The sequence below is a fragment of the Neobacillus niacini genome, from assembly GCF_036961885.1.
GTDB classification, from domain to species: domain Bacteria; phylum Bacillota; class Bacilli; order Bacillales; family Cytobacillaceae; genus Neobacillus; species Neobacillus niacini_H.
Genome location: NZ_JBALNQ010000001.1, coordinates 229,537 through 280,127 on the forward strand (window position 1 = coordinate 229,537; position 50,591 = coordinate 280,127).

Annotated in this window: 51 protein-coding genes and 1 pseudogene; 41 read left to right on the forward strand and 11 right to left on the reverse strand. The window is 38.6% G+C overall.

The features are described from left to right. Positions 1–111 precede the first annotated feature (111 nt). From V7124_RS01155 to V7124_RS01195, 9 genes are all read left to right on the forward strand, one after another. The gene (locus V7124_RS01155; protein WP_335413606.1) at positions 112–909 is read left to right on the forward strand and encodes a TIGR00282 family metallophosphoesterase; all 798 of its coding nucleotides are present in this window, start codon (positions 112–114) and stop codon (positions 907–909) included. Between the two features lie 171 nt (positions 910–1,080). After that, positions 1,081–1,341, forward strand: coding sequence for a stage V sporulation protein SpoVS (gene spoVS, locus V7124_RS01160; RefSeq protein ID WP_026692408.1), 261 nt, complete (start codon positions 1,081–1,083; stop codon positions 1,339–1,341). A gap of 456 nt (positions 1,342–1,797) precedes the next feature. Beyond that, a complete protein-coding gene (locus V7124_RS01165) occupies positions 1,798–3,534 on the forward strand; it encodes a 2-oxoacid:acceptor oxidoreductase subunit alpha (RefSeq protein WP_335413595.1) in 1,737 nt (578 codons plus the stop codon). 2 nt (positions 3,535–3,536) lie between these two features. Next, the gene (locus V7124_RS01170; RefSeq protein WP_335413592.1) at positions 3,537–4,403 is read left to right on the forward strand and encodes a 2-oxoacid:ferredoxin oxidoreductase subunit beta; all 867 of its coding nucleotides are present in this window, start codon (positions 3,537–3,539) and stop codon (positions 4,401–4,403) included. A 191-nt stretch (positions 4,404–4,594) separates the two neighbouring features. Further along, positions 4,595–6,139: a tRNA (N6-isopentenyl adenosine(37)-C2)-methylthiotransferase MiaB gene (gene miaB / locus V7124_RS01175; protein WP_335413589.1), complete on the forward strand. Its 1,545-nt coding sequence runs from the start codon at positions 4,595–4,597 to the stop codon at positions 6,137–6,139. After that, positions 6,140–6,592, forward strand: coding sequence for a RicAFT regulatory complex protein RicA family protein (locus V7124_RS01180; RefSeq protein WP_335413587.1), 453 nt, complete (start codon positions 6,140–6,142; stop codon positions 6,590–6,592). Positions 6,593–6,811: 219 nt separating this feature from the next. Further along, a complete protein-coding gene (locus V7124_RS01185) occupies positions 6,812–7,357 on the forward strand; it encodes an outer spore coat protein CotE (RefSeq protein WP_335485104.1) in 546 nt (181 codons plus the stop codon). A gap of 122 nt (positions 7,358–7,479) precedes the next feature. Continuing rightward, positions 7,480–7,680 (forward strand): hypothetical protein, encoded by a 201-nt coding sequence (locus V7124_RS01190; protein WP_335413580.1) that lies wholly within the window; start codon positions 7,480–7,482, stop codon positions 7,678–7,680. Between the two features lie 112 nt (positions 7,681–7,792). After that, positions 7,793–8,443, forward strand: coding sequence for a serine/threonine protein kinase (locus V7124_RS01195; RefSeq protein ID WP_335485107.1), 651 nt, complete (start codon positions 7,793–7,795; stop codon positions 8,441–8,443). Between the two features lie 21 nt (positions 8,444–8,464). Here the strand turns inward: V7124_RS01195 and serC are convergent, their stop codons facing one another. Next, entirely contained in the window at positions 8,465–9,562 is a 1,098-nt protein-coding gene (gene serC / locus V7124_RS01200; protein ID WP_335485110.1) for a 3-phosphoserine/phosphohydroxythreonine transaminase, read from the reverse strand. A 506-nt stretch (positions 9,563–10,068) separates the two neighbouring features. Between serC and V7124_RS01205 the strand changes: the two genes are divergently transcribed. The 22 genes from V7124_RS01205 to V7124_RS01310 all read left to right on the forward strand — a co-directional run bounded on the left by V7124_RS01205 (position 10,069) and on the right by V7124_RS01310 (position 33,795). Continuing rightward, positions 10,069–11,259 (forward strand): MFS transporter, encoded by a 1,191-nt coding sequence (locus V7124_RS01205; RefSeq protein WP_335485112.1) that lies wholly within the window; start codon positions 10,069–10,071, stop codon positions 11,257–11,259. Positions 11,260–11,520: 261 nt separating this feature from the next. After that, complete coding sequence (locus V7124_RS01210; protein WP_335485115.1) at positions 11,521–12,366, forward strand: alpha/beta fold hydrolase; 846 nt, start codon at positions 11,521–11,523, stop codon at positions 12,364–12,366. 87 nt (positions 12,367–12,453) lie between these two features. After that, positions 12,454–13,104, forward strand: coding sequence for a GntR family transcriptional regulator (locus V7124_RS01215; RefSeq protein WP_335485118.1), 651 nt, complete (start codon positions 12,454–12,456; stop codon positions 13,102–13,104). Between the two features lie 51 nt (positions 13,105–13,155). Then, entirely contained in the window at positions 13,156–14,349 is a 1,194-nt protein-coding gene (locus V7124_RS01220) for an acyl-CoA dehydrogenase family protein (protein ID WP_335485121.1), read from the forward strand. A gap of 58 nt (positions 14,350–14,407) precedes the next feature. Further along, the gene (locus tag V7124_RS01225; RefSeq protein ID WP_335485125.1) at positions 14,408–15,361 is read left to right on the forward strand and encodes a VOC family protein; all 954 of its coding nucleotides are present in this window, start codon (positions 14,408–14,410) and stop codon (positions 15,359–15,361) included. Between the two features lie 42 nt (positions 15,362–15,403). Continuing rightward, entirely contained in the window at positions 15,404–15,883 is a 480-nt protein-coding gene (locus V7124_RS01230; protein WP_335485128.1) for a flavin reductase family protein, read from the forward strand. Between the two features lie 114 nt (positions 15,884–15,997). Further along, entirely contained in the window at positions 15,998–17,854 is a 1,857-nt protein-coding gene (locus V7124_RS01235) for a V4R domain-containing protein (RefSeq protein ID WP_335413555.1), read from the forward strand. Positions 17,855–18,026: 172 nt separating this feature from the next. Beyond that, a complete protein-coding gene (locus tag V7124_RS01240; RefSeq protein ID WP_335485132.1) occupies positions 18,027–18,866 on the forward strand; it encodes an alpha/beta fold hydrolase in 840 nt (279 codons plus the stop codon). Positions 18,867–18,887: 21 nt separating this feature from the next. Beyond that, on the forward strand, positions 18,888–19,841 hold the full coding sequence (locus V7124_RS01245) for a VOC family protein (protein WP_335485135.1): 954 nt from the start codon (positions 18,888–18,890) through the stop codon (positions 19,839–19,841). 131 nt (positions 19,842–19,972) lie between these two features. Beyond that, a complete protein-coding gene (gene tcuA, locus V7124_RS01250; RefSeq protein ID WP_335485138.1) occupies positions 19,973–21,472 on the forward strand; it encodes an FAD-dependent tricarballylate dehydrogenase TcuA in 1,500 nt (499 codons plus the stop codon). 177 nt (positions 21,473–21,649) lie between these two features. Continuing rightward, positions 21,650–22,846 carry an acyl-CoA dehydrogenase family protein gene (locus V7124_RS01255; protein WP_335485141.1) on the forward strand — a complete coding sequence of 399 codons (1,197 nt, stop codon included), beginning with the start codon at positions 21,650–21,652 and terminating at the stop codon, positions 22,844–22,846. A gap of 41 nt (positions 22,847–22,887) precedes the next feature. After that, a complete protein-coding gene (locus V7124_RS01260; protein WP_335485143.1) occupies positions 22,888–23,715 on the forward strand; it encodes an FAD synthetase family protein in 828 nt (275 codons plus the stop codon). 5 nt (positions 23,716–23,720) lie between these two features. Further along, entirely contained in the window at positions 23,721–24,590 is an 870-nt protein-coding gene (locus V7124_RS01265; RefSeq protein ID WP_335413541.1) for an isocitrate lyase/PEP mutase family protein, read from the forward strand. A 21-nt stretch (positions 24,591–24,611) separates the two neighbouring features. Then, positions 24,612–26,033: an FAD-binding protein gene (locus V7124_RS01270; RefSeq protein ID WP_335413539.1), complete on the forward strand. Its 1,422-nt coding sequence runs from the start codon at positions 24,612–24,614 to the stop codon at positions 26,031–26,033. Positions 26,034–26,050: 17 nt separating this feature from the next. Continuing rightward, entirely contained in the window at positions 26,051–26,779 is a 729-nt protein-coding gene (locus V7124_RS01275; protein ID WP_335485146.1) for an SDR family NAD(P)-dependent oxidoreductase, read from the forward strand. 225 nt (positions 26,780–27,004) lie between these two features. Beyond that, positions 27,005–27,451: a GlcG/HbpS family heme-binding protein gene (locus V7124_RS01280; protein ID WP_335485149.1), complete on the forward strand. Its 447-nt coding sequence runs from the start codon at positions 27,005–27,007 to the stop codon at positions 27,449–27,451. Positions 27,452–27,457: 6 nt separating this feature from the next. Next, complete coding sequence (locus V7124_RS01285; RefSeq protein WP_335485151.1) at positions 27,458–28,834, forward strand: FAD-dependent oxidoreductase; 1,377 nt, start codon at positions 27,458–27,460, stop codon at positions 28,832–28,834. A gap of 104 nt (positions 28,835–28,938) precedes the next feature. Beyond that, complete coding sequence (locus tag V7124_RS01290; RefSeq protein WP_335485154.1) at positions 28,939–29,790, forward strand: aspartate/glutamate racemase family protein; 852 nt, start codon at positions 28,939–28,941, stop codon at positions 29,788–29,790. 82 nt (positions 29,791–29,872) lie between these two features. Beyond that, a complete protein-coding gene (locus tag V7124_RS01295; protein ID WP_335485156.1) occupies positions 29,873–30,667 on the forward strand; it encodes an electron transfer flavoprotein subunit beta/FixA family protein in 795 nt (264 codons plus the stop codon). 12 nt (positions 30,668–30,679) lie between these two features. Next, complete coding sequence (locus V7124_RS01300) at positions 30,680–31,660, forward strand: electron transfer flavoprotein subunit alpha/FixB family protein (protein WP_335485158.1); 981 nt, start codon at positions 30,680–30,682, stop codon at positions 31,658–31,660. Positions 31,661–32,222: 562 nt separating this feature from the next. Next, positions 32,223–32,981: a CAP domain-containing protein gene (locus V7124_RS01305; RefSeq protein ID WP_335485198.1), complete on the forward strand. Its 759-nt coding sequence runs from the start codon at positions 32,223–32,225 to the stop codon at positions 32,979–32,981. A gap of 133 nt (positions 32,982–33,114) precedes the next feature. After that, the gene (locus V7124_RS01310; protein ID WP_335485161.1) at positions 33,115–33,795 is read left to right on the forward strand and encodes a hypothetical protein; all 681 of its coding nucleotides are present in this window, start codon (positions 33,115–33,117) and stop codon (positions 33,793–33,795) included. Between the two features lie 98 nt (positions 33,796–33,893). Here the strand turns inward: V7124_RS01310 and V7124_RS01315 are convergent, their stop codons facing one another. Next, complete coding sequence (locus V7124_RS01315) at positions 33,894–34,067, reverse strand: asparagine synthase (RefSeq protein ID WP_230495269.1); 174 nt, start codon at positions 34,065–34,067, stop codon at positions 33,894–33,896. Between the two features lie 231 nt (positions 34,068–34,298). Between V7124_RS01315 and V7124_RS01320 the strand changes: the two genes are divergently transcribed. The 3 genes from V7124_RS01320 to V7124_RS01330 all read left to right on the forward strand — a co-directional run bounded on the left by V7124_RS01320 (position 34,299) and on the right by V7124_RS01330 (position 36,532). After that, positions 34,299–34,997 carry a DsbA family oxidoreductase gene (locus V7124_RS01320; protein ID WP_420490496.1) on the forward strand — a complete coding sequence of 233 codons (699 nt, stop codon included), beginning with the start codon at positions 34,299–34,301 and terminating at the stop codon, positions 34,995–34,997. 231 nt (positions 34,998–35,228) lie between these two features. Next, positions 35,229–35,678, forward strand: coding sequence for a MarR family winged helix-turn-helix transcriptional regulator (locus tag V7124_RS01325; RefSeq protein WP_335485164.1), 450 nt, complete (start codon positions 35,229–35,231; stop codon positions 35,676–35,678). After that, positions 35,675–36,532 (forward strand): SDR family oxidoreductase, encoded by an 858-nt coding sequence (locus V7124_RS01330; protein ID WP_335485167.1) that lies wholly within the window; start codon positions 35,675–35,677, stop codon positions 36,530–36,532. The genes V7124_RS01325 and V7124_RS01330 overlap by 4 nt, the downstream gene beginning before the upstream one ends. A gap of 131 nt (positions 36,533–36,663) precedes the next feature. Here V7124_RS01330 and V7124_RS01335 read toward each other — a convergent pair whose 3' ends face one another. Beyond that, entirely contained in the window at positions 36,664–37,092 is a 429-nt protein-coding gene (locus tag V7124_RS01335; RefSeq protein ID WP_335485169.1) for a ferritin-like domain-containing protein, read from the reverse strand. 237 nt (positions 37,093–37,329) lie between these two features. On the opposite strand from V7124_RS01335, the gene V7124_RS01340 reads away from it, so the two are divergent. After that, entirely contained in the window at positions 37,330–37,719 is a 390-nt protein-coding gene (locus tag V7124_RS01340; RefSeq protein WP_335485172.1) for a DUF5661 family protein, read from the forward strand. A gap of 372 nt (positions 37,720–38,091) precedes the next feature. Here V7124_RS01340 and V7124_RS01345 read toward each other — a convergent pair whose 3' ends face one another. From V7124_RS01345 to V7124_RS01360, 4 genes are all read right to left on the reverse strand, one after another. Beyond that, a complete protein-coding gene (locus V7124_RS01345; RefSeq protein WP_335413511.1) occupies positions 38,092–38,523 on the reverse strand; it encodes an Hsp20/alpha crystallin family protein in 432 nt (143 codons plus the stop codon). 21 nt (positions 38,524–38,544) lie between these two features. After that, positions 38,545–38,787: a spore germination protein gene (locus tag V7124_RS01350; protein WP_335413509.1), complete on the reverse strand. Its 243-nt coding sequence runs from the start codon at positions 38,785–38,787 to the stop codon at positions 38,545–38,547. Between the two features lie 21 nt (positions 38,788–38,808). Continuing rightward, complete coding sequence (locus V7124_RS01355) at positions 38,809–39,063, reverse strand: spore germination protein (RefSeq protein WP_335413507.1); 255 nt, start codon at positions 39,061–39,063, stop codon at positions 38,809–38,811. Between the two features lie 220 nt (positions 39,064–39,283). Next, positions 39,284–39,460: a hypothetical protein gene (locus tag V7124_RS01360; protein ID WP_335413506.1), complete on the reverse strand. Its 177-nt coding sequence runs from the start codon at positions 39,458–39,460 to the stop codon at positions 39,284–39,286. A gap of 244 nt (positions 39,461–39,704) precedes the next feature. Between V7124_RS01360 and V7124_RS01365 the strand changes: the two genes are divergently transcribed. Beyond that, positions 39,705–40,148: a hypothetical protein gene (locus V7124_RS01365; protein ID WP_335413504.1), complete on the forward strand. Its 444-nt coding sequence runs from the start codon at positions 39,705–39,707 to the stop codon at positions 40,146–40,148. 13 nt (positions 40,149–40,161) lie between these two features. Then, positions 40,162–40,290, forward strand: coding sequence for a hypothetical protein (locus V7124_RS01370; protein WP_335413502.1), 129 nt, complete (start codon positions 40,162–40,164; stop codon positions 40,288–40,290). 22 nt (positions 40,291–40,312) lie between these two features. Here the strand turns inward: V7124_RS01370 and V7124_RS01375 are convergent, their stop codons facing one another. From V7124_RS01375 to V7124_RS01390, 4 genes and pseudogenes are all read right to left on the reverse strand, one after another. Further along, positions 40,313–40,789, reverse strand: coding sequence for a (2Fe-2S)-binding protein (locus V7124_RS01375; RefSeq protein WP_335413500.1), 477 nt, complete (start codon positions 40,787–40,789; stop codon positions 40,313–40,315). Continuing rightward, positions 40,789–41,637 carry an FAD binding domain-containing protein gene (locus V7124_RS01380; protein WP_335485175.1) on the reverse strand — a complete coding sequence of 283 codons (849 nt, stop codon included), beginning with the start codon at positions 41,635–41,637 and terminating at the stop codon, positions 40,789–40,791. The genes V7124_RS01375 and V7124_RS01380 overlap by 1 nt, the downstream gene beginning before the upstream one ends. After that, positions 41,627–43,944: pseudogene (locus V7124_RS01385) on the reverse strand (xanthine dehydrogenase family protein molybdopterin-binding subunit). Before V7124_RS01385 ends, V7124_RS01380 begins: the two are co-directional and overlap by 11 nt. A 271-nt stretch (positions 43,945–44,215) precedes the next feature. Continuing rightward, the gene (locus V7124_RS01390; protein WP_335485176.1) at positions 44,216–44,605 is read right to left on the reverse strand and encodes a DUF1259 domain-containing protein; all 390 of its coding nucleotides are present in this window, start codon (positions 44,603–44,605) and stop codon (positions 44,216–44,218) included. A 274-nt stretch (positions 44,606–44,879) separates the two neighbouring features. Here V7124_RS01390 and V7124_RS01395 point away from each other — a divergent pair, with 274 nt between their 5' ends. From V7124_RS01395 to V7124_RS01410, 4 genes are all read left to right on the forward strand, one after another. Then, the gene (locus tag V7124_RS01395; RefSeq protein ID WP_335485179.1) at positions 44,880–46,715 is read left to right on the forward strand and encodes a helix-turn-helix domain-containing protein; all 1,836 of its coding nucleotides are present in this window, start codon (positions 44,880–44,882) and stop codon (positions 46,713–46,715) included. Between the two features lie 309 nt (positions 46,716–47,024). Next, a complete protein-coding gene (locus V7124_RS01400) occupies positions 47,025–48,230 on the forward strand; it encodes an acyl-CoA dehydrogenase family protein (protein WP_335485182.1) in 1,206 nt (401 codons plus the stop codon). Between the two features lie 84 nt (positions 48,231–48,314). Next, a complete protein-coding gene (locus V7124_RS01405) occupies positions 48,315–49,289 on the forward strand; it encodes a catechol 2,3-dioxygenase (protein ID WP_335485184.1) in 975 nt (324 codons plus the stop codon). Positions 49,290–49,363: 74 nt separating this feature from the next. Then, the gene (locus V7124_RS01410; protein ID WP_335485186.1) at positions 49,364–50,185 is read left to right on the forward strand and encodes an alpha/beta fold hydrolase; all 822 of its coding nucleotides are present in this window, start codon (positions 49,364–49,366) and stop codon (positions 50,183–50,185) included. The last annotated feature ends 406 nt before the right edge of the window (positions 50,186–50,591 follow it).

A 50,591-nucleotide genomic window follows, 5' to 3' on the forward strand; every position in this document is an offset into this window, starting at 1 on the left:
AAATCAACAGCCAAGTTTAACACAGCCTATTTGATTAGTTTAACCACGGTTAAATAAAATAAAAATGTGATACAATTTATAGTAAATAATTGCTTTACGAAAGGATCATAAATGAACTTATTATTTATTGGAGATGTTGTAGGCTCGCCAGGCCGGGATATGGTTAAAGAATACGTACCAAAGATAAAAGAAAAATATCGACCCAATTTCACGGTTATTAATGGTGAAAATGCTGCAGGCGGCAGGGGGATTACTGAGAAAATCTACAGAGAGTTTTTGGGAGCAGGGGCACAGGCTGTGACACTCGGAAACCATTCATGGGATAACAAGGAGATTTTTGAATTTATCGAAACCGCAAAGAATATGGTGCGGCCTGCGAATTTTCCTGAAGGAACTCCTGGCAAAGGACTAGCATTCTTCAAAGTAAATGACATAGAAGTTGCTGTAATCAATTTACAAGGTAGAACGTTTATGCCTCCTTTAGATTGCCCTTTTAAGAAAGCAGATGAATTAGTGGAATTGGCTCAGGCACGAACACCTTTTATATTTGTAGATTTTCATGCAGAAGCAACTAGTGAAAAACTGGCAATGGGCTGGTATTTAGATGGAAGAGTTTCTGCTGTCATTGGAACACATACACATGTACAAACAGCAGATAGCCGGGTACTGCCTAACGGAACAGGTTATTTAACCGATGTTGGGATGACAGGTCCATATGATGGAATTCTAGGTATGGAGAGGGAAGCTGTCATCACTAAGTTTCTAACAAGCCTCCCTGTAAGATTTGAAGTCCCAAAAACCGGACGAAGCCAGCTTAGTGGTGTATATCTAGAACTTGATAGGAAAACTGGTAAATGTAAAAAAATGGAGCGCATCCTAATTAATGAAGATAATCCTTGGTATTCCTAACCTTCCACTCTGGAGGGTTTTTCTTTTTTGTAGATAAATAAACACTTTTTTTGTCCAAGCCGGAATATGTCATTTATAGAATGAATATAGTAGCAGTGGAAACTTATATACCTGATTTGCTCATGAAACTGCTCATGCCAAGGATCGGGACTATACAAGGGGGAGCTAGGAATGGAAATATTAAAAGTTTCAGCAAAATCTAATCCTAATTCTGTAGCTGGTGCACTTGCTGGAGTTCTGCGTGAAAGAGGTGCTGCAGAAATACAGGCAATTGGTGCAGGTGCATTGAATCAAGCTGTTAAGGCAGTAGCGATTGCAAGAGGATTTGTAGCACCTAGCGGAGTTGATTTGATTTGTATCCCTGCGTTCACTGATATTAAAATTGACGGTGAAGAGCGCACGGCTATAAAGCTTATTGTTGAACCGAGATGAAAGAGATAGAATCAAACATGTGAAATTAGATTGAAATAAGCTACTATTTACCTGCTTAACTTTAAGCAGGTATTTTTATGCTTTTAAAATTTCAAGGATAATATTATTCTAGAATAAATGAAACCGTTTTCTTTGATAGAATAATAGGTAAATAAATTTATTTAGATTGATTAAAAAAGGCGTTATACTGGGTTTTTTGAGCGTATCTTGGAAATCTAATAAATGTCAATTTTTGAATTATAAAAAAATATTCATATTTTAGACAATATTTTATCTGAAAGGGTTGCATTTTTTTGTTTTGAGGTCTAGAATTGTAAGCGTTTAGTACATCTATTGACTCATATTATTTGGTCTTTAAAGCATTATAGGCTAAATTCTAGTGAATTACTCGGAAAAGTGCTAAACTATAAGCGATTTAAAAAATATATTTTTTACATATCCAAAGGGGTGTAAGTCATGATCAATCAACTTTCGTGGAAAGTTGGCGGACAACAAGGGGAAGGTATTGAAAGTACAGGGGAAATATTTGCTATTGCATTGAATCGTCTCGGTTATTACTTGTATGGTTATCGTCACTTTTCATCTCGTATTAAAGGTGGTCATACTAACAACAAGATCAGAGTAAGTACGACAGAAGTTCGTTCAATCTCAGATGATCTTGATATTCTTGTAGCATTTGACCAAGAAACAATTGATGTAAACTACAAAGAATTGCATGCTAAAGGGGTAATCCTAGCGGATGCAAAGTTTTCACCAAAGAAACCGGAAGATACTCAAGCTTCATTGTATGCGGTTCCATTCACTGAAATAGCTACTGAATTAGGAACATCCCTAATGAAAAACATGGTAGCCATTGGTGCGACTTCTGCAGTATTGGATCTTGATATCCATGTATTTGAAGAAGTAGTTCAAGAGATTTTCGGTAAAAAAGGTGCTCAAGTAGTAGCGAAAAACATGGATGCAATTAAAGCTGGATTTGATTATATGAAAAAACAGCTTGTTGATGGCGCTGAAATTATGGAGCTAGAAAAAGCTGATGGCAAGAAGCGTATGTTTATGATTGGGAACGATGCAATTGCATTAGGCGCTGTTGCAGCAGGCTGTCGTTTTATGGCTGCTTACCCAATTACACCAGCTTCTGAAATAATGGAATATTTAATTAAAAAGCTTCCTGCACTTGGTGGAGCAGTTATTCAAACAGAAGATGAAATTGCTGCTTGTACAATGGCAATTGGTGCTAACTATGCGGGTGTTCGTACCATTACTGCATCTGCTGGTCCAGGCCTATCTTTGAAAATGGAAGCAATTGGTCTTTCGGGTATTACTGAAACTCCACTTGTTGTTGTTGATACGCAGCGTGGCGGTCCTTCTACTGGGTTGCCAACGAAGCAAGAACAATCAGATTTAATGGCGATGATCTACGGTACACACGGAGAAATCCCTAAAATCGTAATGGCACCAAGTACGGTAGAAGAAGCGTTCTATGACACTGCAGAGGCATTTAACCTTGCAGAAGAATACCAATGTCCTGTTATCATTCTTACAGACCTTCAACTATCATTAGGAAAGCAGACAGTTGAGCCTTTGGCAATGGATAAAGTTGAAATTAGACGCGGTAAGCTCGTTACAAATGAAATTCCTGAAATTGAAAACAAAGGATATTTCAAACGTTATGAAGTTACCAGTGATGGAGTTTCTCCTCGGGTAATACCTGGTATGAAAAATGGTATCCACCATGTAACAGGTGTTGAACATGATGAAACTGGAAAACCATCAGAATCTGCTGTAAATCGAGTTGCCCAAATGGACAAGCGATTCCGTAAAATAGAAAATATTCGTTTCAAAACACCAGTTTATAAAAATACGAAGCATGAAGATGCAGACGTTTTACTAGTTGGTTTTAACTCAACTAGAGGTGTAATTGAGGAAGCTATGGTGCGTTTGGAAAATGAGGGATTGAAAGTAAATCATGCTCAAATTCGATTAATTCACCCATTCCCAACAGACGAAGTACTGCCACTTGTTCGTTCAGCAAAGAAAGTAGTTGTTGTTGAAAACAATGCAACTGGTCAATTGGCGAACATTATGAAAATGAATGTTGGTCATGCTGAAAAGATTATTAAACATTTAAAATATGACGGTAATCCGTTCTTACCACACGAAGTATATACAAAATGTAAGGAGTTGTTCTAAACATGGCCACTTTTAAAGACTTTAGAAATAATGTAAAACCGAACTGGTGCCCTGGCTGTGGCGACTTCTCTGTACAAGCGGCAATGCAACGTGCAGCAGCGAATGTAGGTCTAGAGCCTGAAAACTTAGCTGTTATTTCTGGTATTGGATGTTCGGGTCGTATTTCTGGATACATTAATTCATATGGCTTCCATGGAATTCATGGACGTTCATTACCAATCGCGCAAGGTGTAAAAATGGCAAACCGTGATTTAACTGTTATCGCTTCTGGTGGTGATGGTGACGGCTTTGCAATTGGTATGGGTCATACTATTCATGCCATCCGTAGAAATATCGACATTACTTACGTTGTAATGGATAACCAAATCTATGGATTGACGAAGGGACAAACGTCTCCACGTTCTGCAGCAGGTTTTAAAACAAAATCAACTCCAATGGGTTCGGTTGAACAAGCAATTTCACCGATGGAAATGGCGTTGACTGCTGGGGCAACATTTGTTGCTCAAAGCTTTTCTACTGATTTAAAAGACCTAACTGCTTTAATTGAAGCTGGTATTAAACATAAAGGATTCTCTTTAATCAACGTCTACAGTCCTTGTGTAACGTATAATAAAGTGAATACCTATGACTGGTTTAAAGAAAACCTTACAAAATTAAGCGATATTGAAGGTTATGATCCTTCAAATCGTGAAGACGCAATGCAAACGCTAATGAAACATAATGGCTTAGTTACAGGTCTTATTTATCAAAACACGGAGAGAAAGTCTTACCAAGAATTAATTTCTGGTTACGCTGAAGCTCCTTTGGCTCAAGCAGACTTAAATCTTGATCAGAATTATTTTGATAAATTAGTTGGCGAATTTATGTAATAGCAATTGGAAGAATCCCGTAGTATACTGCTACGGGATTTTTTATTGTTTTCAAGCCTTTTAACCGTTATACTATTATAATGTGCAGGAGTGTGTTAGTATGCTTTCTTATACACTAGTACAGGGGAAAAATTACCTTTAAAAATATTCATAGACAAATGTTCAAATTGTTCGAAAGGAGATTTTAACGCATGAATGAAAAACAACGTTTAGAAGCTCAACAAATCGATACTGCTAATTCTTCGGACAAAAAATCCGCCAAGGATTACAGCAAGTATTTTGAGCAAGTAATCACCGCACCTTCTTTAAAAGATGCTAAAAAGCGTGGGAAAGAAGAAGTAAAGTATCATAACGATTTCTCCATTCCTGAAGAATTTCGCGGCATGGGAGAAGGCCGTAAATTCTATATTCGCACGTATGGCTGTCAAATGAATGAACATGATACAGAGGTGATGGCAGGGATCTTTTTGGCGTTGGGATATGAGCCAACAGATTCCACAGAGGATGCCAATGTTATTCTCCTTAATACATGTGCAATTCGCGAGAATGCTGAAAACAAAGTGTTTGGTGAACTAGGACATTTAAAGCATTTGAAGTTGGAAAAGCCAGATTTATTAATAGGTGTATGTGGATGTATGTCACAGGAAGAATCCGTAGTTAACAAGATTCTAAAAACCTATAATCAAGTTGACATGATTTTTGGTACGCATAACATCCACCGGTTGCCCAATATTTTACATGATGCCTACATGTCTAAAGAAATGGTTGTTGAAGTATGGTCTAAAGAAGGTGACGTCATTGAAAACCTTCCAAAAGTAAGACGCGGCAACATTAAGGCATGGGTAAACATCATGTACGGTTGTGATAAATTCTGTACGTACTGTATCGTACCTTTTACTCGTGGGAAGGAACGAAGCCGTCGTCCTGAGGAAATTATTCAGGAAGTACGTCAATTAGCAGCACAAGGATACCAAGAGGTCACTTTATTAGGGCAAAATGTAAATGCATATGGAAAAGATCTAGAGGATAGTAACTATGGACTTGGCGAGCTGATGAGTGAGCTGCGCAAAATTGATATCCCACGGATTCGTTTCACAACAAGCCATCCTCGTGACTTTGATGATCGATTAATTGAAGTTCTTGCCCAAGGTGGTAACCTAATGGATCATATCCATTTACCAGTTCAATCAGGTTCAACGGACGTATTGAAAATTATGGCTCGTAAATACACAAGAGAACAATATTTAGAGCTTGTAAGAAAAATCAAAGCGGCCATTCCAAATGTTGCTTTAACGACCGATATTATCGTTGGTTATCCTAATGAAACGGATGAACAGTTTGAAGAAACAATGTCCCTCTACCGTGAAGTGGGGTATGAATTGGCTTATACATTTATTTATTCTCCACGTGAAGGAACGCCTGCAGCTAAAATGGAGGATAACGTTCCAATGGAAGTGAAAAAAGCACGCTTGCAGCGTTTGAACGCTCTTGTGAACGAGCTTTCTTTAGAAGCAATGAAAAAACATGAGGGTCAAATCCTAGATGTTCTTGTTGAAGGGGAAAGCAAGAACAATCCTGATGTCTTAGCAGGATACACAACTAGGAGCAAGCTTGTAAATTTTGTAGCTCCTAAATCTGCCATTGGCAAGATAGTTAAGGTGAGAATTACTGGCGCAAAAACATGGTCATTAAATGGAGAAATGGTAGAAGAATTAGAACCAATAGAGGTGAAATAAGTGGCAAAGTATACAAAAGATGATATCATCGCTCGTGCACAAGAATTAGCTCATATGATTGCAGATACTGACGAAGTTGATTTCTTTAAACGCGCAGAAGCGCAAATTCACGTAAATCCAAAGGTTAGTACATTAATTTCAGATATTAAGGGATTGCAAAAGCAGGCAGTTAACCTGCAGCATTACGGAAAACCAGAAGCTTTGAAAAAAGTGGAAGATAAAATTGCTTCTATTGAGCAGGAACTTGACGATATTCCTGTTGTTCAGGAATTCAAGCAGTCTCAAATAGATGTAAATGAATTGCTTCAGTTAATCGCAACTACAATCTCTAATAAGGTTACAGATGTCATTATTGAATCAACAGGTGGAGACGTATTACGCGGCGAAACAGGTGCAAGTTTGCAAAATGGCGGTTCATGCGGAAACCACGACGACCATGACCATGAGCATTAATTAAAGTAAGCTAGGCTTTTTATAAGCCTGGCTTTTTTTTGTCTTCTTTTTAAAAATCCTCGATAACTAAAGTACTTGCCTAATTGGAACCTACATTAAACTCCTGCATAAAATGAATTATGACTAAACTTTTAACCAGTATTCACAGAAATATTTCTCACACTAGTCTATAATCTTGCATACGATGAAATGAAAATGAATGAGGAGGGTTCGCGCGAAATGGGAGAATACAGAGAGATAATTACGAAGGCCGTAGTAGCGAAAGGGCGTAAATTCACCCAGTCCAATCATACGATTAGCCCGGCACATAGTCCAACAAGCATACTTGGATGTTGGATTATCAACCATAAATACAACGCGAAAAAAGTCGGCAAAACGGTAGAGATACACGGTTCGTATGACATCAACGCTTGGTATTCATATAATGATAATACCAGAACTGAAGTAGTTACCGAAAAGGTTCAATACTGTGATGTCATTAAGTTAAAGTATCGTGACCATGATTGCTTAGATGACAATGAGATTTGCGCTAAAGTACTACAGCAGCCTAATTGTTGTGAAGCAGTTATCTCCCCAAATGGCAATCGGATCATTGTCCATGTTGAAAGGGAATTCCTAGTGGAAGTCATAGGCGAAACGAAAGTATGTGTCGCTATTAATCCACATGGCTGCAAAGACGATGACGATGATTGGGGAATGGATGTTGACGATGAAGAATTCGAGGAGTTAAATCCAGATTTCTTACTCGGAGTCGAAGAAGAATAAACATACTAGGAAGTCTTTACTTCCTAGTTTTTTCTTTTTTAACAATATATAATAATCATTAAGATTACCATGTATGATATAAATAAAAAATCAGCAAGATATTTTTAGGAGGTGTCAATAAAATGGAACCTAGACAACCTGGAAATAGCAAACTACCTGATTTTGAACAATTAAACGACAGATTGATTGCTGAGCAGCCCTCACAACCTCATTTAATTATTAAGACAAACCTTGACCCACAGGATTCTACAGAAAACAACCCTTATTATCAAGGGAAAGAAACAAGTAATCCGAAAGCCTTTAAAGATTATTTTGAAGAGTAAAAGCCAGGATCCCCTGGCTTTTTGTGTGGCTATTTTTTCCACAAAATCAAGAAGATTTTCTCTATTCTTGATGGATATCGGACTGTATACTTAACTAATGAGAGGTGTATACATGAAAATTGAGAAATACATAAAATTAATTGAAAATGAACTACTGCCACACATCAACCTTTCAACGGAAGGTCCATTTGATCCCATTATTGTAAAAAATTCTTCGAATACTTGGAAAACAATTGGGAGTGGGAATTATGCAGGTGTATTTCTCCATCAGTCCAATCCTAAGTGGGTTGTAAAGGTGTATGGAAGAAAACCAGAGGATTTAATTAAAGAAGTGGATGTTTATAATAAATTGGGCCATCATGAATGTTTTTCTCACCTCATTGACCATGAAGAAAATTATTTGATTTTAAAAAGGATTGAGGGTATTAACTTGTTCGATGCCGTTGTTAAGGGAATACCCATTCCTGAGTCTGTTATTAATGATGTGGATGAGGGAATCGCCTATGCTCGATCAGTGGGACTCAACCCGTATGATGTTCATGGGAAAAATGTGGTGATGAGCGGTGGAAGGGGATATATCGTTGATGTTTCAGATTTTTATAAGCAGGGTAAATGCCGGAAGTGGGATGACCTGAAAAAAGCCTATCAGAAAATTTACCTGCCATTTCTTTATAAATTTCATCCGCCTATCCCTTTCTTTATTGTAAACAGTGTCAGAAAAGGGTATCGTCTATATCGAAAAATAAAAAGGGGAAATATATAATCCATATATTCCCCTTTAATATTATTGATTGGCAGATTGAAAATGAACCATAAATTCACTAAAAGCCTTACACGTTTCAAATGGAACGGCGTTGTAGGTAGATGCACGGCAGCCTCCAACAGAACGGTGTCCGTTTACTCCTACAAATCCTTCTATCTTTGCTTCTGCTAAGAATTTTTTCTCCAAATCTTCATCACTTACTCGGAAGGTAATGTTCATTAGTGAACGACTCTCAACTTCAGCATGACCAACATAAAATCCACTGCTTTGGTCAATAGCGTCATAAATTAGTTTGGCCTTTTCCTCGTTCCGTTCGCTAAGAGCATGTATTCCGCCTAAATCTTTAATCCAGCTTAAAACTTCACCAAGCATATAAATTCCAAATGTCGGAGGAGTATTATATAGAGAGTTATTTTTTGCGTGTGTGCTATACTTTAGCATGGTTGGAATTGCCGGATTACCTTTTTCAATCATATCCTTGCGAATGATCGCGACTGTAACACCAGACGGTCCAAGATTTTTTTGGGCTCCTGCGTATAGTAAAGAGAATTTATTAACATCAATCGGCTTCGATAAAATATCACTAGACATATCCGCGATTAATGGTACATCCCCTGTATCTGGGAAGTCCCTCCATTGAGTACCATAAATCGTATTATTGGATGTGAGATGGATATAAGCATCAGTTGGATTGTATCGCAGCTCATCAAATTTAGGGATGCGACGATATTGACCTTCCTGGGTGCTAGCAACATGATACGGATCCCCGAATAATTTAGCCTCGGAAAAAGCCTTTTCAGACCAAGAACCAGTCATTATGTAGCCTGCTTTTTCTCCCGGCTTTAAATAATTCATAGGAACCATTGAAAACTGAAGACTGCCCCCTCCTTGCAAAAACAGAACCTCATAATCCTCTGGAATCGATAACAATTCTTTTAAAAGTGCAATGGCATGATTATGTACCTCTTCATAAACGGCACTACGGTGGCTAAGCTCCATAACGGACATACCAGTACCACGGAAATCCACAAGTTCCTCTTTGGCTTTTTCAAGAACAGTAAGCGGAAGAGCAGATGGACCGGCATTAAAATTATAGGCACGCTGTTTTAGTGAATTCATTTTCTCACTCCCATTTTCATTTATTTGAATATAACATATTTTCTTGCATTTTAAATCAAATTAATTTACTTGGAGGCGTTTATATTTCAAAAAACTCAAAATATATAAATTTCAAGGTTCTATCCTAACAAAAATCATTCAAAGAGTTAGATTATGAAGAGTTTAAAAATTAATTAGCTAAAAAACATTAGAAATTCGGTTTATTTTTTATTTTAAGAGTGAAATTGTGTAAATAACTATTCGGAAAATAATAAATATTATGAATATATTGACAAGTATTTTATACGACTGTAGAATTACAGTTAGTAAAAGGAAGTGCCTTTTTTACGATTTTTACCGGTAAAATCGTAAAAAGTAGAAAAGTAAAATTATAGTTTGAGTAGAACTACATTTTAACTGTTGTTGCTTGCAGGCCACAAGCTCAGCAGAAGTATTATTCTTTAAATTATTGAAAACGATTACAAAAATTCTTTTGCGAACTAAAAACGAATACAAGGGGGATACAAATGGCAAAAAATATCAGTAGAAATATGCTTAAATTTTTGGTCGTCATTCTAGCCTTCCAAGATGTTGCAGCTGGAGTAGCTGGATCCATCATGGCTGACATTATTAAGGCATTCCCAGACTATGATCCGACAATTGTCATGCTGGTAGCGACTTTTCCTGGTCTAATACAAATCATCCCTGCTCTCTTTTATGGAAAGCTTACAAAAGCGTTTAAAAAGAAAACGCTTTTGTTCATCGGCTTGACCTTATTCATAATAGGTGGAACGCTGCCTACTTTTATTGATAGCCTTCCATTAATTATTGCGATGAGAGGTCTTTTAGGCCTAGGTGTTGGAATTACCATGCCATTATCGGTAGATGTCATTACAGATTTCTTTGATGGTAGAGAAAGAGATTTCTTGATTGGTTTCGGGACTTCTACGGTAGCGTGTATTGGGGCAATTTTCTTCCAATTAGGAGGTGGAATTTTAGCCGATTCCTTTGGCTGGCAGTATGGGTTCTTAACATATCTTTTCCCGATTTGGATTTTAGTGATAACCCTCCTATATTTACCTGAACCTGAGAAAAAGCAGGCACCAAAAGCTGAACATGCTAACGTAAAGGTAAAATTCCCAAAAGCAATCTATTGGGTATGTTTAGGGCAAGTTGTATACTCTGCTATGATTTTTGGTTATGTAACCAATATTTCTGTTGTCATTCAAGGAGACCAGTTAGGTAATGCTACAGAAGCGGGAATGGCTATCTCAGTGTTTACCTTTGGTACTCTGATCGCAGGATTTCTATTTGGGAAAATCAAACATGTGCTTCCAACCTTTTATCTACCTGTGGGTGTTTTGGTAACAGGAATAGGGATGGCAGTTTGTTATTTCTCACCAACGTTGACGATGATTTTTGTTGGCAGTATTATCGGTGGGTTTGCGATGGGAATTGGACTCCCTGGGGTTTTTACAAAGGTTTCTGAACTTACTCCAGTAGGTGCTCCGCCAGCAGTTGGCTTAGTAGTCGTTGGTCAAGGATTAGGCGGCATCTTAGGTCCGTTTGGATTTCAAGTTGTCCAAAATATTTTTAACCAAGATATCGGCAGGTTTCCATTGGCTGTCAGTGCAATTGGCTTAATAATCTTAGCTGTCATTTGGGCAATCGCCGTAAAGAAACCAACAAAAGGTATCGAGGCAACTTTAAATCATTAACGGAAAAAAGGGTGTTACAGAGGAATTTTGTAACATCCTTTTTTTATTGTGAAGGGTTTTATAAAACAACCAAATCAGAATTTAAAAAATATTTAGAATTTGTTGACAAATAGGAATGCTGTAAGTAAAATTATAGTTAGTTATTGAAAGCGCTTTTTTAGTGGTGTTTTCACTATTATTAAAGTGGTAATACGGAATCTGAAATTTCAGTAAGGGGAAAACAAACTTTTTATCATATTTTATAAAGTGAGGTATTTAGGAATGACAGGAGTTGTTACTCGGAAGATTCAAACTGGAAACTATCAAACATTCATTAATCAAGGTGGCGATCCTTCCTCTGAAACGATTATTTTTCTACATGGAAGCGGACCAGGGGTAAGTGCACAGTCAAATTGGCAGGAAATTCTTCCGCATTTTCAGGGGAAGTATCATGTAGTAGCACCAGATATCTACGGATTTGGAAATACAGATCATCCAGAAACCTACCCGAAAAATGGGGCGGAATGGATGAACATTAGGGTAAAACAAGTAATTGAGCTTATGGATGCGTTAGAAATTGACAAAGCACATTTAGTTGGGAATTCCCTAGGAGGTGTGATTGCACTCCACCTTTTAATGTACGCTCCAGAAAGGTTCGAACGAGTGGTATTGATGGGAGCAGGAGGCGGTTTAACCGAACCAACCCCAGAACTTGCGAAACTAGCAAACTTCCATAAGGATCCAGACCCAGTTGCGTTTAAAAATTTATTAAGCTGGTTCCTATTCGATAAAAGTATTCTTGAAGATAAACTTGAGAACATTGTATCTGAGCGTTTAGAGCTTTTTTTAAGACCTGATGTTCGTAAATCCTATGAAGAAAATTTCTCAAAGTCGCAATTGTCCGATATGCTAGTACCTCCATCTGCGCTTAAGCAAATGGATCAAGAAATTTTACTTATTCATGGGCATCAAGATCGATTTGTACCGTTACAAAGCAGTTTATATGTAATGGATTATTTGCCAAATGCACAGCTTCATATTTTCAAACGGTGTGGGCATTGGGCACAAGTAGAGCAAAAGGACAGATTTATTAAACTAACATCAGATTTTTTCAACGGTGAAATATAAGCGGATCAAACTTGTTAATATACCGTTGATTCCCTTAAGTTTGTGCGAGGGATAGATGACAATAAGAGAATCGAAGGTGTATATAGTATGAAAATAGATTTAGCGTATCGTTTTATTAAAAGACATATTCTCGAGGGTACATGGGAACCTGAATCAGCCATTAATGTGAATGAAATTACAGCCACTTTGAACATAAGCAGAACACCGGTTCACAAGGCATTAGCCAAACTTGAACAGGAAGGATTTCTTTCGATTATTCCGCAAGTAGGTGTATTTGTTAAACGGCCAGAGAAAGATGATGTAATAGAACGTTTATTAGTTTGTGCCAATCTGGATGCCTTAATGACAGAGCACGCAGCAGAAAAACTCACCGAAGAAGAACTTTCCTATATGAAAGAAATCCTGACAACGATGGATAATCCGGATATTTCAGAAGATGAATATTCCTCACTTAATATTGAGTTTCATCGGACGATTTATGAAGCATCGAAATTAACCTACGCATTAAGTCTTGCTAAACAACTATGGGATTACCTGAATTATGTTGGAAATCCAACAGTACTATTTTCAAAGGATAGAAGAAAACAATCGCAAGCAGAACACTGGCTGATTTACTATACACTAAAAGAAAAGGACTCTAAATTAGCTAAAAATCTAATGGAAAGACATTTACTTCGGGTTGCCGAAGCAGTAAGCGTTAACCAGACAGTAGATTCCAATCATCCTATGTATAACTAGAATGTGGTATAAGATCAAAGTTTAGCCACTATGATGGCAGGAGGTAATGATATGGAACAAAGTGTATTGGAAACAAAAAATGAATTGGTAGAAAGAGCTAGGGCTCTTATTCCAAAACTAAGAGAGTACAGCGATGACATTGATAAGAATAGTAGAATTCCAGATGAAATTATTGAGGATTTAAAGAATCAAGGTCTTTTGAAGGTATTAAGACCTCATATGTTCGGCGGTTACCAAACCAATATGAGAGCATTTACGGAAGTGGTTACGGAAATATCACGTGGAAACGGTTCTGCAGGCTGGTTTGTATGCCTAAGTAATATTCGTGATTATATGATTTCTTACACTTTTGGCGAAAAAGCACTGAACGAAATCTACAATACCGATAAAGATGTTGTTTTGGCTGGAAATTTCAAACCAATTAAATGTGATATTAAAAAAGTTGACGGTGGCTATTATATTGAAGAAGCCCAATGGCCGTTTGTTTCCGGAAGCCCTCATGCAGATTGGTGTTACTTTGGTTTTCCATTAGTAAATGAAGATGGCGGAATGGAAATGGCGATTATGGTTATTCCGCAGGAGGAACTTGAAGTATTAGATGACTGGAATGTTATGGGGTTAAAGGGATCGGGCAGTAATAGCTGTAGAGTTCGAAATGTTTTTGTTCCGGAACACCGAGTGTCGTTGGATCGGTTAGCAAGCAAAGGTCATTACTTAATCGAACCGCTAAAGGATGTTGCCTTGTACCGTTCATCTTTTGTTCCATCACTTACGCTATCCATTGTAGGTCCTGCATTAGGCCTGGCTCAGGCTGCTATGGATCTCTATATGGAAAGGCTTCCTAAAGCTGGAATTGGAAATACCTTTTATCAAAAACAAAGTGAAGCTCCAATCACACATCACCAGGTAGCTCAAGCGCAATTGAAAATTGATTCTGCTGAATTGCATTTATACCGTGCAGTAGATAAAATCGATTCCTTTGCTGCACGCGGCGAAGTTATGGATACGGCAGAAATTGTAAAAGTAAAGGCGGATTTTGGTTATGTCAATCAGTTGTGTAAAGAAGCGATTGACCTATTAGTCGCTGGGGTTGGCTCAGTGTTTGCCTACAATAAAAATCCTATTCAATTAGTCTATCGTGACTTTTTTGCCATGCATCTCCATGGTTTTATTACACCATCAAGCTTAATCGAAACATATGGAAGAGTATTGTGCGGTCAAGAACCGAATACTTATTTTGTTTAACTTGGAATGTAAGGGCTTTCTGTTATCCGAATATTAAAAATATAAAGGAGGAAAATACATGAGTTTACCAGAGCTTTCAAAGTTAGGACATGTGGCGTTAGTTTCCGCAGATTTAGAAAAATCACTATGGTTTTTTAAAGAGTTAATTGGACTAGAAGAAACAGAAGTCGTAAACGGAACACATTATCTACGGGCATGGGGAGATTTTGAACATCACACGCTTTCGATTACCGCTGGAGAAAAGTCTTATGTGGATCATATTGCCTGGCGAACAAAGCGTCCGGAAGATGTAGAACAATTTGCACTTTTGCTTGAAGAAGCCGGTACCGAAGTAAACTGGATTGAAGCTGGAGTGGAAGCAGGACAAGGGGTTGCGATTCGTTTTAAATTGCCGAGCGAACATCGTTTTGAAATTTATTACGATATGGAAAAAACACTAGCCGACCCATCCAGGCGATCTGTGTTAAAAAATCAGACCTATAAGTCTTGGGCTCGGGGCGTTTCACCTAGAAGAATTGATCATGTAAACATTCTCTCATCATTAAAGGCAAATGAAATTTCTGATTTCCTAATGGAAAAATTAGGTTTCAAAATGAGAGAATGCGTAAAAGCACCTGATGAATCTTTAATTGGTGCTTGGTTAAGCGTTACACCATTGGTTCATGATATTGCAGTAAGTCATGACCCATTTTCACCATCAACCCATCAAATTCACCATTTGTCTTATTGGCTGGATAATGCCCAAGACCTACTTCGGGCCGCGGACATTTTAACGGAACACGGATTTAAGTTTAAAGGCCCTGGTAAACATGGTATCTCTCAAGCAATGTATTTATACGTTGTCGATCCAGGCAGTGGAGTACGCTTGGAAATATTCACGAACGGTTATTTAATTTTTGAGCCTGACTGGGAACCAATAGTATGGACGCTAGATGAAATGGATGTTGGCTTTACATTCTGGGGTGATCAAACAGACACGTTACCAGAAAACAATCCGACAATCGAAGCTTAAGAGGATAGTAGATTATTTTTATAGTAGCGGGAGGTTTTTAGGATGGATGATCGTCAATTTCGAACTGCAATGGGGAAATTTGCTACAGGTGTAACCGTAATTGCTACTGATGTCGATGGAGAGGTGCATGGGATGACAGCCAATGCTTTCATGTCCGTGTCACTTGATCCGAAGCTGGTGGTAATCTCGATTGGAGAAAAGGCCCGAATTCTTGAGAAGATTAAACAAAGCCAAACGTTTTCGGTCAATATTTTAGCAGCTAATCAACAGGAGCTTTCAATGATTTTTGCTGGACAGTTAAAGGAACACCGTGACGTGGAGTTTGACCGTCTTGATGGGAAACCCGTACTAAACGGAGCGGTTGCACAAATTGCCTGTGAGGTAGCCGCTGAACATCTTGAAGGCGATCACACGCTCTTCATTGGAAGAGTGACCGATATTCAGTTAGAAGATGCTGAACCACTCATTTTCTACAGTGGAAAATACCGAGCCTTAACAGAAGAAAAAATCGTAACGGCATGATCAACATAGCTGCCTTCAAGAAGTAAAAATACGCAAAAAAAGATTAGGACTCCTTGTATGTAAAAATGTAAGGAGTCTTTATTATAAAAAATTTTGGCTGGAAAAGGTGAGTTTATGAAGGATAACTCAGGCAATCTACTGGAACCAAACTACATAGAAGACGGAAATAAAAAAATTCTAACCACTGCCGGAGCCTTTGGATTATTACGTAAGGGCATAATCGGAAATTTAGGATTTAAGCGAGCAAAGGGGTTTTTGCTTCGTTACGGTTGGAGTTTGGGTGTCAGTGATGCTGAAGAAGCCATGTTAACAAGTACCTCAATTGATTATCTGATCAAACAAGCCTCCGTTCTCCATCTAGGCACTGGGCAAATTGGAGATATCCAGTCTGAAAGATTTATTGAATTAGTTGATTCAGATACTATAAAAACAATCAGTGGAAAAGGCAAGTGGATCCATTCTTTCGAAGCATATGAGCATCTTAGACATCATGGAAAATCAGCTACCCCTGTTTGTCATACATTAACCGGATATGCAAGCGGCTATATGTCTACGATTTGTAAAAAGAGTGTGATTGTAAAGGAAATTAGCTGTATCGCCAAAGGTGACCCTGAATGCTGCTTTGAGATGAAGCTCAAGGAGGATTGGGGCCAAGAAATTCAGGAAGAGCTCAAATTCTACCATGAAATCAATATTATTGAAGAATTAGAGTATACCTACGAGCAAGTGCTGGAACAACGCAATTATATCGATAAGGTGTCTAAATTTCATAAAAAATTAACGGAAAGTATTTCAAACGGAAGCAATTTGCAGGATATTGCTGATTCGACATTCGGTTTGTTAAAAATACCGATTTCAATCGAGGATTTAAGCTTTCAAAAAATTGTTTACTCGGGGTTGGAAGAAAGCGAATATGGCAGATTGAGTAAAGAACTGAAAGAGAGTTTACTTCGAAAAAGTAGAAAAAACAATAAAATACTTCCCCTTTTTAAAGAAACAACGAGGTTAAAAACAGAAAATCAGGAACGGCTGATCACTCCCATCATTGTACAAAAAAAGATAATTGGCTATTGTACATTTCTATATTTAAAAGATTCAGAGAAAAGCTCTGAGAATAATATTATGTTTATTGAGCGGGTAGCAAATGCAGCGTCTTTATACCTTTTAAATGAAAAGACGAGCTTTGAAGCGCTTGAAAAAATGAAAGGATTTTTTTTAGAGCAAATATTAAAGGGACAATATTCCTCTCGAGAGGAAATCATCAATCGTGGCCGTTATATGGGCGTGGATCTTGAAACTCCCTTTTTTATTGCAGCAATTGACTATAAAGAGAAGGGTACGTCCGTTAAAGATAGCAAAGATGACTATGACCAAATCTTAGAATCTATGGCTAAGTACCTTGACATTCAGGGATATAAAGCACTCATTGGTCAATATGAAGGTAAAATCATTATGCTGATTCCTGAGTTATCAAACATATTACCTAATATGGAAAAAATTCTAAAACATATTGAAATAACCCGTTCCTCTTACAAATATAAAATTGGAATTAGTGACAAATCTGAAGGGATTGAACATGTTTTGGATTGTTTGGATGAATCTCTAATCAGCCTGAGAATGTCCACGGAGAAGAAAATTATTCATTTTAAAGATTTGGGAATCGTTGGTATCTTAATTAATTCAAAAAATGTTAGCGGAATTAAGAAAATTGCCAATCAGGAATTAGGTCCACTTTATAAATTAGGTGAAGGCAAACAAAAAGAATTGCTGAAAACACTTTATGTTTTTTTGGCAAACGGTGGGAAACTTCAGCAAACGATGGATGATTTGTCTTTATCGATGAGTGGACTTATGTATCGGATTAACAAGATTGAAAATCTAATAAATAAGGATTTACGAGATTCAGCACAAAGTTATCAGTTACTGCTCATTCTAGATTCACTTTTAGCTTTGGGGGAGCTAGAAATATAGTGAAAAACCAATAAAAACCTACTAAAAACCAATAAAAGTTAAATAGTTAATAGTCTAGATAGAGATAACTTAATTTTCTAAAATCTAAATAACAACTAAAAATGTAAGGGATTTCAAAACAGAAAGTTTTCTAATATGAACGACAAATTTTTACGAAAAGGAGAATGGAAAAGTGACTAACATAACGCAACAATCATATAAAACGGCTAATTTTGAAACCTATTTAAATCGTGCAGGTGAAGGAAACTCAGAAGTGATTTTATTTTTACATGGCTCTGGACCAGGTGTTACATCGTTTGCAAACTGGCGTTACGCCTTAAATGCATGCTCTGAATCCTATGACTGTCTTGCGCCAGATCTCTTAGGTTTTGGAAACAGCAGCCATCCAGAGACTTTACCCAAGAACAGGCAAGGATGGATGGATTTATGGGTGAATCAACTTATCGAACTTCTAGATGATTTGGGTATTCAAAAGGCCCATTTAGTAGGGAATTCATTGGGATGCTCCATCGCCCTTGAGCTTTTATTAGAACATCCAGAACGATTTGACCGAGTGGTTTTAATGGGACCAGGTGGAACACCAAATACCAAACTAAGCCCAGAATTAGCTCGTGCGAAAGGATTTTATGACAATCCGTCACCAAAGAAGTTGCGTCAAATTATGAGCTGGTTTGTATACAATGCAGAGGAAATGGCACCAATTATCGATGAGGTCACTGATTACCGATATGAAACAGCTATGAAACCAGAAGTCCGTATCTCCAATGATTCAATTTTCGCAACAGCGGCCGTCCCAGTGCCCACTACAGCACTAAGAAGAATTGAGCATCCTGTACTCCTTGCGCATGGTCGGGATGACATGGTCTGCTCCGTAGAATCCAGCTATTACTTGCTCTCACATTTGCCGAATTCTCAGCTGCATGTCTATGGTAATTGTGGCCATTGGACGCAAATTGAAAAGCAGGAAAGCTTTAATTTTTTAATCCAGAACTATTTTGCTGATCGAATTTAAAAATTTTAGGAGGAATAGAAGATGACTTTACCTGAAATTGCAAAGTTGGGGCATGTCGCAATCGTCACACCAGATCTTGAAAAATCACTTTGGTTTTTCCGCGATGTAATCGGTTTAGAAGTAACCGAGGAAGTAAACGGTACGTATTATTTACGGGCATGGGGGGATTTTGAACATCACTCGCTTTCGTTGACAGCGGGGGATAGAGGATATGTGGATCATATCGGCTGGAGAACGAAGCGTCCGGAAGATGTCGAAGGTTTTGCTCAGCTGCTTCAAAAAGCAGGAACGGAAGTAAAATGGATTGAAGCAGGTGAAGAAACGGGTCAAGGGCGGGCCATTCGTTTTAAACTGCCAAGTCAGCATTCTTTTGAACTCTATTATGATGTAGAAAAACCTCAAGCGGATGAAAAAAGACGTTCAGTCTTGAAAAATCAAATCTACAAGTCCTGGGCTCGTGGCTGTTCTCCTAGAAGATTTGATCATGTTAATATTGCTACATCCATGGATGTGCAAGAAATCCTTGATTACTTAGGTGCTCAATTAGGCTTTAAATTGCGTGAATATGTGAGATATAACAATGAAAAAACCTTAGCCGGCTGGATGAGTGTGACGCCTCTCGTTCACGACATTGCCGTTATCACAAGACCGCAGGCAACAACGCCAAATCAGCTTCACCACATATCTTATTGGCTGGATAACGCACAGGATGTGTTACGTGCAGCAGATATTTTAAGTGAAGAAGGAATTAAGTTTATCGGCCCTGGAAAACACGGCGTTTCGCAAGCATTCTACTTATATGTGATTGACCCAGGCAGCGGCTGCCGAGTTGAATTGTTTAGCAATTCCTATTTAATTTTTGAACCAGACTGGGAACCAGTCGAGTGGACAGAGGAAGATCATTCGATTGCCAACACTTATTGGGGCGATTCAGTCATGGATAAAGAAATGAATAAAGCAACAATAGAGGCATAATTTAGCAAGCTGGCTCAAAGGTAATTGAGTCAGCTTTTTTAAAAAGGCTCTTTTCTTAAACTTTGATTTTAACAACAATCGTAGAGAAAACAGCCATTAAAAGAATTTCTTAGGAAGCGGGGCAAGTCGTTGTGAGTAATATCAAAATTTATGAAACAGATATCGTTGTAGTGGGTGCCGGGAACGCAGCTATGTGCGCTGCGGTATCAGCAAGAGAAAACGGTGCGAATGTTATCGTACTTGAAAAAGCATCAGAAGCTGAGAAAGGTGGGAACAGCACGTATACCCATGGTTCTATTCGGTTTGCCTATAACGGTGTCGAAGATTTAAAAGAAATTATGCCTGACCTTTCAACTGAAGATATAGCGGGCTCCGATTTTGGAGTCTATACCGAGGAAGAATTCTATGAAGATATGTGCCGTGTAACAGAATATCGGACCGACCCGGAATTAGCCTCAATTCTCACAGGAAAAAGTTTTGAGACGATGAAATGGCTTACCGCCCATAAGGTACGCTGGGTGCCTATATATGGTCGTCAAGCCTTTAAGGTAGACGGTAAATTTAAGTTTTGGGGCGGAATGATAGTTGAATCCGTCGGCGGGGGACCTGGATTAGTGGATTCCCTGCATAATGAAGCAGCTTCTTTAGGTGTGCAAATTCTATTTAATGCCATGGCTACTGAACTCATCCATGATAACCATGGTGTGCATGGAGTGATTTTCAAACACAATGGCATAACAACAAAGGTACATGCTAAAGCTGTGATCTTGGCCGCTGGAGGCTTTCACGCAAATCCAGAAATGAGGACTCGTTATTTAGGACCAAAATGGGACCTGGCCCATGCAAGAGGGAGCCGTTTTAATACCGGAGAAGGCATTCAAATGGCATTAAATATTGGTGCGCTTTCCACTGGTAATTGGTCAGGCTGTCATTCTGTCGGAGGGGATCGATATCTACCGGACTTTACAGAAGGCTTTCAAAAGCTCAGCTATCCTTTTGGAATCATGATAAACGCAGACGGAAGGCGCTTTGTGGATGAGGGTGCTGATTTCCGAAATTACACCTATGCAAAATATGGAAAATTAATTCTTGAACAGCCAGGACAATTTGCTTGGCAAATATTTGATCAAAAGGTATCTAGCCTATTACGAGAAGAATACAAGGGCAGGCAAGTAACGAGAGTAAAAGCCAATACACTAGAGGAATTAGCGGGAAAACTTGAAGGTGTGGACGCAGAAGGCTTTTTACAAACGGTTAAAGACTACAATGCGTCTATTCGGAAGGATATCCCGTTTAATCCAAATATCAAAGACGGCAGGTGTACAGAAGGATTAGCAGTACGTAAATCAAATTGGGCGAACACATTGGAGGACGGCCCGTTCGAAGGTTATGCCGTTACCTGCGGCATAACCTTTACCTTTGGAGGCTTAAAAATTAACCCAACCACGGAAGTACAAGATGTCCTATCCAAGCCTATCCCAGGATTGTATGCAGCGGGCGAATTAGTAGGAGGCTTATTTTACTTTAACTATCCAGGTGGAGCAGGACTAATGGCTGGATCTGTATTTGGAAAAATTGCAGGTGAGAATGCTGCTCAATTTATTAAAACAAAGGAAATCGTTAATTCATAGAAATCTGTACTTTTTACTAGCCTTGGGGACAGAAATAAGAATCTAAGTCTTAAAAACTAATAAAAGTTATCTAAAAATCTCGGAAAGTTGAAAGGTTTTTACCCTTTAAAATGTTTTTTTAATTTTCTAAAATTTAATTAAGAACTTCAGCAAATAAAGTAAAAAAGGAGAATAAAAATGACAAAAGTTTCCTATAGTGACACTTTTCTTGTAGATAAAGCCAAAGCCCTCGTTCCGAAACTAAAGGAAAGAGCAAAAGAAACAGAAGAAATTAGACGAATTCCTGATTCGACGATGAATGATTTAAAAGAGGCTGGACTTTTTAAGTTGCTTCGCCCGCGGATATATGGCGGCTATCAAACGAGTATGAGGACATATTCAGATTGTATAGTGGAAATTTCACGGGGCTGTGCTTCAACAGGCTGGATTTTATCACTATGTGCCATTCGAGAACTTATGGTAGCGGAATCATTTTCAGAAAGTACCCATCAGGAAATATTCGGAGAGAAGGAAGATGATGTCCTGTTTGCGGGTGTCTATGAACCGAGAAAGTGTATTGCCCGAAAAGTGGAGGGTGGATATTTAATCGAAGAAGGGTTCTGGATGTTTTGCTCAGGGTCGCTTCATGCTACTTGGGGATACTTCGGAATGGCGATCAGGGATGATGATGGAAACCTTGTTGATCAGGTGTTAATGACATTGCCGTTTGAAGAGGTAGAGATTATGGATGACTGGCATGTCATGGGACTAAAAGGCACAGGCAGTAATAGTGTAAAAATGACCAACGTATTTATCCCAGATCGTCGAGTGGTTTCATTTGCAGAAGTATTAAATGGACAATTTAAATCAGATCATTTACGAAATATCCCACTCTACAATACTGCACTTTTTCCAGCCTTAGCGTTGTCTTTAGCATTGCCCGGCTTAGGATTGGTAAAGGCTGCATTGGAATTTTTCCAGCAAGTACTCCCAAATCGAAAAGCTGCCCATATTGGTGTAGAAAATTTAGTTGATTCACCCACTCTCCATTCATTACTCGCTGATGCTGCTTTAAAAATTGACACCGCTTCCATGCATTATTACCGAGTTGCGGATGAACTAGATGCGTGGGCTGCCAGCGGCAAATTCATGGATAAGCCAGCACGAGTTAAGGCTTTAGCAGATATCGGTTATGCCAATCAAGTAAGTAAGGAAGCACTCGATATTTTAATTCTTGCCAGCGGTTCTGGATATGTGTATGAAGGTCATCCACTGCAAAGAATTTTCCGTGATTTTTGGACACTTTATTCACACAGAACCCTCTCACCGTTGATTACGAAAGAAAACTATGGCCGTGTTCTTTCAGGTTTAGAATCGAACGCGCTAAGATATTAAACTCTTTTAAAAAAACCTTAGTCAAGAAGAAAGGTGACTGTATGGAAACGATCTATATAAACCGTGATAATTTAGCAGATTGGCAGGGAAGAGCAAATGCATGTGTCATGGCCCTTGGTTTTTTTGACGGACTCCATTTTGGACATCGGGAAGTAATCAAAACGGCGTTAAGGATAGCGAAAGAAAAGGGTATGCAGCTTGCTGTCATGAGCTTCTTTCCACATCCTAAATCTGTTCTATCTAATGGGGAAAAACAAATTGACTATTTAATGCCCCTATCCGATAAAGAGAAAATTCTTTGTGAGCTTGGTGTCGATACATTTTATATTGTTGAATTCAATAGGGAATTTGCCTCGCTATCACCTGAACAATATGTGATGGATTATCTAGTCAAATTAGCTGTCATCCATGCAGTCGCTGGCTTTGATTTTTCTTATGGTTCCAAGGGGAAAGGAAACTTAGAAAGGTTGAAGAGGGATTCCGGCGGGATCATTGATGTGACGAAAGTTGAAAAAGTGATGTGCCGCGGCGAAAAGGTAAGTTCTTCCTGTATTCGTGAAAGACTTTCTGAAGGTAATGTCGAAGAACTACCTGATTTTCTCGGCCGTTATTATGAGGTGGAATGTAAGTGGGATGGTCAATCTTTCAAGCTGAATCCCTATTATACGCTGCCTGCACCAGGCAAGTATGCGGTAACGATTCGTAAAGGAAATTTATCAAATCCTACTGAAGTGAACGTCGAGGAAAAATCTTTCAAACCTGTTACCAAACTGCCGACATATATGATAGGGGAGCTATCGATTGTTTGGCATCAGTGTATCTCTGAGGAGGTTCCCTCTTCACGTACTATTATAAAAGTTGGAGGCTAAACTCTATGAATAAATGTGAAAATTTTCAAAAGCTGCTTCGTGAACCAGGTTCCTTTATCCTTCCTGGTGCCTATGATGCGATGTCTGCAAAATTAATCGAAGAAATGGGTTTTAAGGCGATTTACGCAACGGGGGCTGGTATTTCCAATGCACAGCTTGGCTGGGCAGACGTAGGACTTACCTCCCTAAAAGAAGTAGTTGATATTGTAACTCGAATGGCCGACGTTACCAATGTTCCAATTGTTGTGGATGGTGACACGGGCTTTGGAAATGCCATCAATGTTATACGAACGGTCAGAGAATTTGAACGTGCAGGAGTTGCAGCCATTCAAATAGAGGATCAAGTCTCGCCAAAGAAATGTGGACATTTTAGCGGTAAAGAAGTCATTACTAAGGAAGAAATGGTTGGTAAAATCAAGGCTGCATTAGATACAAGAAAAGATGAGAACCTTGCAATAATGGCACGGACTGATGCAATTGCCGTTAATGGTGTTGAAGATGCTATAGACAGGGCCTTTGCCTATTACGAAGCGGGCGCTGATATTATTTTTGTAGAAGCACCAGATACAATTGAACAACTACGACAAATTACTAGTTCACTTAAAGGAATGCCACAGGTCATTAATTTAGTAGAAGGTGGCAAAACTCCGCTAATTTCGTTAAAAGAAGCAGAAGAAATCGGATTCAAAATCATGCTTTGTGCCAATACCGTTCTTCGCTCTGCCATTAAAGGAATTACGGATTCTCTAAAAATATTAAAAGAAGAAGGTTCCCAAGAAAACCTATTAAATATGATTTGTACGTGGGAAGAAAGACAGTCACTATTCAAACTGGGTCAAATCAAAGAGTGGGAAAAGAAGTACTTAAATATTTAATTCTTTTAAGGAGGGCAAAAAATGGAGAGAGAATTAGATTATGACATTGTAGTGATTGGGTGCGGCGTGGCAGGAACAGCAGCAGCTTTGTCCGCTGCAGAAAGTGCCAAGAAAGCTGGAAGAGATATACGGATTGCCATACTGGAACGTGCAGATTTTGACCACAGAGGTGGAAATTCAAGGTGGACTGCCTCATATATGCGAATGAAGAATCTCGATGAAATAGCAGATAACTTTGTCGAGGACATGATGGCATTTTCAGATAACTTCTCGGATCGCGAGTACATAGAAACCCTCGCGCAAAACGCAGGAAGTACTTTACGTTGGGTTCAGGAAAAAGGGGTAGAGTTCGACTACTTACCGACGATGTTTTTAACTGCCTCAAAACCGCGATTACTTCCAGTTGGCGGCGGCAGAGCAATTATTGACACCTTATCTCGGCGAGCCGGAGGACTTGGGGTAGAGATTATTTATGAGGCCACCGCATGGAAATTACTTCTTGATGATGAAGGTGCTGTTAATGGACTGATGGTCCGAGTTAAAGGGGGAAACTCGCTTCAACTGAAAGTGGGTGCAGTTGTCCTTGCGGCAGGTGGGTTCCAAGGAAATCAAGAGATGATGGCACAATACATTGGCAGAGATGCCCATAAGATACCGACTGTTGCCGAGGGAGGACTATACAACAAAGGTGAAGCCATTCGCATGGCAATGTCAATTGGAGCAAAAGGTGCCGGTCAGTTTGATGCTTTCCATGCAGAACCAGTTGATCCAAGAAGCAAGCGGGAAGAGGCCGCAGTCATGACCTATCCCTATGCTATTTTGGTCGATAAAAATGGCAACCGATTTGTCGATGAAGGTATCACCACAATTGATGAGCAATATGAGGCGGTAGCCCGCAAGATATTCTACGATCTTCCTGGACATATTGCTTATATGATCAGTGATCAAAAGATGTATGATATCCCGAATTATGAACGGGCTTTGGAAACAGATAAACCTGCTATTGAGGCAGAATCACTCGGAGAGCTAGCTGAAAAAATTGGGGTTCCTGCTGATCAATTAACTGCAACAGTTGCGGCGTTTAATGCAGCTGTACAACCAGGGGAATTTCTTTGGGATCAGAAGGACGGTAAACAGGCCATTGGCATTATACCGCCTAAATCAAATTGGGCGATTACGATTGATAAGGCTCCATACATTGCCTACCCAATAGTCTGCTCCAATGTTTTTACCAATGGGGGCTTAGCATCAGACACGAATGGCCGGGTGTTATCACAGGATGATGATGTTATTCCTGGATTGTACGTAGCGGGTGAAACAGCTGGCCTTTACTATGGAAAATATCCAGGTGGCACATCCGTGCTCCGAGGGCTCGTGTTTGGCAAACGTGCTGGTGAACATGCAGCTTCTTACGTTAATAATGATAAAAAACTTGAAGTGTAATGAAAGGGTGATTTTCCTTGGAATTAAAAAATAAAGTCGCATTTGTTACTGGCGGCGGCCGAGGGATAGGCCGTGAAACATGTATACTCCTAGCAAATCACGGGGCAAAAGTAGCTGTTTTCTCTCGAAGTCTATCAGAAACTACGGAAGTGGCTAATTATATAAGGGAAGAGCTTGGTGGCGAAGCCATCGCTCTTGCAGGTGATGTACGCTCTGAGAATGATGTGAACAAAGCTGTTCAGGAAACGGTAGAAAAACTCGGAAGTGTTGATATTTTAATTAATAATGCTGGTGTCATGCTGCTTAAGCCATTTGATGAAACGAGTGTTGAAGAGTGGGACTTTGTCCAAGAAATCAATACCCGCGGTGTATTTTTATGTGCAAAAGCAGTCGTACCGCAAATGAAAGAGAAGAGAAATGGTGTCATTATCAATGTATCATCCATTTGGGGAACAAAAGGCGGTCCGGACAGAAGTGCCTATATTACCTCTAAATTTGCCGTAATTGGATTTACCAAAGCCTTAGGTGAAGAATTAAAACCATTCAATGTTAGGGTAAATGCGGTTTGCCCAGGACCAGTTGACACAAAGATGATGGAAGATATTGCACCAGATGTAAATAAAGATAATTGGCTGCATCCAATCGACATGGCAACTGTAATTGTTGATTTGTGTCTGCCAAAAATGAAAGCCGTATCGGCTGCCGTGATCGAAGCCTTTGGCAATGGAAGACCGGTAAATTTATGAAAATGCTGTGTTAAAAAAGATTATTTTTGTTTTATTAACCTGTTGATTTGCGCGGAAGGCACGAGACTCCTGCGGGATTAGCAGGTCAGGGTGAGACCCCGCAGTCGCGCAGCGATGAGGAGGCTCACCGACCGCCCGCGGAAAGCGAAGTGCCTGGAGTGCAAATCAACAGACCTGTTAAACACAGCTTTTAAAAATAATGTTAATTGAAAAGGGGAAAAGAAAATGGAAAACATGATAACAGCAATTGAATCAAAAAATATTAGTCTAGCCTTAGCAAATAAAATGCTTGAAGCTGCACTAACAAAGGGACAAGAGCTAGGTATCCCTTTTAGTATTGCGATTGTCGACAAACCTGGAAATTTAAAAGCATTCTATGCGATGGATGGTGCACCAGTACTAAGCCTTGAAATCGCTCAAAATAAGGCGTTTTCTGCTGCAGCCTATAATCGGGCAACACATGAATGGTATGACAGATTAAAGGACGATCCACCATTGCTGCATGGTATTGTTCATACGCCAAGATTAGTCATTTTTGGCGGTGGATATCCGATCAAAATCAATAATGAACTCATTGGTGGAATTGGAGTAAGTGGTGGACATTATTCGCATGACATGCAGGTATGTGAAGCGGCGTTGGAAGTGTTAAAGGCCTTTGAATCTGAGGAGTGATAGTGAATGGATAGCTATGATTTAATCATTCTAGGTGGTGGGCTTGCGGGTATGTGCGCTGCGGTTGAGGCAGGTGAGCAGGGTGCGAACATCCTGCTGCTTGAAAAACAGGATGAACTTGGCGGCAGCACCGTCCTTAGCTCAGGGTATATGGCATTTGCAGGTACGGATATGCAAGAGAAGGAAGGTATCCTCGATTCAACAGAATCCTTATTGGCTGATATGGTGGAGGTTGGTGGTGGAGTAAATGATCCATCACTCGTTGAGGCCTATGGCAGTCAACAACTAGAGACTTATCATTGGTTGGTTGACCACGGTATTGAGTTCAGATCGTTGGAAGCAGTAAGTGGTCATAGTGTGCCGCGCGGACATATTATTGACCCTCATCAAGCAATCCAATCTCTATACAAGCGGGTAAAGCAATTGCCAAATGTTCAGATTTGTTTCAATTGCCCTGCAAGCAGACTGCTAAAGAATGGTAGAGGACGAATTGATACCGTTTTGTACCAGGCGGATGGGGAAGAAAGAAAGGCTGTTGCTGCTAAAGGAGTGTTGATTGCCTCTGGTGGTTTTGCCAAAAGTGAAGAATTGCTTGGTCAGTTTGCCCCGCAATTAAAAGGTGCCTTAAGAATTGGCGGTGCTGGCAATCAAGGTGACGGTATTCGGATGGCATGGGATCATGGTGCATGGGTGAAGGACCTCCCATATTTAAATGGAACATACGGATTTCATCCAAGTGCTGCCGGAAAATTAAAGTCACAGGGTTTAGCTTTTTATAAAGGTGCCATTATGGTTAATCAGCTTGGGAAGCGGTTTGTGAATGAGTCTATTTCTTATAAATTATTAGGGAAAGCTGCCTTCGAGCAGCCGGAACAGATTAGCTATCAAGTATGGGATCAGACCGTGATGGAAAAGGGTGTATTTGATGATCCCCTCTATGATTTTGAGTTGCTTAAGAGGCGCAGACTTTTGTACAAAGCTGAAACGTTAGAAGAACTGGCTGATTGCATTGATGTTCCGCCAGAAGTACTGGAAGATACCATTTCTAGATACAACCAAAGCGTTCAAAACGGAGTTGACCTTGACTTTGGAAGAAAGGCTTTAACACATAACTACGGAAAACCAACGGCTATTGAAAAAGCACCTTACTATGCTTTAGAATCAACAGTAGCAATGCTAGCAACCTATGCTGGTGTAGCAGTAAATGCGAAAGCCCAGGTGTTGAATCCTTATGATGAACCGATTCCAGGTCTGTATGCAGCAGGGGAAGTAACGGGCGGATTCCACGGTGCAGGCTATATGACGGGAAGTTCGTTGGGGAAGGCAGCCGTATTTGGACGGATAGCCGTTTGGGCTGCTATGGAGCAGAATGCGGTAGTTTGAGCAAAACGCGGGGTAACGGGCGGATGCGGCGAAATACTGGCGGATAGCTAATTGGGGTAAACCTCAATATTTTTATATAAAAAAAGAAAAAGGAGGTCCTAGATATGAAAATCTGGCATCAAAGCCTTACCACAATTGACCGGGTGCCGCATTATCGGGATGCAATCATCAAACACGTAAGTAGAATTGCCCGCCCAGATGTAGAGGTTGTTTTACACGGTATGTCGGAAGAGACATATCCTTCCCATTACCCTGGGATATTTATTACCCATTCCTATTTACAAAATCTACACCGGGAACAGTTTGTCCGGGCTGCCCTGGTAGCGGAAAAAGCAGGGTACGATGCAATGTTCATTGCGACCATCCCAGACGTAGGTCTATTAGAGGCTCGGACGCTGGTAGATATTCCAGTAGTGGGGTATGGTCAAGCTTCCCTCCATATGGCATCGATGCTCGGTGACCGGATTGGCGTGGTGAATTTTTTGGCGCCGCTTGCGGATGAGCTTCGACAAAATGCTGATAAGTACGGTTTAGGAGGAAAGCTTGGACCTATTGTTCAGACAGAAGTGGGCTTTGACGATATAATGACCGGATTTAATGATCCTGAGTCGGTTATTGAATCTTTCAAAAAAGCAGCGGAGTTGGCCATTTCTGATGGAGCGGATGTCATCATTCCAGGCGAGGGTCCGATGAATGTCTTTTTAGCAACTCAGGGAATTTCTAGAATTGGCGATGTACCAGTAGTTGACTCCTTTGCAGCTGGAATTAAAATGTGTGAGTCACTCGTAGATTTACGTAAAAACTCCGGTGTCTACATGACAAGACGCGGTTACTATAATGCTAAGCCGCCAGCTGAGGCAGTGGCGAGGCTGAGGGAAATGTACGGACTTATTCCTACTCCTAATGAGATGGATGATACTGGGTTTTCGGTTAAGGGAGCAGGAGTAAAAAACTGATAGTCCTATATTATGTAAAAAAGCTCGCTAAAGGGAACCAAAAGAAATCAGACCATGTTAACAATACTGAGGTGAAATATATATGCACATCGTCGTCTGTCTTAAACAGGTTATTGACCCTGAAATTACACCAAAATATTTTAAAATAGATCCAGAGACGAATCGCCCAGAGATAAGTGACACCGATTTGGTACTTGATTCGTTTGCCGAAAATGCACTTGAACTGGCAATTCAACTTAGAGATAAAACACCTGGGGCGACCGTTACCGCTCTGTGCCTTGGGGATGAGGAATCGGAGGATGTACTTCGAAGAGCGCTTGCCTTTACGGCCAATGCGGCAGTCAGGGTATGGGATGAAGATTGGGGAAATTTAGATGGTCAAGCGGTTGGGCATATTCTTGCACAAACGATTGCATCCATAGGAGGAGCCCAGATTGTCCTGACAGGCTACCAAGCGAGTGATATCGAAGAAGGTCTCGTTGGACCTGTTATGGCAGAAGAATTAGGATTTCCATGCATGACTCACGTTTCCGACCTTGATGTCGAAGAAAAAAGTGTGAAGGCTACTATTGAAGTAGAAGGAGGGTATGCTGTTGTCAGTGTTCCATCTCCTGCAGTATTTACAATCATCAGCTCCGAGACAAATGTCCCAAGACTACCAAAAGTAAAGGATATTAGACTTGCGAGAAGTAAACCCATTGTACTTTTAGAATCAGAAGATCTTACTCTTGATCATGAACGCTGTCAAGCAGGTGTTAAGTTAGAGCGGGCATACGTAATGAATCGGGAAGTCGCTTGTGAGATTTTGCCTGGAAATGATGGTAATGACCTAGCTGGTAAATTAGCAGATAGGCTTTTGGAACTTAAGATTTTTTAGGAGGATTCAACAATGTCGAGAATTCTTGTATTTGCAAATCAACAGGGGGATGGCTTGAGTTCTGGAGCCAAAGAAGCGCTTCTCTTTGGCAGTCGCTTGGCTAGTTCCACTGGGGGTGAAGTTCGGTCCGTCACACTTGGACCTTTTGCTGAAGTTGGAGCTAGGGAAGCAATAGCCTATGGGGCAAGTATCGCCTATACCATTTCTAATCCATTATTAGCTGATTATGATGTTGAATTGTTTGTGAATAGCATTCATTCTGTTTTTCAACAGTCTGGAGCCGATATCCTTATCCTGTCCTTCGACAAGATGGGTAAGGATTTAGCAGGCAGATTAGCCACACGTACTGGTGCCTCTGCTATTACGGAAGTAATTGATTTCAATTTCAATGATGATAAATTATCTTGGATTCGGCCAATTTATGGAGATAAGGCGTTCGGAGAATACTCCACCACTCGACAGAAGGTAGTAGTTGGTATACGCCAAAGGAGCCAAAATGAGGAAGGGCCCGATGCAACACGAAAAGGGGAAATCATTGAGGTAGATTATACGCCAACAAAAGACATGATTGTAACCAAGTTGGTGGTAAAGATTCAAGCTGCGTTGGCTGATATTCGCCTTGAGGATGCACGAATTATCGTCTCCGGTGGTCGAGGCATTGAGGGGCCAGAAGGTTTTAATGAACTTCAGGTCCTTGCAAATCTATTGGGGGGTACGGTCGGTGCCTCGCGCGCTGCATGTGACGCTGGCTGGGTTCCATCAAACCTGCAGGTCGGTCAGACGGGTGCAGTCGTTGCACCTGATTTATATATTGCAGTTGGAATATCTGGTGCCAGTCAGCATCTTGCTGGAATCACTAACGCCAAGACAGTGGTGGCGATTAACACAGACCCTGAAGCACCAATCTTCAAACGTGCCAATATTGGTGTTGTTGCAGACTATATAAAAGTTATTCAACCACTTACGGAAAAGCTGAAAAAAGTACTTGTTTAAATGAGCGTTTTACTCCTATGGCTAACGTTGATTGTAATATGCCCTTATTTTTAATAAAAAATCCGTTTGGTTCAAATACCATACGGTTTTTTTTATGTAAAAATACACGATAATTACCATTAATATTTATTGAAAAATAAACAAAAATAAGAAGGCAAAACAATAATTTTGCAAGGGGGTAATAATATTGATAAAAAAGCCACTAGGCTTACTATTATCAGGGGTTTTGACTATCGGTTTAGCTGCATGTAATAACAATGGTAATGATGCAGCAGATGAAGTCCGTACTGGAATGAATAATCGCAACAACACAACATTAAATGTTGGAAACAACAGAGATGACGGCATAGACCATAACGGGCTGTTAACTGAGGATTATACCAATAACAATAATAGTGATAGCGATTGGGACCGAAATCGTAACAACCGAAACAATGTGACCAATGTAAATAACGACCGTAATAACAATCGATACAATAATAGAAATGTGAATAACACTGATCGACATATATTTAACGATCGTAATGTGAATTACAATAATTACAACAACAATTATCGTAATATGAATACTACGAATGATGCGTTAAATATTTCAGCGGATCGTACCACACTGGATAGTAAAAGCTACCCGCATACAAAAGCGATTTTGATTCAACATGCTCAGTATCGGTATATCCCATTCGGTTCTGTACAGTGGTATCAATTTGGAGGAAACCAGCAAGGACAAACTCCAAATCAACAACAAGGGCCGGTAACACCAACGCCTGCTCCAGTGGCACCGACACCTGGACCTGCGCCTGCTCCAGTAGCACCAACGGCACCAGCACCAACGGCACCAGCACCAACGGCACCGGCACCAGCTGCACCAGCACCGACAGCACCAGCACCAAAACCAGCTGCGCCAACACCAAAAACAGCAGCTCCAACTCCAGCTACTGGTGATGTCAGTCAATATGTAAAGCAGGTTATTGATTTAACGAATGCACAGCGAAGCAAAAATGGATTACCAGCTTTAAAATCTGATTCACAATTAAGTGGAGTTGCACAAAAGAAATCAGTCGACATGCAGCAAAATAACTATTTTTCACATACAAGCCCAACGTATGGTTCACCATTTGACATGATGAGAGACTTTGGAGTGACGTATAAGTCTGCAGGGGAAAATATCGCCCAAGGACAACGGACACCGCAAGAAGTTGTGAATGCATGGATGAATAGTGAAGGTCATCGGAAAAACATTTTAAGTGCCAACTTTACTCATATCGGAGTAGGATATGAAAAGGCAGGCAACCACTGGACACAAATGTTTATAGGTAAATAAAAAATAAAAGGAATCCAACTGGATTCCTTTTTCTAAATACAATAGTGTAACAATTGTAATAATTTTAGGAAAAATGAAACATTTTTGTCCCTAAAACGTCTAATATGTATAGAGGTATTTGGGGGGAATAACAATGAACGTGATAAAATATAGCTCAATGTTGCTGGTTTTTTTGATGATGATGGTTGGATGTTCCTCCGAAGGAATAAATGCTGATAAGGAAGTTGAACATCCTATACTCTCGCAAAATTCAGCTAATAAAGGAATCCTAAAGAATTATCAAGATACTTCACAGATAAATAGTGAAATTAATAGTAAAGAAACGCAAAATTCTCCAACAAATACATTACCCGTAAAAGAAAAGGACACAGAAACACCGGTTGTTTCACAAGTATCCTCAGGTCAACCAGAAGAAGATGTAAAGTTAGAAGAAGATCAATCGGATGATTTTATTGTTATTGAAGGAACAAAATATATTAATTTGATGCATGAAGAAAAATTTACTGATTGGATAACAATTGCCGAAAAATACGGGGCAAAACTTTATGCAATTCCGTATTCTGATGTTTTTGCCATTGTCAAAGATGGAGAGGTACTTGTGGGAATGAGTACTGGTGTTGCAAATGCTAAATCAAATCATATAGATATTCTAAGCGAGATGATGTCAGACAAGGGCGTGTATGCTCCTGATATTATTAACGGAATTAAACAGGTAAACCGAACCGGTGAAAGTGTACATTTGGTCGGACCGGAAGAAATTGATGATGATTTTTCGATTTTTAAGCAGGATGATTGGATTGTCGTTTCATGGTGAAATTTAAGCCCCTCTCAATTTAGAGGGGTTTTGTTTTTATTTATTTTATTTATCCACAAAAAGGGAGGCGTGCCCTTAAGAAGCTCACCTCCCATATTCTAACGACGATGCTCAATAAGGTCTATTACTCCTAATACTACATGGGCCAAACCAAATCCAAAAACGGTATTCGCAATCATCTTGTTTGAACCACGTTTTTGTTTCAAAGCGTAACCGGTAGCTGTAACAGCTGATCCTAATGCAGTTGGTATTAAACCTTCACGAATATTCATAGTAATATCCCCCTACATCATTGTTAGTTGGTGTTTATTCACCATCGTTATTTTTGCCTTAATAGGTTTAAATATGCTGCATCCTCTGGGATTTAATAGTTATTTCCCTTGTTTGAATGATCAAAACTTGAATAAAAAACCATTGTCCTTTGTTGTACAAGCCTAAAAACGAGTAATATTAGCGCATTTCCCTTATACTAAAAACGAACAATGGAATTGGAGGGATTAATCATGAAAATCGAAATGTGGACTGATTTTGCTTGACCATTTTGCTATATTGGCAAGAAGCGTCTGGATGACGCTCTTAAGCAGATTGACCACCCCATTGAAGTGACATATCGTAGCTATGAATTGGATCCAAAAATGGGACGGGATGTAAAAGAAAGTATGAATGAAATGCTAGCAAAAAAATATGGTATGAGCATTGCGCAGGCAAAGGCAAATACCGACAGAGTTGTCCAAATGGCGAAGGAAGTTGGATTGGATTATCACATGGATACTCTCATTCAAACGAACACCTTTGATGCACACCGTTTAACGTTGTATGCAAAAACTCAGGGACGAATGAAAGAGATGACCGAGCGAATTCTCCATGCTTATTTTACTGAATCCAAACATATTGGCGATCACGAAACCTTAACGGAACTGGCTGTAGAGGTAGGATTGAATAGGGAAGAAGTAGCAAAAATGCTTGCAAGCGAAGAAATGGCAGATGCTGTACGTGCAGATGAGCAAACTGCGAAACAATATGGGGTTACAGGTGTCCCATTCTTCCTGATTAATAAAAAATATGCCCTTACCGGTGCCCAGCCAACAGAGACGTTTATTCAGGCGTTAAAGAAAGTAATTGCAGAAAATGAAATCACCGTACTAAACAGTCAAGATGGAGATTTCTGTGATGACGATGGCTGTGAAATTCCTAAAAAATAGCAACATATACAAAAAGGGACGGCAATCGAGCCGTCCTTTTTTGATCTAATCTTGCAATCATATTTCGTTTTTCCCCAGACTCCTACTCATTCCACTGCTAATACTTCTAACGTTTAATTTTAGAATCATCTTTCCATATCCTCTTTGAAAAAATTGAATTTTTGGATGTAGTGACAAATGTCATTTTTTTAACTTAATTTAGTTAGTATACTAACTAAATAGGAGGCGTTTATGGATAATATCGGTTATTTACTAATGAAGGTTGCAAAAGAACTTAGGTATGAATTAACAAATGAATTGAAATCATTTGGAATTACTACTTCACAATGGGCGGTTTTAAAAAGATTAGAAATAGAGGAAAAAAGAAAATCTCCATATGACAATAGAACAGCTGTTGAAATTGCATCTAAACTTGATTTTGATAAACCTACAATTTCCGGAATTATCACACGGTTGTTCGAAAAAGGAATGATTAAGAAGGAGCCACATCCAAATGATAAAAGAGCTATTATCTTGTATTTAACAGAGGATGCAAAAGAAATAATCCCAAAAATTGAATTGGTAAGTGATCGGGTCATTGAACAATCATTAAGTAGTTTTACTACGGAGGAACGCGAACTATTTTTATTCTTATTAAAAAAGATGGATATCAAAATAAGTAAAGGGGAGAACCCAAGATGAAAGTTTTAGTAACAGGATCAACTGGTAATATTGGGTATTATGTTGTAGAAGAATTATTAAAAAGAGACGTAAAAGTAAAAGCAGCGGTTACCAGTTTGGATAAAGGGAAAAAGATATTTGCTAATCTGCAGGTTGAGCTAACGGCCTTGGATTTTTTAAAGCAAGAAACGTTTTCTCGAGCTTTAGAAGGGGTGTCAAAGATCTTTTTAATGCGTCCACCTCATCTAGCAAAACCAAAAAATGATATATTACCATTTTTGCAAGACGCCAAAAAAATGGGGGTCGAACAAATTGTATTCGTTTCATTACTAGGGGTTGAAAAAAATCCTGTGGTTCCACACCGAAAAATAGAAGTTTTTATACGTGAGTTAGGATTTCAATATACATTTTTAAGACCCAGCTTCTTTATGCAAAACCTAAATACAACTCACCAGGATGATATATTACTTAGGGATGAATTATTCATGCCTGTTGGCAAAGCGAAAACCAGCTTTGTTGATACGAGAGATATTGCCGAAGTAGCTGCAGTTTGTTTAACGGAAGAAGGACATAGTAATCAAGCATATACACTGACAGGCGGAGAAGCAATTAACTATTATAAAGTTGCTTCGATTATGTCGGAAGTGCTTGGACGGAAAATCACCTATAAAAACCCAGGAATATTTAAATTTAGAAGGAGTCTGATACAACGAGGGACGCCAAAAGAATTTGCAAACGTGATGACCATGTTATACACCATGACAAAGCTTGGTACTGCTCAAACCGTGACAGGGACTGTAGAAAAGCTATTAAACCGGAAACCCATTACATTTAGACAATACGTAGAGAGTCATCGGAATTATTTTCAGAAATAACTAAATGCCAGTGTAGGTGTCTGGAAGTCATCAGCCCCAACGAATGCTCTATATGCTCAAAAGTATGGAGCTGATGCTTCATTTGCTTCTAAATGAAATTTACCTGAAGAAAAACATTTTACAAAAAATTATTACTGTAAAAGTCGATTTAGAAATTCTACATGCTGTCTGTCTTTATCTAGTATCTCTTCAATTAATTGGCGGCTTTCAGTATCCAGATCTCCTTTTACAATTTCTTCTGAAATTTGAATCCCATAATAATCTTCTCCCGTTAATGCACTTTCGATAATGCCTGAAGAAGTATCAGGAATCTTAAATTGTCCAAAAAAACCTTGGATTGAGCCGATCATCCCTTCATCATCTACTGGTGTACCTCCAAGGTTTTGGATTCTTTCTGCAACCATTAATGCATGGTTCTTATGCTCCTGTTGAATTCTCTGAAATTCACCTTTTATGTAAGGGTCCATTAATTTTTGTATATGGTGTTCGTAAGCATGAATCCCCATGTATTGACCCTTTAGAAATTGATTTAAAGTTTCTACTACGTCATTGCCTGTCATATGTTTCACTCCTTTTTTTTATTATTTTCTACTGATAATATTTGTTTATCCCACTGGAGGTATTTATGAAAAAATATGCATTAATTTGGTTAGGTAGATGTAACCCATGAACCCACTAGCTCTGCCATGTCTCAAGCTCCAAGCCAAGAGAAATTAGATGAAATGGCATTTAAAGACATGCTCATATACAGGTAACTAACGTATAGTGTGATAACTACTTTTTTAGGAGTGATGGTTTTGTCCTACTTTAATAATCCGTATTTAAACCACTTCAATAACGGTTATAATTATGGTGCACAATATCTATATCCAACTACCGGAAGTCCAAATAGGTATAGAAATAATCGTTCTGCAAATAGGGTTAAATCTTTTTCTAAAGAGGAAGCAGCAGCAATCGCTTTACTTTTAGGCATTGATTTTACTAAAAGCAAGTTTGATTTAGATGAGTTTTGGATGGGAGTAAATACAGAGCTTGAACATGGGAAAATATCCAGCCAAACAAATGTAACTGGTGATGATCCTATTTTAACGGGGAAAATTGCACTGGCTCATCTTCACGAATTTCCTGATTACTACAAAAGATTAAAGGTGCTCGAGGAAGAAGCAAAAATCTATTGGAACAAATGATTTAATATAATTCATGCCAAATAACCTTCCTCTATCTTATAATTGGAAGGTTTTGTTTTATTTAGCACAAATTAAAGCCAAAAAAACGCATGATTCGAACCTAGTGATGCCGTTAAAAACGAACTAACAGTGCCACAAGGTGCTTATGTAGAAATCCTTGTGGCGAAAAAATAGGTGACCCCTAACTGACGAACTTCAAATAACGCAAGGCTAGATTAAATAACTGGCTAAATCGGTGTATTTTCCTGAGTTATTAACGGTCTTTAAAAACTGGGAAGGCAAGAGCGTGGTTTGGTGAGGCGGAACGGTTGTTGTGGATAAGATTAGTTGAAGGGAATAGTAGCATTGTATATCCCGCTAGTTGATTTGATGTTAGGTATTGACTTTTATCGTTTCTATCTGTCTTGGATAACTGATGTAAAGGAGCCCATCTTGATACTGGACAGTTAATAAATGCGCCTCTGTTGGTTCAGGTAAATCAATTTCAAAATTTATTTCCCCGTAATATCTTTCCTGCTTTATTGCCAGTTCGTTTGAAATAGGTGGGACTGCAGTCGTTTTTATTTTAATCCGGCTTTTTGATATTAAATTAAATAATAGATTGTTCACTTGAATACCGGGTAATTCTACAAGGATACAGATGGTTGTATCATTTTGATAGATATCATGCTTGGGTACATCAATATCAGAACTTCTGGTAAAAAACTCTTTTGGGGGCTGCTGATTTAAAACACTGCTCCAAAAATCACTTTGTTTATATTCATTTGTTATTTCCATCCATTTCCTTATTTTTTCAATGTCCATTATATCCCCTCCTCGTTCATTTTATATTAGGTTCGAAATTGGCATGGATGGATTGGCAATTTGATCTTGGTCACTTACGTCCGTATCAAACATTCCTGAGTTCATTTGTGAAAAGGTTGGTGAAAAATCCCCTTGGGAAAAATTTGCACCAATTAATTTAGTATTCGCAGTGTGGCTATTATGAACAGTTGGTCCAATATCAATATTTCCATTCTGGGTTGCTCCATTGACTTTAATATTGAAGATATTTATCTGATAAGGCATGATTTCCTCTCCCCCTCTAATTTAGAAACCTGGGACTCTTCCTATATTGGTACTATCAGAGTTCCCAATATCTGTCATATCATTTACATCTGGATCAATCAGTATATTTTGCAAATTTGCTTCGGTTGGGGACAGGTCACCATAAGATGAGTTAACTCCCTGTACCTTGCTCTTGGCAGTATGACTATTATGTGAAGCCTCACCAATGGTTACAGAGCCGTTTCCAGAAATGCTATTTATTTTGAGATTATATAAATTAATTACTATAGATGGCATGAATAACTCTCCCTCATCTAGGTAGCGAATTTAGAATAGCGTATGCTTATATATGCCTAAATGACACCAGAGTTTTTTGTGAGCTTCTGAAAACACTAGCTATCAAATCAAAAATGGCCAATGCATCCAACAAAGGATTGCACTGGCCATGACCTTTACCACTACTTATCAATGGTCCATTAGACAAAGTAAGTCCAGGGCTTACTGGGAAATGTCCATATTAATAAAATGGATAGCCATAATAAGGATAACCAAAACCAAACCCATGGCCAAATCCAAATGGACGCCCAAAACCAAAGCCGTGACCGAATCCATGATGACCAAATATTCTAGAATCATTAGGATCTACTATCTGATCGCCAATTAAATGTGGATGTTCTTGCATCTCTAAATTCATTTAATTTTCTCTCTCCTCTGTATTCAAGAGCATTGTATTCAGACTAATTAATTATTCTTAGGCACTTGTCATCAGGAAAAAGTTTTTTTTAGATAAACGTCTATGAATTATTCCAGATAAATTCAGTATGTATTTGAATAAAAATGGACCGGTCATGATGATCCGGTCCATTGAAATTCAATTAAAGTTTATTCACACTCTATCTTGCCTAAGAATAAAATGGGCGTAGGGATGGTGATGGCACATGCAAAATGATTGCCAAATTCAAGAAGGACTTCAGTTAATTGCTTCCCTTCAAAGAGACCTAAATATTGTTACAGCTGCCTTATTATTAACGGGACAAATAACCATTGTTGGAATATTTGTAACACCTCCGGAATTTAGTCTTTCTCTAAGTGGACCCTTATTCGGCAGAACCAGATTAGAAGGCAAAAATGGGAATAAGATTGCAACTTCATTGATTGATGTTATAGATGTAATCATTGCCATCCTATTAATTGTGGATGCAATTCGTGTGGTTAGTTCTGTTGTTGGCCCAACCAGGTTTGCTATTAATGTAAGTGGCCCCATTTTTGGCGCGCCATTATATGAACCTACACTTCCGATACTTAAAACAAATTACCGCTTTATTAAAAAAATCGTTTCGAAGCATTTTAATATTGACCCCATGCTATTTAAAAATTATTAAGGGAATGGTAATTATGTCTTTAACTGATTTAACGACAATTAGACCTTCTGATAATCAGATTTTCCTAATGGCAATAGTTGTAGCGATCTTTATTTTCTTTTTTACAGAGCGTAAAGAAAGTGATGCCAGACAGATGGCTTGAGGTTTCTTTTAAACTATTCAACTTATATATCATTAACATAGGTTATAGATAATACAGCTGCTTCTATTTCTTCATAGCAGGTGCATCTACAAATATTTGATGAAAGCCATTCTTTCATGACCTCATACGTTGGATGGGGATGTTTTTCCAGTAAAGCATGGCAGTTCATAATAAACCCAGGCGTACAATAACCGCATTGAAAGGCAAAATGTTTGATGAATGCATCTTGAATCGGTGAATCCTTCAGTCCTTCGATGGTTGTTATTTTTGCCCCAACCGTCTCGATGGCGAGTATGATGCATGATTTATAGACGTTATTATTGACCATGACAGAACAGGCGCCGCAATCCCCATTTAAACATCCAGGTTTTGCCCCTGTAAGCGAGAGTTGATTACGAAGGACATATAGAAGAGTGTCGATAGGACGTATATCGACCTGGCGCGTTTGGCCATTGACTTCAAGTGAAACACTTACTTTTTTTGCAGGAGGATTGGACATTATCTTTTTCCCTCCATTTCCAAAATAATCTCTGTTAATATATTCCTTAGTACAAATAATCGAAACTCTTTCGAACCTTCCAAATCATGTAGTATAGGGGTCGGGATATGCTCTATTGCGTTATCGATTCGTTTTTCTACAGGTAAATTGGTTTTGTTCAATTCGGTCTCCATCCTTTGCGAGCGGAAGGGGAATGGGCAAAGCCCGCTAAAAGCAAACCGAATCTGATGATCAACCTCAATACTAGCTACCGTTAATAATGGATAACCGGTCTCCCATTGCTGGCGTTTTTTAATCGTGATAAATGGTAAAGAAAGATACTTTTTATCTATAAAGAGCTGAACCAGAAACTGACCTGCCTCTAATTGAAAGGTTTTATTAAAAATTTGCGCGATGGGAAGCGTTTTTAGGCCATCTTTTCCGGCCACCGCCACTTTACAATTGCAAAGCAGGAAAGGAAGGACGGCTTCACGATAAAAAATTTCCCCGCACAAATTTCCACCGAGTGTGATCTTATTCCTTGCGGTATGGTCGGCAATTTCTACTGATGTTTGTGTTAGCAAAGGGAAGACATTTTTTTCTTCAATATAAGTAAGCGGGAGGGAAGCTCCAAAAATAAAATGATCTTGATAAAACTCGTGGGAAAAGGTTTCTTTTATAGCTTTTATATCAATAACCGCGCCAGGCTGAATAAGATTGAGACGGCCAAGTGTTAATATTTCGGTCCCTCCACTATAATACATTGGATTTTTGTTTTCTTTTTTTAACATAAAAAATTGTTCCACAGCCTCATCAATGGTAGTTGGTCTATAATATTCGATATTGGCGGCTAGCAATCTATTTTTCACCCCGCTTTATTTTCCATAGTAATTCAGGAATAAGAGGCAAATAGTTGATGTTGACTGACAAAGCAGTGGAGAGGCTATTTGCCAGTGCTGCTGGCATCCCGATTAAACCATGCTCCCCGACACCTCTTCCTCCATATGGGGCGTCCAGCTGTGGTGTCTCCACAAAAGCGACCTCATACTTTGGATGTTCACCAAATCGAATCGGTCGGTACGTTCGTAATTGTGGGTTTAGAACCCTGCCATTACCATCAAACCAAAACGTTTCTCTGGCGGCAAATGACAGCCCCATACTCATGGCACCTTTTACCTGACCGACGGCTGTTTTTTCGTTAAGCACTTTTCCAATATCAATTACAGCTACTGCTTTAATAATTCTATACCTGTATGTTCTTAAATCGAGTTCGATTTCTACTCCCTCTGCTCCTACGGTCCACTCTGGGCCAGGTCTTCCTGCACCGGTCTCTTTGTCTAAATACGTCATTCCTCTTATTACAAAATGGCCTCTCCCAATGATTTGTCCGCCAATCGTATTGCCATTGGGAAAGGTATATCCATAGGCAATATCTTTAATGGGAATACTGGCGTTCGGTTCATCTCGTATAAACACTTTTCCATATCCGACTTCCAAATCATCTTCCCGTGCCCTTAAAACAAAGGAGGCAATGTTTTTTAGTTGTCGGATAACATCCTCTGCAGCTGCTAATACCGCTCTTCCTCCCATATACGTACCTCTACTTGCAACCGTTTTCCAATGCTCCGGCGTATTTAATGTGTCGACTTCTAGTTGAACATGAATGTCATTCACATCCATTTTTAATCGTTCTGCTAAAATTTGTGCAAGTATCGTTTTGGTGCCCGTTCCGATTTCTATCACACCTGCAATAAGGTTAATACTCCCATCCGGATTGAATATTAATACAGCCCCCGAACTTGCATTTGGATCAATCGTAGACGTTTTCCAGATGCAGCTAATTCCTTTTGCCCGAACAAGATGATTTCCAAAATCCTTAATCTGACCTTCCTGCCAATTGATTAATTCTTTTAATTTACTTATGCATTTTGGTAAATTTCCAACCGTGCTAGAATTTAACAGTACATGGGTTGGGGTGGTATGACCTGGTAAAATTGCATTTTTATTCCTTAATTCAAGTGGGTCGATGTTTAGTTTTTTGCGAGGACATCCATGGATCGTTCAAAGGCAAAATGAACCTCTGAATGACTGAACCCCCTAAAGGGAGCGGCGTATGGATGGTTCGTGTACATGCATAATGAGTCGCACCAAATATTCTCAATATGATATGGCCCTGTACAATCGACAGCTCCTGCGCGGCTTAAATCAATTGATTTATCTGAGTAGGCACCTCCATCCCAAAGATAGAAAAGCTCGGCAACCTTTAGAATTCCTTCCTTCGTGCTGCCAAGTTTCACTTTCGCTTCTAAACCGATATGACACGGTGATGTCAGCATATCTTCTTCACGGGTATTGATGATTTTTACCAAACGACCTTTTACTTCCTTTGTAGCAATATACGCCAATATCTCTAGCTGGGTGGATGCCTTTCCGCCATAGGCTCCACCTACTAATGGAGTATGTACTCTAATTTTCCCGTTGCTAATTCCAAAATACTGGCCTATTAATCTTTTAATCATAAATGGTGCCTGGGAGGAAGAGGTAATTTCAATCATTCCATCAGGATGGATTTGGGCAAATGAACTTCTAGTTTCCATTGCCACATGATCGGAGGGGCGAAAGGCAAAGATCTCCTCAATGATTACTTCACTTTCTACCCAGCCCTTTTCCCAATCACCTTTTCGAATTTTCGTTCTTGTTGCAATATTGGTTCCAGGTTCAGGATATACTCCTTGAATTTTTTCATACTTGTCTAGATTAGGGTGTAGAAGGGGGGCATCTGGCTTAAGAGCTTCTGATGGTGAATTGACTACAGGCAGTGATTCATATTGAACATTAACTGCTTGAACGCCTTGCTCGGCTATATTTGGAAAATCCGCTACGACAATCGCAACAACCTCACCATGAAACCGGACACGTTCGGTTGCGATGGGGGGCCGGTCTACTAGCTCCTCTCCAGTGAGGGGATATTTTTCTCCGGTAATAACGGCTCTAACACCTGGAATTTTAAGTGCATCTGTTTTATCGATACTTTTTATGAGGGCATGTGCATAAGGGCTGGTCACTAATCTTGCATGCAACATTTCGTTCGACTGAAAATCAGCTGTATATTTGGCATGTCCTGTGACTTTTTCAAGGGAATCCTTTCGGGGTATTCCTTTCCCGATAATATGCATGAACATTTATCTCCTCTCTTGGTGAAAATTACCCTTTATATGTGATGATTGAATTTTTTTAAAATATTCTCAGATTCATAATGAATAACTGTTATACCCCTACTATGTTCTTTAACTCTACGATTTATAATTTATGAAAATATAATGAAAAAAATGCTATGATAAGAGGATAAGACGATAAATAAATGTATATAAATTCGCCTAGAATGCTGTAGTTGTATAGCAAGAGTAATAGTAAAAAAAAAAGTAACCTTAATTTAGGTTTCTTAAGTTATTTTAGCATTTTTATAGCCTCTGAAATTTTTCGTGCGAAAATTAAAGGTGGTTCTACAGATTGAAAGTGCATATACAAGATGTTTGGTTCTGCGAACAGCCAATGATTATGAAGTGCACTAATGGATATACCATTTTTAACTAAATAGTTTGAAATAGGTAAGACCTCGTCATCAAGAAGGACTGTTTCGCCACGATTCAATGTATTCCCATAAGAATCCATAGATTCGAACATGATTTCAATTCCAAGTTCACCACGAATTGGTCTTCCCTGAATGGAAACATTTAAATTACGGTCAAGTTCAACAGAACAAACTCCAGATTTAATCTTTGGTTTTCCGTTTAGTATGTTAGCGAATTGATGACAAAGTGTATTAAAATTATTCATAAGAAACCATCCTTTTTTTATTACAAATTATGGTTTAAATCGTATAAGAGTGCGTTATAGTTTTTTTCATACCTCTACATCTTTAAACCCGCTTCTTCGATGCTAACAAAGGCCAGCAAAAATGAAAGCCCTTACATATTTTATTTACCTCTATTCCAATAGGTGTTATAGTATTCTTTATAATAAGTGTAAAAATGGTAATTATTGTGATTAATACTTTTCGTTCTATACAGTATCTCGAAGTTTAGAATATTCATTATTGGGGTGGATGAGTATGAAGACGGATTTAGGACAAGCAAATATAAATGATGTTTTCCGGTTGCCTAAAGAGAAAGCTTTAAAAGTATTTTATGATCGCATCATTACAATTCCAATTGGAGCAAGAACATCATTAAAAAAAGAACTTGTATCGACTATAGGGGAAGACCGTACTAAAGGAGTTTTTATTCGATATGGCTGGCATTGCGGTGAAAGTGATGCAAAAAAAGTAAGGTCGTTTCAATGGAAAAATGAGCGGGAATTAATTGAAAACGGCCCAAAATTCCACATGCTGCATGGTTATATTGATGATGTGAAAATAACTGATATGCAGTTTGACGAAAAAAATCAAATAAAACACATTGATGTAACCTGGATAAATTCATTTGAGGCTGACGAATTTTTAAAAGATGGGATGCCTAGTAATAAGCCTATTTGTCATACACTATGCGGATATGCAAGTGGTTATTTATCTACTGTTTTGCAAAAGTCTATTATGGTCAAAGAAATTGAATGTAGTGCGATGGGGTATGAGGAATGTAAAGCCATTTGTATGCCGATTGAAAACTGGGGTAAAGAGCTAGAAAATGAATATAGCTATTACCAATCAACTAGCATTATTGAAGAATTAGATGAGGTAACTGCAAATTTAAAAATTGAACGTGATTATTTAAAACAAGCAAATGTAGTCCAACAAAAACTGACCCATGAATTACTATCAAAACAAGGAGTACAGCGAATTGTTGACTTACTATTTGAAACAACAGGATTACCAACATTTATCGTAAATGAATATAACAAAATTATTGCAAAATCTAAGAATGTCTCGATTAACTTTGATTTAGCTAAAATAAATACTAGGAATACCGAATTTGTCAGTATTTCTCCTGAAATTGGTATACTAAGAACCCCTATTTTGTTTGAGAGAGAAGTGAAGGGATACTGTTCGTTTCTTTATTTTGCAAATAACAAGCCAACGGATCTGGAGTACATGATTATCGATAAAGCCTCTTTAACGGTTTCTGTCATATTACTAAATGAAAATATTAAAATTAACACCGAACAAAATGTAAAGCGCAGTTTTTTAAATGATGTTTTAGAAGGACGATTAGAGCAAAAGGAAATTTATAAAATTGCTTATTATCTTAATTTTGCTCCTGATGAATCCTATTGGATGCTTACTTTAGAAAGAACCACCAACCAATCCGAAATGAATCGTGAAATAGAAGTAAATGAAAAATTAATCAGACATATTAATTTGTTTTTAAAAGAAAGAAATATAAACGCCATTGTATCTCAAAAATTAGATAAAATTATTGTTTTAATTGAATATTCAACTTTTAAATCGTTATGTACTGAACGACAAATATTTATAAATCAATTATTAAAGCATTGTTTGCGCCGTTTTGTAAAATATGCATTTTATATAGGTGCCAGCTCGGTAGTTGAAAGTATCAGCCAATTAACTATTTTATATAATGAATCATTAGCTGCATTAAAGGCAAAAAATTCGAAAAAGCATATTTACTTCTTTGAGGATTTGGAGATTGAAAGTGTCTTATTTCAAATACAAGATGAAATATTGATTGATCGTTTTGTAAACCAACAGTTAAGTAGATTGCTAGAGGTAGATAAGGATTTTGATTTGACAAAGACGTTATATGCATATATCGAGAATGGAATTAATCTGAATAACACAGCTAAAGTTCTTTCAATGTCTATTAGTGGGCTAAGATACCGTATGAGTAAGATTAGCGAGATATTAAATATTGACTTAGATGATACAAATCGTATTTTTTCAATTTATATGGCATTAAAAATTTTAAAAGCACAGGGGAAAATCGACTTCTAAGAAACTCAAAAACAATTAACAAAGAGAAGGACCCTAGGATCTAGTCTTTATGAGACTAGGTCCTAGGTTTTTTTATTTTTCAAGAAAAACAATTATTACTATGTTCATAGTGAAAAGCCCAGATGATAACAGTAATCATGAAATTTCTATAATATCTCAGGAAACTAATTAGTTTAAATATTCTAAAAACAAATGTTTTTCCGTAGTTCGTGTAGCTATTTTTAATCCGTTCAGGCTATTAAAATAAATTTTAGACAGGTCACCGCTACTTAATATGATAACGTTTTCAAAACGAAGGGAGAAGTGGAGATGGCAGTTAATTCCTTAGAAGTTCTTGAAAAAACAATTAATCGAGAAGCGCTACTTCAAAAAGCAAAGGAGCTTGGCGAGCTGGCAGAGAAGCATGCTGCTCAATCCGATCTGGATGCAAGACTGCCAGATGTGGTATATGAAAAAATCAAGGAAGCTGGTTTTCAAAAACTACTAAGGCCAAAGGCATATGGTGGTCAAAATCTAGACTACTATACCTTTGGTGATATTATTCGAACGGTAGCTAACTACAATGTTTCCGCTGCCTGGCTAACATACTTTGCTATTATCCATGAAACATGGCCTGCGTTTCTACTTAAACAAGGGCGTGACGAGTTATTCAATAGCGGAGCATTAATGGCTGATGTTTTCGCACCAATTGGAAAAGTAGTTGATGACGGAGAAGGATATCGTTTATCCGGTCAATGGAATTTCTGCAGCGGGGTATTTGGCTGTGACTGGATTGCATTAGGAGCAATTCATAAAATGCAGGATGGTACGGACCCAGAGTTTAGCTTATTTATCGTTCATAAAAAAGATACAGAAATTATTGAGAATTGGGATACGATCGGATTACGCGGAACAGGCAGTAACGGTGTTAAAGTCGATAACGTATATATTCCACCACATCATGTTTTCCCTTTATCAAGGGTATTGAATGGGGCTGCTTCGCCAGATGAAAACTATGAAGAGGACTATCAAATTTTCAATGTTCCTTATCTTGCATTCTTCTTGGCTGGCTTTCAACACGTTTTAATTGGAGGAATTGAACGATTGATTCGTAACTTTAAAGAAAAAACGGAAAATCGCATTCGGATCTTCAATAACAATACGAATGAAAAAGAGGCAGGTTCTGCTCAACGTACGCTTGCTGAATTAAACATTCAGTTAACAGCATTAAAGGCTTTAGCAAAAGATTATGCCGATAGACTACATTATTATCAAGATAACAGTATTCGAGTATTAGAGGAAGAAGAGCGGGAATTGCTGTTTGCCATTCGTGGATATACAGCTAAAACAGCCACCGAAATGGCATCTCGTATTTTGATTACACTCGGTGGTAATTCAGTATACAAAAGCGATGGCAGTGAGAGATTCGTTCGTGATATTCTTGCAGTTGCTGCACATCCAACACATCAATACGAGGATGCAATGGCAGGTTATGGAAGAACGATTGTTGGATTCGAAGGTCACCCAACGTGGTAATTAAAGGCTCTTTTCTTAAACGTTGTTGCTTTTAAGGAACAAAAATTTAATGATTGTGCTTAAAAAAATTGGAGGAATGATAAAATGACAAAAGAACCTATTTTAGATGTTGCGCAACTTGCACATTTTGAAATTTATAGCCCAAAATTAGAGGAGTCTGTAGCATTTTTTAAAAACATCCTTGGTATGGACGTAACGCATCGTCGAGGGAAATCTGTTTATATGCGCGCTTATGAAGATCACTATCTTAATACTTTGATTATTACTGAAAATGATGAAGCCGGCTTAGGTCACATTGGTTGGAGAGCCACATCTCCCCAAGCATTAGAACGCCGTGTAGCTGCTATTGAAAAATCAGGATACGGTATTGGCTGGATTGAGGGGGATATCGGCCACGGAGGTGCTTACCAATTCAAATCACCAGATGGTCACAAGATGGAAATTTTATGGGATGTAGAATATTATGAGGCTCCTGAAGATCAAAAAACTCCATTGCTTAATCGCCCGCAAAGACGTCCAAACCGTGGGGTACCTGTACGACGTTTAGATCATGTAAATGTATTAGCAAAAGAAGTGAAAAGAAATGTTGAATTCTTTGAGGAGGTACTAGGTTTTAAAGTACGCGAGCGTATTCTGGCTGACGATAATTCTGACATTGCAGCTTGGTTAAGTGTAAGTAACTTAGTGCATGACATCGCCATTATGGGAGATGCATTAGGTGAAACAGGTCGACTGCATCATATTTGCTACTGGTACGGCTTTCCTCAACATTTATCAGATGTAGCAGATTTACTAATTGAAAGCGGATACCAAATTGAAGCAGGTCCAGGAAAACACGGTGTTACACAGGCTGCCTTCTTATATGTTGTCGAGCCAGGCGGCAATCGAGTTGAATTGTTCGGTGACCCAGGTTATCAAATTTTCGATCCTGCTTGGAGAACAATTGAGTGGAAAGGTAAAGATTTAGAGAAGGCGATTATCTGGCATGGATCTAATTTGCCTCAAGAATTCTTCAAATACGGTACACCTATTAGATCTGAAGAACTTGTTGAAAATTAATAATATAAAGTCACTAGCTCGGCCAATTTGGTCGAGTTGTGCTTTATAATTGGAAGGTAAAGGGAGGGGTTTACATGCAAATCAGTTCAAGATTTATAAATATTAATGGAATTAACACTCATTATCATGAAGAGGGCACTGGAAATGAAAAAATCATTTTAATTCATGGCTCAGGTCCAGGGGTATCTGCATTTGCAAACTGGCGTTTAGTAATACCGCGTTTAAGTGAATCGTATCATGTTTTTGCACCAGATATTATTGGCTTCGGTGAGACAGATAAATTATCTAATCATGATTATCATATTGGCTTATGGGTAGAACATTTAATCAGCTTTATTGAAGCAGTTTCTAACGAACCAGTTTATTTAGTGGGTAATTCATTTGGTGGTGCATTATCGCTTCAAATTGCCTATCGCCGACCAGATTTAGTGAAAAAATTAATCTTGATGGGCAGTGTTGGTACCAAACATCCAATTTCTGAAGGCTTAGATCGTGTATGGGGCTATGAGCCAAGTCTAGAATCAATGAGGGAGCTCATTAAATTATTCTCCTATAATCAAGAAGCAGCAAACAATGAGGAGCTTGTTCGAATGCGCTATGAGGCGAGTATTCGACCTGATGTAAAAGAAGCTTTCTCTGCCATGTTCCCAGCTCCACGCCAAAATAAATTAGATGAAATGGCATTAGAGGATGAGCAAATTAAAGAAATAGAGACGAAAACATTAATTTTCCACGGCTTAAATGACCAGGTGATTCCAATCGAACACACAAGCTATCGCCTAATTCAACTATTACCGCATGCAGAATTACATGTTTTTAATGAATGTGGTCATTGGACTCAAATTGAAAAAACAGAGCCGTTCATTGATCATATTTTGACCTTTATAAAAAACTAATTATTTTAAAGCAATCTTGATAAAACAGAACAACCCTTGCTGCTGCAAGGGTTTTTGTACGTTCCAAAGAGGATTCGAACCTCCGACCTACTGTTTAGGATTTTATTTAGTAATTTTAGGATTTAGATTCAAAAAGTGAGACTGATGAAGGCTGAAAAATGAAATTGGATGGTTAAAATTATTGTTAATTGGATGGTTATTTATAGGTGTAGAAATATTATAATAAATTTATTTAGAAAATTGGCGTCAATAAAGGATAATCTATTAATAAAGTGGTATACGGCGTTATTTATTTTCCCTTTTAAGAAAATTCGTCTATGAGGTGTAACATGAGTGTTATGTATGTTTTGATCATTATTATTTTATTAATATCAATTGTTTCAACACTATTAATTACAGTAAAAAT

Bases quoted from the DNA above. Each gene is read 5' to 3' on its own strand.
- V7124_RS01270 (WP_335413539.1), top strand. From the start codon at position 24,612: ATGGAGAGAGAATTAGATTATGACATTGTAGTGATTGGGTGCGGCGTG.
- V7124_RS01225 (WP_335485125.1), top strand. From the start codon at position 14,408: ATGAGTTTACCAGAGCTTTCAAAGTTAGGACATGTGGCGTTAGTTTCC.
- V7124_RS01185 (WP_335485104.1), top strand. From the start codon at position 6,812: ATGGGAGAATACAGAGAGATAATTACGAAGGCCGTAGTAGCGAAAGGG.
- V7124_RS01395 (WP_335485179.1), top strand. From the start codon at position 44,880: ATGAAGACGGATTTAGGACAAGCAAATATAAATGATGTTTTCCGGTTG.
- V7124_RS01230 (WP_335485128.1), top strand. From the start codon at position 15,404: ATGGATGATCGTCAATTTCGAACTGCAATGGGGAAATTTGCTACAGGT.
- V7124_RS01410 (WP_335485186.1), top strand. From the start codon at position 49,364: ATGCAAATCAGTTCAAGATTTATAAATATTAATGGAATTAACACTCAT.
- V7124_RS01190 (WP_335413580.1), top strand. From the start codon at position 7,480: ATGGAACCTAGACAACCTGGAAATAGCAAACTACCTGATTTTGAACAA.
- V7124_RS01155 (WP_335413606.1), top strand. From the start codon at position 112: ATGAACTTATTATTTATTGGAGATGTTGTAGGCTCGCCAGGCCGGGAT.
- V7124_RS01255 (WP_335485141.1), top strand. From the start codon at position 21,650: ATGACAAAAGTTTCCTATAGTGACACTTTTCTTGTAGATAAAGCCAAA.
- V7124_RS01245 (WP_335485135.1), top strand. From the start codon at position 18,888: ATGACTTTACCTGAAATTGCAAAGTTGGGGCATGTCGCAATCGTCACA.
- V7124_RS01370 (WP_335413502.1), top strand. From the start codon at position 40,162: ATGTCTTTAACTGATTTAACGACAATTAGACCTTCTGATAATCAGATT.
- serC (WP_335485110.1), bottom strand. From the start codon at position 9,562: ATGAATTCACTAAAACAGCGTGCCTATAATTTTAATGCCGGTCCATCT.
- V7124_RS01235 (WP_335413555.1), top strand. From the start codon at position 15,998: ATGAAGGATAACTCAGGCAATCTACTGGAACCAAACTACATAGAAGAC.
- V7124_RS01295 (WP_335485156.1), top strand. From the start codon at position 29,873: ATGCACATCGTCGTCTGTCTTAAACAGGTTATTGACCCTGAAATTACA.
- V7124_RS01265 (WP_335413541.1), top strand. From the start codon at position 23,721: ATGAATAAATGTGAAAATTTTCAAAAGCTGCTTCGTGAACCAGGTTCC.
- V7124_RS01220 (WP_335485121.1), top strand. From the start codon at position 13,156: ATGGAACAAAGTGTATTGGAAACAAAAAATGAATTGGTAGAAAGAGCT.
- V7124_RS01310 (WP_335485161.1), top strand. From the start codon at position 33,115: ATGAACGTGATAAAATATAGCTCAATGTTGCTGGTTTTTTTGATGATG.
- V7124_RS01290 (WP_335485154.1), top strand. From the start codon at position 28,939: ATGAAAATCTGGCATCAAAGCCTTACCACAATTGACCGGGTGCCGCAT.
- V7124_RS01285 (WP_335485151.1), top strand. From the start codon at position 27,458: ATGGATAGCTATGATTTAATCATTCTAGGTGGTGGGCTTGCGGGTATG.
- V7124_RS01170 (WP_335413592.1), top strand. From the start codon at position 3,537: ATGGCCACTTTTAAAGACTTTAGAAATAATGTAAAACCGAACTGGTGC.
- V7124_RS01305 (WP_335485198.1), top strand. From the start codon at position 32,223: ATGAATACTACGAATGATGCGTTAAATATTTCAGCGGATCGTACCACA.
- V7124_RS01215 (WP_335485118.1), top strand. From the start codon at position 12,454: ATGAAAATAGATTTAGCGTATCGTTTTATTAAAAGACATATTCTCGAG.
- V7124_RS01330 (WP_335485167.1), top strand. From the start codon at position 35,675: ATGAAAGTTTTAGTAACAGGATCAACTGGTAATATTGGGTATTATGTT.
- V7124_RS01360 (WP_335413506.1), bottom strand. From the start codon at position 39,460: ATGAATTTAGAGATGCAAGAACATCCACATTTAATTGGCGATCAGATA.
- spoVS (WP_026692408.1), top strand. From the start codon at position 1,081: ATGGAAATATTAAAAGTTTCAGCAAAATCTAATCCTAATTCTGTAGCT.
- V7124_RS01365 (WP_335413504.1), top strand. From the start codon at position 39,705: ATGCAAAATGATTGCCAAATTCAAGAAGGACTTCAGTTAATTGCTTCC.
- V7124_RS01280 (WP_335485149.1), top strand. From the start codon at position 27,005: ATGGAAAACATGATAACAGCAATTGAATCAAAAAATATTAGTCTAGCC.
- V7124_RS01355 (WP_335413507.1), bottom strand. From the start codon at position 39,063: ATGCCATCTATAGTAATTAATTTATATAATCTCAAAATAAATAGCATT.
- miaB (WP_335413589.1), top strand. From the start codon at position 4,595: ATGAATGAAAAACAACGTTTAGAAGCTCAACAAATCGATACTGCTAAT.
- V7124_RS01165 (WP_335413595.1), top strand. From the start codon at position 1,798: ATGATCAATCAACTTTCGTGGAAAGTTGGCGGACAACAAGGGGAAGGT.
- V7124_RS01335 (WP_335485169.1), bottom strand. From the start codon at position 37,092: ATGACAGGCAATGACGTAGTAGAAACTTTAAATCAATTTCTAAAGGGT.
- V7124_RS01350 (WP_335413509.1), bottom strand. From the start codon at position 38,787: ATGCCTTATCAGATAAATATCTTCAATATTAAAGTCAATGGAGCAACC.
- V7124_RS01400 (WP_335485182.1), top strand. From the start codon at position 47,025: ATGGCAGTTAATTCCTTAGAAGTTCTTGAAAAAACAATTAATCGAGAA.
- V7124_RS01405 (WP_335485184.1), top strand. From the start codon at position 48,315: ATGACAAAAGAACCTATTTTAGATGTTGCGCAACTTGCACATTTTGAA.
- V7124_RS01260 (WP_335485143.1), top strand. From the start codon at position 22,888: ATGGAAACGATCTATATAAACCGTGATAATTTAGCAGATTGGCAGGGA.
- V7124_RS01375 (WP_335413500.1), bottom strand. From the start codon at position 40,789: ATGTCCAATCCTCCTGCAAAAAAAGTAAGTGTTTCACTTGAAGTCAAT.
- V7124_RS01195 (WP_335485107.1), top strand. From the start codon at position 7,793: ATGAAAATTGAGAAATACATAAAATTAATTGAAAATGAACTACTGCCA.
- V7124_RS01345 (WP_335413511.1), bottom strand. From the start codon at position 38,523: ATGGACATTGAAAAAATAAGGAAATGGATGGAAATAACAAATGAATAT.
- V7124_RS01315 (WP_230495269.1), bottom strand. From the start codon at position 34,067: ATGAATATTCGTGAAGGTTTAATACCAACTGCATTAGGATCAGCTGTT.
- V7124_RS01325 (WP_335485164.1), top strand. From the start codon at position 35,229: ATGGATAATATCGGTTATTTACTAATGAAGGTTGCAAAAGAACTTAGG.
- V7124_RS01300 (WP_335485158.1), top strand. From the start codon at position 30,680: ATGTCGAGAATTCTTGTATTTGCAAATCAACAGGGGGATGGCTTGAGT.
- V7124_RS01390 (WP_335485176.1), bottom strand. From the start codon at position 44,605: ATGAATAATTTTAATACACTTTGTCATCAATTCGCTAACATACTAAAC.
- V7124_RS01205 (WP_335485112.1), top strand. From the start codon at position 10,069: ATGGCAAAAAATATCAGTAGAAATATGCTTAAATTTTTGGTCGTCATT.
- V7124_RS01210 (WP_335485115.1), top strand. From the start codon at position 11,521: ATGACAGGAGTTGTTACTCGGAAGATTCAAACTGGAAACTATCAAACA.